Genomic DNA, 52,212 nt, shown 5'->3' on the forward strand with positions numbered 1-52,212 from the left:
TCTTTTAAAAACTTAGAAATGTAATTAATTTTTGATTAAATGCATGACCTGAGAGAAGGTATGAATAATTCAGGTTAAGATAAGTTGTCTTTTTCATGTCATTTTCCAAATACAGTATCGAATCATTTTTGCTGTATGACACATATACGGAAAATGGTGCAATGCCTTAAGATTCCTCACCCCTTACTTGTACTAATAGAACAGTTCCAATCATATTCTTTTAAAGTGAGACTTATCACGCTTAAACCGCGACATCCTTATGTCTCACCTGACTTGGACATCCTGTCCTTCTTCGGATCTTTACGGGCTAGTTATCACCCGCCTATCTTTTTCTCTAGAATTTTTGAATTAGGGGTCTTGCCCGATAAGAATGGAATAAAAGAATATAAGCAGAGGGAGTGTAAAGTTAGTTGACAAAAGTTAAGGTTCGTTTACGTCCCATTGTAAATAGGATAAATTTACCCACTGTTTTGAAAACAACGATACTTCCGGGTGACTCAATGGAAAGATTGTTTATTGCAACCCAGATAGGAGAAATCTTTTACATAGGAAACTCAGGATTAAGAACCTTTTTAGATATTCGCCCGCGAATTATAAAACTAGGTGCTTCTGGTGGTTTAACGAACTACCCGCACCTATTCAGGAAACTCTTACGGTAATAGCAAAAGGCGTTCGCAATATACCAGGGATTTCATTTCAAAAGTATTATAATCAGTATATTAAATATGTGGGAAATGTCGGACAGGATTTGGTAGAGTCGATTTTTTCATTCGTTCATTATAAACCAATACCGGTTACTCAGCTTATTCAAGCTTCTTTCATAAACTCTGAACCTGACCAAGAAGGATTTATTAACTTTGGCTGGCGTGGTTGGGAAGGTGCTTTTCCTGCATCGATTATAAGGGGATGCTCTGCAAATTCGAAATTGGATGAGAAAACAATGCTTATTACAATGAGGCAATTAAAACGGCAGTAAGGCGGCTTCAGCCTTTAACTAGTTATTACCATAAAGATCCCCGACCTGATAAATTTGCGGGAACTGCCATTACAGGAGTGCAAGCCTATATGGGCAGAGAGATCCCCGCTTTAACGGGAAGCGTTGTGTTTACTGATCTTGCCCGTAAGGAAGAATCTCAAACTCCGGTTAAAGGGGTTTTAGCTTATACAAGGGTAAGACAAGATTGTAAACTAAACGATTTTAGTGTGATAGAAACTGATTATCATTTTGGATCTCAATCTGCTTATTATGTTAATCTGGGAACAAATCTAAACCAAACGAGATTATATTTAGGAGTTTATGGCTCGATGAAAGTGACTGATTTTAACCAAGGTACTGTTTTTGAAATTGTTCCATGACTCAAAACAATAAAATTCTACTTAATCTAGATAAATCTCTTGCTTAGACTGACATACAGCTTTTCCCCTAAAAAGTTATAAACATCTAAATTAACAAAATATAGAAGCAAAACTACAAGTCTTTTATTTTTGAACGGCGAAGAAAAGTAATTAAGATTTATCATATCTAGTTAATTAAGTTGACTGGGAAACGCCTTTGAGTACCAGTAACCGTAAACTTTCTACTTGTTCTTATGCCCTTTGATTATTTAGTTGTCTTGATTTTGCGGATACCCTGCAGGACTTAATTCTAAATCAGATCAAAGGGCTTTATATCAAAGTTTGGAAATAATATCCTTATTATCAGCGTCTCCTTTCCCTTTCAGCTATTTGAATTATGACTCATTCAATATAGAAAATTATTTTTCCTTCGTACTTATAAAATTATCTAATACTTCAGCAGCATTATTGGCTTCTTTATTGCCTACTTCGGCTTTAAGAACTGATATTATGCCTCTCATTTGATGTTCGGTTAACCCGACATTAGACCCAATACTAAAATGAGCCTGCAATTGTGAGTTAACACCCTCCATATTGGCTAAGGCTGCAATGGTTGCTATTTCTCTGCTTTGGAAATCTAAATTGTCTCTTCCGAAGATGTCTCCGAACAGGTGTCCTTTCAAAAATTCATCCATAACCGGGACGAATTCATACACTGCTCCTGTAACTGGTCTTCCTGCCAGGCTAGTTTGAATTTCCGTTCCAAGTTCAATGCTGCTTTTGTCAGAAGGTAAGGGACTTGCTTCTTTACCAATTTCGTCTTTAATGCCTTTTGCTTCCCTCTCTTCCAATACATCCATTAAAGCGGTGATACCATTCAAACTACGAGGGAATCCTGCATAAGCGTATAATTGTACGAGAATTTCTTTGATGTCATTTACGGTTAAACCGGCATTCAAACCTTCGTTCAAAGCAATTTTTAATTTTGGCAAATCACCCTCGGCAGTAAATGCAGCAATGGTAACTATATTTTCCTGCTTGGCGTTAAGAGCTATTGTTTCATTTTTCAGTTTTTCTTTCTTCTGTTCTTCATCTTTCATAACATATTGCTCATCGCTAACCTTCTCCAGCCATTCAACGTTTTGGCCATCGAGCACTCCCGTGAGAGCGATATGCGTCATTGAAGTGGTTGGTGAGGCACCATGCCAATGCTTAACACCAGGTGGGCACCAGATTACATCGCCTTCTCTGATTTCCTCAATAGGACCACCCCACTCCTGTATCCAACCAATGCCTTCTGTAACAATCAGTCTCTGTCCTTCAGGATGTGTATGCCATGCGCTTCTAGCTCCTGGGTGGAATGTAACATAACCACCAGTATATTGTGCAGAATCATTTTCTGAGAATAAGGGATCAATGCGTACATTACCGGTAAAATATTCTGCCGCTCCCTTATAAGAAGCTTGAGATCCGCTTCGAGTGATTGTTTGTGAATTTGAATTTGATTCGTTTGCCATTGCATGGCTTGTATAACCGCTAGCTGAAACAAGCAGTGAAAGTGAAAAAATAATTGCTGCAAATTTTTTCATTGTTTTCTCCTTTCGTACTATGCTTTCTTAAAAATTGGAAGTATTTTTTGAGACCAATGCTATTATTAAGCAAAGACAGACAATTCAACAATAGGATACAGATTCCGACTTTTTAAGTTGATATTTCTGGCATAATAGAAAATCTAAAATTTTAATTGTAAACCAAATAACATCTTCTATCTTGCAGGGCATCCGCCTTACCGAAATTCTAAAAAGGAAACTTTTAAAAAAACTTATTAGGCTATAGCATTTAGTTAGTTCAACAAGTTGAATGCAAAATAATTTTCATCTAGCTCATTATGTTCTTGGGTTGAAAAATTAATAATCCCCTCCTATTTTTAAAATATAGATTTTGGTAACCCCTTTGTTTTTAACAATAAGCACTTTTAATTAGAAAAAGATTATAGAAAGATTAGAATATGATTAGAGTAATAGTGAAAATAAACCAATAAATAGTATCTCAATATTTAATCAATAAAAACTTAATATTTCACGCTTTTTACGTATAAGCCCCATATAATATTACTGAGATTGATTGTTACATAAATTTAATAATAACCTTACAAAAAGTATTTTTTGCTAATCTACTTTAACCAGTATGTTTAGAAGTAAACAGCTGTTTTGGAGTCGAAAGACTTTGTTTTTTTAATAAGCGTCTTACTAAAAAAATGAACGTCAATAAAGAAAACACAACAGATACTGCACTTACGGTAAACATTATTCGGTAGCTAGTGTATTCGGAAACCCATCCTAGTATGATTGCACCTAGTCCGATACCGAGATCGGTAGCAGTCGAAAATGAAGCATTAGCTACTCCTGTAGATTCTGGATTAACAAGACTAATCGTTGCCGCTTGAAGAGCAGGTTGCGCAGAACCGAAACCAATACCGTACATCACTGCCGAAAGGATTATACCAAACAAATTGGTCGAATACCCTAAGACAAGCAGGGATGAAATCGAAATCAAAAGGGCAGGTAAAATGACAAATGTCTCACCTTTACTGTCTGAAAGTTTCCCTGCAACAGGACGGATAAGGACAAGTGTGACTGCATAAACCAGAAAGAATGTCCCTGAAGAATTTACTTTAATTGAATCTGCAAACAATGGTACAAAGGAGGTAATGCCCCCATAAGCAATAAACAAAAAAAATACTGATGCAGTGATCGGTAAAACGGACTTTTCAAAAAACTCTATTTTCCTTGCTTCTGGTTTTGGCTGGAACGACATTTTTGCTCCTAACGTCAAGAACCAAGATGCAGCAGAGAACCCTACTGCAATTAGAAACAAAGCATGGTAGGAAAGGTTCTGAGTAATCCAAAGACCGAACATCGGGCCAATTGCCATAGCCAGAGTCATTGCCATGCCAGACCACCCCATTCCTTCTCCACGACGCGAGGTTGGAATTAAATCCGTAACTGCGGTGAGAATGGCCGTTGTAGAAATCCCCCAGATAATTCCTTGTAATATTCTAATAGCCATCAAACCAGTAATTCCAACAACCCAATTATACATGTACATTGATGTTGCAAAAAGTAACAGTCCCGAGACTATGAAAGGTCGTCTACCAAACCGATCCAACAATCCACCCACAAAAGGGCGACAAATAACCGCAGATAGCATAAATGCCCCCATAGCTAAACCGACCTGCGATTCGTTGCCGCCTATCTCCTTGATAAACAGCGGTAGCGTTGGGTACAGCATATAAAATGCAGTGAATAGAAAAAACATCCCTACAGTCATAAGAATAAATGATTTTGTCCATAGACGGTCCACATTTCATTCCTCCTCGGATATGGGAATAGTGTTCTTTATTCTTTTTATTAATTACTTATATATCAATAGATTAGGTAACAATATTAATTTACAAATCAACAATTTTCATATCCAAATTCACAACGAACTAAACTTTTAAAAAATTAAAGGAGGCATTACTCCATAGCTCGTATCATAGCTATGTGTAGTGCCACCTTCAACTATCAATCTAAATCTTCGCCATTGCTTTTTATTACTTTCTTATACCAATCAAAGGATTTTTTCTTACTACGTTTCAGAGTTCCGTTTCCATGATCATCTTTATCGACATATATAAAACCATATCTTTTGCTCATTTCGCCGGTACTAGAGCTTACTAAGTCAATACAACCCCAGGTAGTATAGCCAAGCAAGTCTACTCCGTCCTCTTCAACAGCAGCTTTAAATGCTTTGATATGTTCACGAATATATTCAATTCGATAATCATCTTCAATAAAACCATTTTCATCAGGTGTATCTAAAGCACCCAATCCGTTTTCAACAATAAACAAAGGCTTTTGATAACGGTCATATAAAGCGTTCAATGTTATTCTCAGCCCAAGCGGATCAATTTGCCATCCCCATTCGCTTCTTTTCAAATATGGGTTTCGTAATGTTGGAAATAGGTTTGCAGCGGTTTGGGTATTTACTTCTGGATCAGCGCTTGTTAATCTTGAGCCATAATAACTAAATGAAACAAAGTCAACTGTATTTTTCTTTAAAAGTTCCTCGTCGCCTTCTTCCATTTTTAAGGATATATTCATTCTTTCCAACATTTTTTTTGCATAATTTGGATATTCTCCCCGGGATTGCACATCAACAAAAAAGTAATGTTCCCTATCCCTTGTCATTGCTTTCCATACATCTTCCGGAGCACATGTATAAGGATAAGTACTTGCGCCTGCCAGCATACAGCCAATCTTAAACTCAGGATTTATCCTATGTGCAATTTCAGTAGCTTTTGCACTTGCAATTAACTGATGATGTGCTGCTTGATACTTTACAGCTTCTTCATTTTCACCCTCTTCAAATACTAAACCTGAGCTCCCAAATGGTAAATGTAACAACATATTAATTTCATTAAAAGTAAGCCAATACTTAACTTTATCTTTATAACGAGTAAAAATGGTTTCACATAATCTTTCATAATAATCCACCATTTTACGGTTTCTCCAAGAACCGATTGTCTTAACCAAATGGATAGGTACATCAAAATGAGTGATGGTTACTAATGGTTCTATACCATGTTTTAAACATTCATCAAAAACATTTTCATAGAATTTTAAACCTTCTTCATTTGGTATTGCATCATCTCCATTAGGGAAGATTCTTGTCCATGCTATAGATAATCGGAAACATTTAAACCCCATTTCTGCTAATAAAGCTATGTCTTCCTTATAATGATGATAAAAGTCTATTGCTTCATGACTTGGGTAAAAGTGCTGATCATCACATTCTAACATTTTCATTTTGCCTTTCATTACAGCTACGCGATCCTTACCAGCCGGTATAACATCAACTGTAGTCAATCCCTTATTCCCTTCAAGATAACCACCTTCACACTGGTTTGCAGCAGTTGCTCCTCCCCAGAGAAAATCTTTTCTTAAGCTCATTTACATACACTCCCGAAATCTATTATTTTATATTATTATGATTTTAGAACTAACAACTCATGATTGAAATCAATATTTTGATTACTGTTCTTTACTAGCACATCAGAATAATTATGAGTATTCGTAACAATAATAGGGGTTTGTGTTACGTAACCTTCCTGTTTAATTTTCTCTAATTCAAACGTTAATAAAGTCTGTCCTTTGGTAACTCTATGACCTTGTTCAACGTATGATTCGAAATACTTTCCATTCAGTTCAACTGTGTTCAACCCGACGTGGATAAGTATTTCAACCCCGTCATCTGACAGTAAACCTATTGCATGTTTTGTTGGAAATAGTGAAACGATCTCCCCATTAAAAGGTGCAATGACTTTACCTTCACTCGGTTCAATGGCAATTCCTTTTCCCATTATTTCTGAGGCAAAGGCATCGTCTTTTACATCTTTTAATGAAACCACTTGCCCTTTAATTGGGTTCGTTATCGTTGTGCTATCAATCGTAATCGTTTTTATTTCTTTGCTATTTTCTATCTGCCTAGGCGTTTCTTTTTCAAACTTTAAACTTAAGAAATAAGTTACCACTGCAGTTACAACGGCTGTAATTACTGAAGCAATTAATATGTTATATAAATTCCAAATGTTTTCTCCGACGTAAAGTGGAATAGCTGGAATACCTGAGGCCCCTGTCGCATAACGCGAAACTCCCATTAATCCAGCATAAAGTCCACCGCTGGCTCCGCCTATCATTGCAGCATAAAGAGGATATTTTTTAGGTAAATTAACACCATAAAGTGCTGGTTCTGTAATTCCCATCAAACCGGTAATTCCACCGGTATTTGCGATTTGTTTTAATGATTGATCTTTCGTTCTCCAACCTACTACCAATGCAGCGACACCTTGAGAAATATTTGAAATAATAGCTCCAGGGCCTAGGATATTTTCATACCCTAATGTTGTAATTTGCGCTAACGACAATGGAACAATGCTATGGTGAATACCAAACATAACCAGTAATGGCCATAAAGTAGCAACCAAGAAAATAATTAACCAAGAACCATAGGATCCTAAAAACTCAAATCCCCTCGCCATATAATCCCCGACAAAAGAACCAAGTGGCCCTAATACAGTTAAAGCTATTATTGCAGTGACAAAAATTGTAATCATAGGTACGAAAATAATCTTAATAGCATCCGGAATTATCTTTTTTACCCCACGCTCTATATAAGACTGTGCCCAAACAATCAAAAGAATTGGGATTACAGAGGAGCCATAAGAAACAAGTCTCATAGGAATACCAAAAAGGTGAACATCTTCTCCGGCTGTATTTAATTGAATAAAATTTGGATGTATTAATATACCTGCTAACACCATTGCTAAGACAGGATTACATTTTAATTTACTAGCCGCTGAATATGCCAATAAGAAAGGCAAAAAGTAAAAAGCAGCATCAGCAATGAAGCTCACTACATAATAGGTCTGTGACTCTCTTGAAACCAAATTAAATAAGACGAGTAAAGCTAAAAGCGCTTTTATCATCCCTGCACCAGCAATAGCTGGAACGAGGGGACTAAATGTTCCTGATACAAAATCGATAAGTTTGTCTAAAACGCTTACTTTTTCTTTTTTAGAAGATTTAAGATCTGAATCAGAATAAGACTTGATATATTTTATGACCTCTTCGTAAACCTCTTCAACGTGCGTTCCAATAACTACCTGAAATTGTCCGCCACTTTCTATAACATTGATAACTCCATCTAACGTTTTAAAAGCTTCTCGATCAGCCTTATCATTATTATTTAGAACAAATCTAAGCCTAGTCATACAATGAGTAAGTGTTGATACATTATCACTTCCACCGATATTATTTACAATTTCCAGAGCTAGGCTTTCGTATTTTTGACTCATCATTTCCCCTCCAAACTAATTACAGATTTATTATTCTTTATCTCTCTTAAAACCCTAAAATTAGACCTTAACTTTTCTTTTATTCATGAATAGTAGAGCAATTTCTTATCGATAAGAACTTAACATCCTTAATATAGCAAGAATACCTAAGTATAACTAATACCTATATTACATGTTTAATCATGCCTGCAAGGCATAGTTTTTAATAAAGAAGGAAAGACAAGATGGATAAGGAGAATGATTAAATTATAAAAAGCCAAAACCATTTGTAAGTAAACGGTTTTGGCTTTTTTTGTATTAATAATGCTTATCTGTTTCATACGTATCTTTCATAAATTGAATAAATCTTGCGGTAGTAGGAGTAAAAACTTTCGTGTTCTTCCAAATAAACAAACAGCTTGAAGTATATTCAGGGGAAAATGGCCTAAAGCAAGTATTTTCAATACCTCGAATCTCCATTACACTCTCAAGACAGATAGCATATCCCAAATGCTGTTGTACAAGAGCAGCTGCATTGTAAATTAGATTATATGTTGCAAAGACCTGTAAATTATCATAACGATTTCCAAACCAACCTGCTATCTCTTGTTGGACGACTGGTCGATTCGGAATAATTAATGGTAAGCCAACAACATCATCTGTCGTGACATATTCTTTCTTACTGAGCGCAGCATTGTTAGGCATAAGAATCCCCCATCTTTCCTGTTGGGGCAGCCTAATTGAATCGTATTTTTCAATATTAACTGGCGTTAGTAAAAGACCAATATCTAGTAAACCTTTATCTATCTTTTCCCTAATATCATTCGCATTTCCAGTGTAGAGATTAAATTTAACTTGCGAATATTTTAAATGAAAAGTTTTTATTAGATTAGATAAAATTTGTGAAGCCAATATAGACTCTACACTACCTATAGATATTGTCCCAGAAATATGGTTCTGTCCAACATCTCTTTCTATATTATCCATTAGAGTAAGAATTTCTTCTGCTCTTTGAGATAAAAGAACACCGTCCTCTGTCAATGTCACTCTTCTTTTTCCTCGTAAAAAGAGTTGTGTACCTAATTCTTCTTCTAATTGCATCAGTTGCCTGCTAAGAGTAGGCTGAGTGATATGTAAAATATCAGCCGCACGACTTATATTTTCTTCACGAGCAACTGTTAGAAAATATCGAAGCACCCTTAATTCCATAATGTCCCCTGCCAATTTAGTATTAACTTGTTCTCAGTTTCAACCATTTTCATTTGATTCATACTATTGTTCCATCCCACAAGTGGCCGTGTATTCGTATCTGGATAATCTTCAATTAATTATGCCCAACGATTGGATGTGGTACATATGGCTCCTCCAGAAACGCAACTTCTTCAGGAGTTAACTTAATTGAAAAAGCACCTAAGGCATCTTCTAAATGAGCTATTTTAGTGGCTCCAATAATAGGAGCTGTTACAGGTTCCTTCTGCAACAACCAGGCAAGTGCGATATGGATACGTGGAACATTATATTTTTCTGCAATGGTTGCTACTCTTTCTACAACCAATCGATCAGCATCAGCGGTCGCATCATATTTAGATTTTTGAATTTGATCTGTTTCTGAACGATACGTTGTTTCCGACCAATCACGAGTCAATCTTCCAGATGCGAGCGGACTATACGGTGTTACACCAATTCCTTCTTCCTTGCAAAGTGGTAGCATTTCTCTTTCCTCTTCACGGTATATGAGGTTGTAATGATTCTGCATTGATACAAACTTAGTCCATCCATTTTTGTCCGCTACGTGTAACGCTTTTTGAAATTGCCAAGCGTACATGGCAGAGGCACCAATGTATCTTGCCTTACCAGCCTTCACAATATCATGCAATGCTTCCATTGTTTCTTCAATAGGGGTATTGTAATCCCAGCGGTGGATGATATAAAGGTCTACATAATCAGTGCCAAGCCTCTTAAGACTCTTATCAATTTCGCTCATAATTGCCTTTCGCGAAAGTCCTGCACCATTTGGACCTTCATGCATACGACCATGGATCTTCGTTGCAATAACAACTTCATCACGGTTAGCAAAGTCTCTTAGAGCTCGTCCAAGAAATTCCTCACTAGTTCCCATTGAATAAACATTTGCCGTATCAAAAAAATTAATGCCACGTTCTAGGGCTTTTTTAATTATAGTTCGACTTTTCTCTTCATCAAGAACCCACTTATGAATCCATTTTTCTGCAACGCCAAAACTCATACAGCCGAGACAAAGCCGTGATACATCCAATCCTGTATTTCCAAGCTTCACATATTCCATTTGATTATTCCTCACTTTCTTTTACTTGGTAAAGTCAATTTTTATTGTAGTTTATCATTATTTATTCACTACTAATTATGCCAGAAATATAAAGAAGTCCTTATCCCATTCCTATCAACTTTTTGCCTAATCCTCTCACAGCATTTACATAATCGACGAATATGCTATAAAATGACTTTCAAATAATCTCCAATGATTTTTCGCATGTGGCATATTATATATGGTCTTTCCAAAGTATTACTCCTTCTATAAAAAACAAATGATAGTGCTTACGATTGATATTAAAATTGCCCTGTATAACAGGGCAATTTTAATATCAACTATTATTTACTTTGTTATATTCCTCATCTGATACTGGTTCCAACCATTCAGGAGTACCTGCAGTGATTGCTATATGTTCAAACCAGCTGTCTTTTGCGGCACCATGCCAGTGTTTCACACCATCGTGAGTGACAATGACATCGCCAGCTTTTAAGAATTGAGCAGGTTTTCCTTCTTCTTGGTACCAACCTTCGCCGCCAGTTACTAATAAAATTTGAAATCCATCACGATGGATGTGCCAGTTATTTCTGCATCCCGGTTCAAAAGTCACATTCCCAACACCAACGCTGACTTTAGGATCAGACACTAATCCTTTAAGATAACTTTGTCCCACAAAAAATTGTGAAAATGGATTTTTTTCGCCTACGGGGAAAATAACGCCATTTTTAACTTCTTCATGTTTCGCCATTTTGGTTCCTCCAATAAATATCATTAATATTTTTAGCCTCCTGCTGAGCAATTGCTAAAAAAAGTCGACATTTATTACTTGTTTACTTTAATTTCCCGCCAAATACCGGAAAGAAGCTATGCTCACCATAATTCTGGATCTGCTCTACATTCTTCAAAGTTTCCATATCTGCAGCGCTGATAACAAAATCAAGCTCTGCATTGATTCTCATGTGATCTGGATTTGCTGTCTTAGGAATTACTACAAGACCAAGCTGGATATCATAACGTAGGCAAAGCTGAGCAATAGAAACTCCATACTTATCAGCTATTACCTTAATCTCTGCATTATCGAGAACCGCACCGTGTGCAATTGGTGAATAGGCCTCTACCAAGATGCCATTCTTCTGACAGAACTCGATTAGTTCCAAAGGAGTATTGCTCACATGTGCCAATATCTGATTTACCATTGGCTTGATTTCACAGCTTGCAAGAATATTCTCTATATCATCCTGAAGGAAGTTAGAAAGACCGATTGCCTTTACCTTGCCTGTCTTATAAGCATCCTCCATTGCTTTCCATACTTCTTTGTTTTCCTCGAAGTAACGGTTCTCTTCACGGAACTCCTTCCAAGGCTGAGGACTGTGAATAATCAGAAGATCAATGTAATCCAGTCCCATCTTTGCTAAAGACTCATCAATGGACTGCGTAACTGCATCATAGGTCTTTGCTTCTGCAGCAACCTTTGTCGTAATGAAAAGTTCTTCTCTTGCGATACCGCAGGAACGGATTCCTTCGCCTACACCTGCTTCATTCATATATGCCTGCGCAGTATCAATATGGCGATATCCGATAGATACCGCATCACGCACTGCCTGCGCTGCTTGTGCATCATCAAGCAGCCAGGTACCAAGACCTAATATTGGAATTTCTATATCATTTGATAATTTGTAAGTTTCATTAAACATGGTTTTGTCTCCTCTAAATTGTTATATTTTTTGTAGTACCTTTTCTTATATACTAGGTTTTTCCATTTTTTATTAGGAATTTCTTCAAATAAAACAGAGATGCTTGACTCTCCAGCGTTTACTTATCTTTGAAAGTTTGAACAATCTTATCATAAAGTTCTTTCTTTGGTTCATCAGTCCTGCTGGGTAAATATTTAACAATAATGTGTGGCATCTCTTATTCTCTTTTCTTACTTTTCAGGAATAATTTCATTAACGCAAGCTAATGCGTTCAGAGTTCTCGGAAAACCCATATATGGAAGGCAATGAGTAATTGCGGCAATCATTGTTTCTTTGTCGTTGCCGACATTTTTGTTTCCTTGCACATGTGCCTTCACTTGACCTTCAGCACCGCCTAAGGCGCTAACGATACACAGAGTAAGTAACTCTCGCGTTTTCAAATCTAGTCCACCACGAGTGTAAAAATCTCCGAAACAAAAAGCGGAAAGATATTCTTGTATATGCTTTTGATTTGCCGGAGCTGATTCTTGCATTCTTTTAATCACATCTCCAAAAATCTCTGTTTGAACAGCAAATCCTTTCTCGAAACGGTTATCTTCAGTTACAGTCTTTTGGCTTTCAATTGGTAAAGCTATATTCTTTTCTTTGAAAACATCATTGACTTCGTTGAGGGCATTTAATGTTTTGGGAAATCCAATGTAAGGAGCACACTGATAAACAGCCTCTTTGATTTCTACAGGTGTGAGCCCGACGTTTAGTGCGGCTCCTACATGTGCCTTAAGTTGTGGTAACGTCTGGTTCGCGGCAAGCACAACCAGAGTGATAAGTTCACGTTGCTTGTCATCCAGATTCCCTTGAGAAAAAACCTCTCCAAAAATAAAGTGGCTAAGAATGTCCTGAAAATCAGGATCAGTAGCGTATGCGGCTGGTACTCCATTTCCAAATAGCTGCTTGTACTTTTCCTTGCTCTTTTCTACACGGTCCATATATAACCTCCTGTTTGAAGTTTATTTACATTTATTATTCCAAAAATTAGCTAAACATGATGCTATAAAAATTAATATTGATTGATTAATCAACATCTGTTAATAATTATAAAAAAGCCATTCATACTTTCAATGGTTAGATTAACGCAATTCGTTGATTACTCAACAGAACAATTAAAATTGTTGATTATCTTTAGAAAGATTGGTGAATTAAAATGTCTAAAGTAGATAGAAGAATAGCCAAAAGCCAAATAGCTATAAAAAGTGCTGTAACTGAACTAATGTCCGAAAAAAGTTTTGACAACATTACCATTCAGGATATTGCTGACAGAGCAAATGTTAATCGAGGAACCATTTATCTTCATTACACGGATAAATACGACCTCCTGGATAAGATGATAGGAGAACATATAGACAATCTCCGAGAACTATGCCAATCAGCATCTGAGATGACATTTCAAGAAGGAAATTATGTCTGGTATGAATACTTTGAACGTAATTATTTATTTTTTTCAACGATGTTAACGAGTAAAGGTGCACCATATTTTCGCAGTCGTTTTCTTGATTTAGTCATCGAAGAGTTTAAAGCTGAAGTGGATATAGAAATAGGAAAAAACTACGGATTAAATAAAGAAGTTATTCTTCAATTTTTTGGCTCGGCGGTCGTTGGGGCAGTGGAATGGTGGTTCAGAAATGAAATGCCTCTGTCAGCTCGTGACATGGCTGAACAAACCGGTGCATTGTTAGATAGGAATCTATAAGTGGGAACTAGCATTTCAAGAAATGCTGCCCCTATGAAATGGCCATTCGAAACTTTTACACCTTTCGGGAAGATAACACTTTCACTTTTATCATGAATAGTAGACATAGTAGAGAACATCCTTTCCAAGAATTGTTTTTATGGTATAGCGCGTAACTTTATTATGTAACAAATGGAAAAACAGACCGTTATCTCGATTATCTTAAATCCTTGCCTGATCCTCCCGAAACCACTTACGCAACAGACGAATGTTGCTTATTAATGGGAAGGCGTGTGGATTCATAATAGAATTCACACGCTTTATATAGATTTAACACCTTAAAACATCTCCAACAGGATTAGGTGGGAAAACTCACCTCAGAATATTGAATTGATTAGAAGGAACATTAAATATCAAGTATACGGGTACCAATCCATTTCACCATTTCAGGATCCCTATGAGAAAAGAACAGACTTTCTTTTGTGTCTAATGCAGCAATTTTCTCCATATCTTCTTGGCTTATTTCAAAGTCAAAAATATTGAAGTTTTCGATGATTCTATCCTTACGAACAGACTTTGGAATCGCAACGACGCCTCTTTGTGTTAACCAACGTAAAACCACCTGGGCAACGGATTTATTATATTTTTCGGCTATTGATACTAAAACTTCGTTTTGGAACATGTTATTTTTTCCTTCAGCAAACGGTCCCCAGGACTCTATCTGAACATTGTTCTCTTTCATCAATTTAGCACTTTCTATTTGTTGATTGAAAGGATGCGTTTCAACCTGGTTTACAGCTGGAACAACTTCATTATGAAGAATGAAATCAGTCAGACGATCCGGATAGAAGTTGCTAACTCCAATTGCTCTAATCTTACCCTCGCGGTATAATTCCTCCATCGCACGCCATGAACCGTAAACATCTCCATATGGCTGGTGAATTAAATACAAATCCAAATAATCCAGTTGCAGTCTTTCCAGCGAATTTTCAAATGCTTTCTTTGTGCGTTCATAGCCTGTATCCTGAACCCATAATTTCGTAGTAATAAACAATTCCTCTCTAGGCACACCGCTCCGCTTTATAGCTCTGCCGACCGCTTCTTCATTTAGATAAGAGGCAGCGGTATCAATCAGACGATAGCCTGCCATAATAGCGTCATAAACAGCTTGTTCACATTCTTTTTCATTTTGAATTTGAAAAACACCAAAACCGAGGATCGGCATTTCAACACCATTGTTTAAAATAACTTTTTGCATAAAAAATTCCTCCTGTTTATTAAATTTTAAATGTCTTTTATTTTCCCACTCTACTTGCGTATTCTGCCGGGTAGCGCTCTCCCGAAATTTCAATCTTTGATAGTGCATCATTCAATTCATGCAGTTCTTCAGGAGTCAGCTCAACTTCTGCTGCGCCAAGATTTTCTTCCAGACGTTCCAATTTCCTTGTTCCGGGAATCGGAACAATCCATGGCTTCTGGGCAAGCACCCATGCTAGTGCGATTTGAGCCGGTGAAGCATCTTTCCCTACTGCAATCTTCTTTATCAATTCGACCAATATCTGATTAGCTTCGATATTTTCCGGTTTAAAACGAGGAACAATACTGCGAAAATCGGAGCTACCGAATGTTGCATTTTTATCAATTTTTCCAGTAAGGAAGCCCTTACCAAGAGGGCTGAACGGCACAAAGCCAATTCCAAGTTCTTCAAGGGTAGGCAGCAGTTGTTCTTCAGGACTTCTCCACATCATGGAGTATTCACTTTGAATAGCAGTAAGCGGATGAACCGCGTGTGCACGGCGAATGGTTTCCACGCCGGCTTCGGAAAGTCCCCAATGCTTGACCTTCCCTTCTTTGATTAGGTCTTGTACAACTCCAGCTACTTCCTCAATCGGCACATTTGGATCAACACGATGCTGATAATAAAGGTCAATAGTATCAACTTTAAGACGTTCGAGTGAGCCTTCTACTGATTTCCTAATCTGTTCTGGCTTACTGTCAAGTACTTGCTTCCCATTTACCATTTGTATACCAAACTTAGTAGCAATGATGACCTTTCCCTTGTATGGGGCAAGTGCTTCACCAACCAACTCTTCATTTACATATGGGCCATACACTTCAGCAGTATCAAAGAAAGTTACACCTCGGTCAATCGCCGAATGGATAAGTGAAATCATCTCTTTTTTGTCTGAAGCAGGACCATAACCATGGCTCATACCCATGCATCCAAGTCCAATAGCAGAAACTTCTAGGTCACTTTTTCCTAATTTACGTTTTTGCATTTTTTCTCTTCCTTTCCTTTTTTATGTTTTAGAGCCATACAATAGACATCAGGTGGAATAGTATGATTAACTCAGTAACCTTATTATGCTACAAATGAAAATGGCCTTGGTATCACATTCGTATCAAATGATTGCACAATCCTCTCACAACCATTTACGCAGAAAGTAAATTAGCTTTATAATGGGACAAACGCAGATGAAGAAAACAAAGGAGGGATTTTATGTTTGAACAATTATATAGACAAAGAGTTGAACTTTCACAAATCATAGAGAGTCACACAGGAAAGGACGGGACTCAAATGACTTCCATTCCGTCTTTATTTTTCTCCCGTTATTCTAATGAAACTGGACCAAATTACGGAGTTCACAAGCCTTCCTTATGTATTGTCGTTCAAGGGATGAAGGAGGTATTGCTTTCACAGGAACGCTTCAGATACGGTCCAGCCGATTACCTTGTTGCATCTGTTAACCTGCCAATTACTGGACAAGTCACTGAAGCCTCTTCCGAAGTTCCTTATCTGGCTCTTAAACTTGAATTCACTCCGAGTGAAATATTAGAGGTGTTACGTGAATTCCAAATGGCAGTTGACAAGAAGGAGAATGCTAAACGAGGTATGTATGTCAGCAAAATAGAACAACCTTTACTAGACGCGGTAACAAGATTAGTTCGTTTGCTTGATACACCGAAAGATATCAAGGTACTTGCTCCTCTAATCAGAAAAGAAATTATCTACCGGGTTCTGCAAGGAGAACATGGGGGGATGCTGAAACAAATAGCAATAGAAGGAAGTTCTACGCATCAAATCAGTGACGTGATTAAACATATCATGAATAACTATGAAAAGTCTTTTAAGATAGAAGAGCTTGCGGAATTAGCAAACTTGAGTGTTTCTTCGCTTCATAGGCACTTTAAAGAGGTTACTGCGATGAGTCCAATCCAATTCCAAAAGCAACTAAGACTTCAAGAAGCTAGAAGCCTGCTGCTATCTGAGTCATCGGATGCAGCAGATGTTGCCTTCCGGGTAGGCTATGAAAGTCCATCACAATTCAGCCGAGAATATTCGCGCATGTTTGGTTTACCGCCAAAAGAAGATATAAAGCGCATGAGGGAACAATATGACCAAAGGGTAAAAGCTTAATTTCCCTTTACGTGGGTTTCTTCAATTTATCAATTATAGTGGGACATTCGCTTTAAATAATGAAAAAAGTGCATGAATCTAATCCCGGATTCATGCACTTTTTCAATCTGCAATTTATCTATCTTTGTACGCCAAAGCTTTATCTTGCTTCCGAACAAATTTCAGAGCATAATGAGTCCCACTGATATATATTCCCATGATAGCGAGATGATCGATTAAAAATCCCACGGAAGACTCATCAAAGCTCCAACCGAATGGATTATATATGGTTAACCTAGAAAGCATATCTCTCTCAAAAGAAGTCTGCACACCATAGACAACAATCAACACCGCTATGACACGTAACGCAATTGTGAGAATTCGGCTCGTGCTGGTAATCCCCGTCATTTTTCGTACTGCATTAATAATTGTCCCCCAGGACATTCCTATATGCACAGCCATCAAGATAAATCCCCAATATGAAGTCATAACATGTATCTGTAATAGCATCATGTCATTGTTTATAGGAATAAAGGCAAAGATGTTACGGGAAATTGGCACAGAACTTAGCATCACTACAGCCATAGATACGAGAAAAAGTAAATTGACCGCAATGCTCAGAATACGCCTTACATTGTGCTTTCCTTTAAAAATTGTCTTATACCATCTTCGATTTAAAAAATTATGAGTAATAAACAGCAAAAACAATATAACTCCTACCAGTTCATGGATTGTATTTCCGGTAATTTGGTAAGCCATTGCAACTAACATCAGAACGGTCATAGAAAGATCAACAACCAGCCTAATTAACATATTTCGTTTCAAGAAGTTCTCCTCTTTCAAATTTAATTAACAGTTGGGTAAGTTTTCCATCAGGACGCACTTATTAAATCGATTTCCGCCCAAATGCTCAATCCTATGTCACTTAATTAAAATGAATCATTAAAAGAACCTTTTGGATGATCCCAGCTTTTTCTTTATCTTCTATTAAGCTCTTTCCAAGCAAATGATCCTGTGAGTCCTCTTTTACCACCCAGTGATCGGTAGGGATACCTGTGATTTGGGATTCTGTACCGTTATCCTTTGATCCTGTAAAATTTTCAAGATCATAACTCTTCATTTCATCCAACGTGTTAACATATTCATCCCGTTCTTGATTCGCATGGCAGGTAAAGCAGCGACCGATATCTTCTTCATAATCCAACGATCTGTCAGCATTGAATTCCTGGTATTGCCAATCTCCGTTACGTGGTGTCCCTTGCGGTGTTTGGTCTCCCCAACCAGCACGCTTTTCCATCACGAAGATTTCATCAAGCACTTCATCTCTATATATTTCGAGAGTGATGACGGTGCCATCAGGAAATGGCTGCCCGTTCTGCACTGCTTCGATTGCTTCTCGGCTCGTGTAGAGTTCCTCTCTGACATTTCCTCGATGGACTGTCGTGTAGTTCACACCCTTATCGTAGTTCTCAGGGAATTTAACAAGTTCACGATCGTACCCGGATTGTTCCTGTTGGGAAGTGTCACCAGATGGCACCTGTTGCGATATCCCATTTGTATTATTATTATTATTATTATTATTATTGTTGCATGCCGTAAGAGTGAGGGACATCACCAATGCAAGGGACGGAAATAGTCGATTTTTCATTATTGCTTTCCTCCTAAAAATTATTCGTATTTATATCGGTTTTTACAATTAAAATTTGTATAAGATTCTGCCATGTGGTGCTGTGTTTAGAACCATGGGTATTATTTTTCAATAGAATAATAGTTATAGAAAAAGCAGAGGCATTTTTATTATGCAACAAATGAAAAATCGACCGATATCCTATTCCTCTCAAATATTTGCCTGATCCTGCCATAATAAAATTTTAAGCTTTACGTCTGTTGATTTTCATAAAATTACAAATAGCTTCGTATCGTATAATATACTAGAATGGCCTGACTTAACTGCTATATGTCATGACAGTACCATTGGAGTAGCATTAGGTCATCCCCTATGAAAACAATCAATATATAGAGGAAGAAGAGAGTGACTTAGTATGAAGAGATTACGCCAAGTCAATTTCGGGATGCCTATACCAATATCTTTATTAAAATAATGTGAAATTTTAATTCCTTCACATTTATCCATTTTTTCTGCCCATGAAGAAAGACCATCTTTTTGATGGTCTTTCTTCAAAGGGTAAAGCAAGTTGCCTCGCTTCACCCCTTTCTATCGATTTACATATAACGCATTATCCACTGACGAAGAATATTGTTGAGTTTTACAATATTTTATTCGATAATCTGATGGAGCCATTCCAGTTTTCCCTAAAAATATTACAGACTCAACTTGAATCGGTTTATTTAAGTGAGTCTTGCTTAGTTCGAAAATTTCAAATAACGGCTGGATCACTAATGTTTGCATTTTTTTCTCATAAAAACGGCAATTTGTTCGATCAGCCTCTCAATGCGTGACTATTTAATGAAATCGTGTTGTTAAAGATAAATTTAAAAGCATAATCTATCAGATGTATTTCATAAACAGGATTCTGTTTTCGAGATTTTTCCCCAATTCTTTTTATATTTTTAATTAATTGTTTAATCAGCAACAATATATTCTGTACCGTCAAGCTCTGGAATGTGTTTATTCGTTATAAGAATACACTCATGAATTTCAAAAGCCTTACAAAATGTACTTTTATTAAATTTAGAAGCATCTGTTAGGACATAGCACTTTTTTGAGTTCGTTTTTACAATACTTTTTTTGCTTGCTTCTCGAATATCTGGTGTATTTACGCCCACATTTACACCAAAACCGTTAGCCCCAAGAAAAGATTTATCAAAATTTAAATTTCTCAGAGTAGTGTCTGTTAGCGGTCCTGAAATTGAATCTATATTTTTATTAACATCGCCCCCAACAACCATAATGTTTCCAATATGATAACCATTTGCCTCATTTAAAACTTGTATATTTGATGTAACGATTCTTACACCTTTTGCTTTGATATATTTGACCATTGCCGAACATGTCGTACCCGAATCAATGTAAATGACATCATCATCCTCTACCATAGATGCAGCGAGTTTTGCAATTTTTTCTTTACTCTCTTTATTAAGCAACTTCTTTGTACCCACAGGAATTTCATGTGAGTCCAGCTTTAATTTAACTGCTCCACCTCTTAATAGGACAATATAGTTTTCATCTTCAAGTATTTTTAAATCTCTACGAATGGTAGATTCAGAAACCCCATCAAAAATTTTAACTAAATCTTCGATATATAGGATTTGTTTATTTTCTAGTTCATCCATTATCTTTTCTCTTCTGACATAAGGGATCATCATTAAAACCTCGATACTTAATTATTAATATTCTTCAACCTTCTTAACTGAACTAAAAGATAGCACTATATTTTAGTGAAAATGTTTTTGTTTTATTTACACATATTCGTTTAACTCAAAAAGTGTTGGCATTGCATCTTGAGCGCCAATTTTAGTTACAGTTCTTGAACTAACTATAGTAGCCAATTCACCTAACTTTTCTAGCGATAAATCATTTATAAGGCCATAAGTCAATGCACCAATATATGAATCTCCTGCTCCTGTGGTTTCAACTACATCTACTGTTCTACAAGGAATATGAATTGTTTTTGTTCCATCAAATAAAATACTGCCTTTTTCCCCAAGAGTGATAATTAACAAATGATTAGGATATAGAAAAAGCTTTTTGCAGACCTTTTCAGCTTCTTCTACCGTTGAAACTCTCTCACCTGCATAAAAACTGGCTTCCGTTTCATTAACAACTAGACAATCAACCATTTTTAAATATTCTACATCTAGTTCGCTTGCAGGAGCAGCATTTAAAATAACATAACAATTAGTCTCTTTCGCCTTTTTAATGGTATATTCAACCACTTGTTTTGGAATTTCTAATTGTAATATGACGATTTTGCTTTTTTCAAATAAGGAATGAGCGTTGTCTATATCCTCAAACGTAAGTCTGTAATTAGCACCTTTGGCAATGGTTGCAACCAATTTGCCATCTGAAATCGTGTTCACAACGCCGAGACCGGTATTTGTATCAGCTTGTGATACATAATCAATATTCAGTCCGTACTTTTCCATATTCGCTAGTAATTCAGTTCCAAAGTGATCATTCCCGATTTTACCTACTATATAACTTTCAAGTCCCAGCTTGGCACATTGAACTGCTTGATTTGCTCCTTTTCCACCTCCACAGAAAGTGACACTTTCTGCAGAAAAAGTCTCGCCAATTTCCGGAAGTCGTTTTTGCTTAAGGATAATATCATAATTTATACTACCTACTATTGTAACCGCATTCTTTTGCATGATTATTTACCTACCTCGATAGCTTTTGTTTTCGTTTTGACAACCTTCAATCCTTTAAGCTTTCCTTGAATCACTTCGAAATAAGCTGCTACTACAATTATAGCTCCTGTTGCGATATATTGCCAAAAACTATCAACGCCTACAACGACTAAACCAACTTTTAGTGTGGATAATAAGATTGCTCCAAGTAGTGTACCGATCATATTTCCTCGTCCACCAGCAAGACTAGCTCCACCAATAGCAGCTGCAGCAATTGCATTTAATTCATAGGTTTGCCCTGCTGCTGGCTCTCCTGAACCTAAGCGTGCCAATAAAACCATCCCAGCTAAGGCTGCCCCAGCTCCAGAAATAGCATAAGCGAGCATTTTACTTCTATTAACATTTACTCCTGATAAAAGAGTTGCTTCCTCATTCCCTCCTATTGCATAAATATAAGTCCCTAGTTTTGTATACTTTAAGATGATATGTCCAATCGCACCAAATGCAAGAAGGACAAGAATTGACACTGGAAATGCTCCAAAAATATCTGAGTTGAAGATTGCTCTAAAATTTTCAGGAATATCAAGAACCGGCCATCCACCAGTTATGACATAAGCAATACCTCTATATGCACTCATTGTACCTAATGTTGCAATAAAAGGTTGAAGTTTTAATTTAGTAATTAATAGTCCGTTAAATAAACCTAAAACAAAACCTATTGCGACTCCAAATACAATCGCTAAGACAGGGTTTAAACCACTGACAAGCAAATCTCCTACGACAACAATCACAATGGCAAAGATTGACCCAACGGATAGATCAATTCCACCTGTAACAATTGCATAGGTAATACCAAGAGCTAATAATCCATTAATAACACTTTGGTCCATAATATCAAGTAAATTGCTTCCACTTAAATAAACAGGTTCAATAATAGAAAACACAATGACCATAATTATGATTGCTGCTACTAAGCTTAATTCTCTACTATATTCCTTCGTTTTTATCATCTTCATTAACCCCCATAGCATATTGAAGGATATCTTCCTCAGTAAGATTATGATTTTCAAATTCTTTTACTTTTTTCCCCTCGCGCATAACGATAATTCGATCACTTAGTCCCAATACTTCAGGCAATTCGGAAGAAACGATGATTATGGATTTTCCCTTTTCAAGTAATTCCTCTAGGACTCTATAAATCTCTGCTTTCGCACCGACATCGACACCTTTAGTAGGTTCATCTAAAATTAGGATTTCAGCATCTGAGGAGAGCCATTTGGCTATCACTACTTTTTGCTGATTTCCCCCACTCAAATGAGTTGTCATATAATGAGGGTCACTAGGTTTTAAATTAATTTCTTCTATATAATAATTACAGTTCTCCGTTTTCTTTTTATGATTGACGAAGCCGTACATGGTGAATTTCTCCATTTTTGCAAGACCTATATTATTGGCATTATTAAAAAACTTGATAAATCCTTGTGTTTTTCGGTTTTCCGGAATGAGTCCAATTCCCATTTGGACCCCTTGTCGAGGGTTTTTAATTTCTACAGGGGTTCCCTTAATTTTTATCGTCCCACCTGACTTTTCCTCTGCACCAAATATCGTTCGAACAACATCAGTTCGTTTGGAGCCAACCAAACCGGCAAAGCCTAATATTTCCCCTTTATGAAGGTGGAAATTAATGTTTTCAAAAACACCATTAACAGATAGGTTTTCCACTTCCAAAACTTTTTCATCTGTTTTTGGAGATGGTTTGGTTCTTACTGCATAAGCTGATACATCTCTTCCTACCATCTTTTTAATTAATTGCTCTCTTGTCACATCTTTTAAAGAAAAGGTATCTATATGCTTACCATCTCGAAGGACAGTCGCACTATCACAAATCTCGAAAACTTCATCCAGACGATGACTGACATAAAGAATCGTTATTCCATTTTTTCTTAAATCATTTATTATGGTGAATAGCGTTTGCACTTCTTGATTTGTTAGAGAAGCAGATGGTTCATCAAATGAAATGAGCTTCGCATTATGGTATAGACCTTTGGCGATTGCCACCATTTGCATTTCTCCAGTACTTAGCGAACCGGCGAGATCCTCGCTTTTAAAGTTACACTTCATTTTAGAAAGAATTTCATTTGCATCATGATGAAGCTTTTTATAATCAATAAACATTCCTTTTCTAGGTTCATGGCCTAACGTAATATTTTGACCTACGGTTAATTCTGGAATTAAACTTATTTCTTGATGAATTTTTACAATTCCATCACGAATGGCATCATTGGCATTTTTATATGAAACTGGATTTCCTAGAATTTCAACTGTTCCTTCATATTCAACATTGACTCCATGAAGTGTATTCAATAAGGTTGATTTTCCCGCTCCGTTCTCTCCTAATAGAGCATGTATCTCTCCTTTTTGAATATCAAAACTCACTCCATCCAAAGCCTTTACTCCAGGAAAAACTTTTGAAATATTCTGAAATCTAATCATGCTTTCTGTTTGCTTTTCCATTTTGATTCCCCTTTTACTAGCTATAGCCGAACCCCTAGATCCGACTATAGCCATAAACTAGTAATCTATTATCCTTACTGAGCAATTGTCGGATCTTGCCAATTAATAATCTCTTCTGCTGGTTTATCTACATTCGTTTCATCGATTAACGCCTGTGGAGTCCAAATTACTCTTGGCAGTTCCTGTCCGCCTAATTGACGAATAATCATTTCAACGGCAATTTGACCCTTAAATTTAGGGAAAGAATCAATCGTAGCGTCCATTTCCCCCTTACGAATAGACTCATATGCTTCACCAATTCCGTCTACTCCGACTACAAAAATATCTTTTCCTGATTCATTTACAGCTTCTTGTGCCCCTAATGCCATTGTGTCATTATTCGCAAAGATTGCATGTAAATCATCATGTTTTTTAATCCAGGTTGCAGCAATATCCTTTGCCTTTGCACGATCCCAATCCGCATTTTGTTTTTCAGCAATATCGATGTCTGGAGCATTTTCCTTCATCCAATTTTCAAATCCAAGAGTACGTTGTCTAGCAGCGAAAGCTTTTGGCATGCCAACGATAATTGCTACCTTTCCTTCTCCATTTAATTTTTTTGAAATCCATTCAGCAGCTGATTCACCGTTTTGATCAGCTTTTGGTCCTACAAAGTTAGGAGCTTCCTTGATAATTCCGTCATTGACATTCATAACTGGAATATCCTTTTCAAGGGCACTTTCAACCCCTGGAACAAGATTGCTATCTGAAATCGGAGAAAGCAACAAAGCACTATATTTTTTGTTAATCATATCTTTTACAATCGCAAGCTGTCCTTCTTCATCTGCCTCACCTTGTGGAGATTTCACATCTATTGAGAGGTTCATTCCTTTGTCACTAAACTTCTGTGCCCCTGTTTCCATCCCTTCTTTCAATGTTCTCCAATATTCATTTTCAAATGCTTTTGCTACAGCACCTACTTTTATCTCATCGGATAATTTAGGCACATCTCCTAAGCTTGATCTTACCTCTTCATATGTTTTCCCATCAGCATTATCCGGGTTAAATTCTCCTGTATCTTTATCTGGAGATGCACTTCCGCTGCTGCTACTACATGCTGTCAATGCCAAAGAAATTGCTAAAACACCAGTTATAAGTATATTTTTTTTAGACTTTTTCATGTTTTTGCCCCCTCAAAATTGTTGGTAATCGCTTTCAGAGTTCCAGAAAAAAATTTGTGTTTGTGTAAGACTAAGTTTAGTTAGTTAGTAATTAATTATTTACTTTCATTTCAAACATTGAAAAGAACATATCGTTTATTGAAATTGCATCATTTTTCTTAATTGTTTCTTCAATTTTTTCTAATCCAAGCCGGTCTATTAAGCTACTAATTATATGAATAGCTTTTACATTTTGTCTAATTTCCGCAAATGGTTCCTCTCTGATTGGGAATGTGTCAAAATAGATAGCTCCATCATACTTGTACTTTTTCAAATAATAGACAAATTCAAGTGTTTGCATTAATGAAACAGTTCCGACCATTAAGCCATCATCGTGGGTTCCATAGCCATCATTGATATGAACACCATAGAGTTTACCCTTATCTGCTGCAAGACTTAAACCGTATGCAGGATTTTCTCGTTTCATAAGCATGTGACAGTAATCAACTGTAACACCAACGTTTTCACGATTGATTTCATTTACCATTAGTAATGTTAGACCAATACTATCAATTAGTGCATACGATCTTTCTTGGTATGGCTTATATTCAATGCTGATCTGCAAATCTGGCGCATAATCAGCAAGAGCAGTTACGTATTCCTTCACTTGATTCCAGGCTTTTTGATAATCAACTTGGAATGGATAGTCAAACCCGTCAAAGCCTAGCCATAAGGTTAAAACTTTCCCACCTAGTACTCGACATGTATCTGCAGCCTCTTTACACAAATTAAATGCGTCCTCTGCAATCATCCTATTGTTATTTCCAAATTCCCCATTAATGAAATGGTTTCTAAATCTTAAAGCTAATCCATTCACACCTAAATCTATAGAATTTAAGGTTTTATTTATCTCATCTACAGAATGATTTGAAAAATGTTCAGGATAATTTAAATCAACACATGTAATTCCTTCAATCTCAGAAACCTTTTTTAGAGCTTTAATAATATTTCCATCGACTTTTGGCATGATTGAATTAATTCTCGTAGCTAATTTCATTGTGCTCCCCCAATACTTTTTGTTTAAATTCTTTGTACTTTATTTCTTGAATCAAATTTAACACCATAATAAAGCGATTTCAATACTTTTTTTCATATTTTTTCATATTTTTTAATCTTTTTTCATATTTTTTAACATTTTTTCACCATAATTGTAATCATTAGTTTGATCCTACCTATCAAAAGAAGACCCGCCATCAGGAAACTGGTCGAGTCTTCTATTCTAAAAACCTAAAAACTTGTATTCTTTTTTTGGATCTCCCGAAATACCGATTACACCTAAGTAGAAAAAATTTAAGTTCCCCCATGATTGGCGGAAGTGCAGTTGCTAGCAGCGTTTGATTTAATACAGCAACAAATGTACCAATAAGCAAGACTACTAGAAATGGAGTCTTTTTTATTGATTGTATTTCATTTTGCATAAAAATTCACACTCTAATCAAAAATACTAAAGAGATAGAATAAATTAAGTTATGCATATTCTCCTAAGTTTATTAAAGAGAATTTGAAAATTAATGGCCAAATACTAGTAGACAATTTGCATTGGTTATGAAGGGGATGCAGTTTTAGTAAATGCATCCATTTTAATTTGACGTAAAAGTCTTGGAAACGACCACGTTGATGTTTTTATTATAACCAAATATTTCCAATGTTTTTTATATTCAAATATTATACTTCTTTATTATAGGAATGCTGCCAAAACATAAATCAATTAGATGCCAGAAATATGTAAATACCCCTTTATATGTCTAAGCATTAGTTTTTTTACGAAATTCTGTAGGATTTAATCCAGTCCACCTTTTGAATTGTCTGCTAAAGTGAGAAAGGTTTTTATAACCTAAACGATTTGCAATCTCATTTAATGATATTTCTGGTTGTTGTAGTAGAATTTTAGCTTCTTGCAATTTTAAACCGGATAAATATTTTCGAGGTGACATATGATAAATTTTTTGAAAGACTTCTAATCCATAATTGGGGCTTATCCCAAGAGAAGCAATAATCGGTTGTATGTGGATTGTGTAATCTACATTTTCATTTTTTTCTATACATTTTTTCTTAAAGGTCCACTTTATAGCTTCAGCAATTTCTTTAGCATATTTTGCTGTAGTCATTGATTGATTAGTTTGTATTTCCATGTTTAGTGGCTGTATATCTACCAAAACTTCTAATAACTCAAAAAGGACAACTTGAGCTCTTAATTTTGCTTTAGAAACCAACATTTCTGGTTCATCTAAAATGTCAATCCATTTTTGAAGACATTTTTTTAAACGACTATGATATGAATTGGAGGATTTATAGACCCATTCACAGTTATTCATTATTTTCATTCGTAAAGAAGGTTCATCAATATCAAAATGAGCACAAAAATATGTCATAGATTTAGTAGATAAACATTTATTAGTATGCTCGAAACCAGGAGGTATAAGGAGTATATCGCCTTTTTTTATTATATATTGTTCATTTTCAATAAATGTTTCTTGTTCACCATCTAATACAATTAATATCTCAAAAGCATGGTGAAATTCTTTAGTCATTGACCAATTTGAATAAACCGTTTGTTTGTGTGCACCAAAAAAACGAATATTCCAATCAATACGTGGGAGAAGTTGTGTTTTATTACCTACAAAGCTATTTTTATTATTTTCCATTTTGTTGAACCACCTTTGATTTGGGTAAATTTATCTTTAATTGTACAATCGTATTTTCAGGTTAATTGTTTTTATAATATAACTAAGCATTAGGAAACGCTTTCGTCTTTAGTAAGAATAAACTTATATTTACAATAATTTTATTATAGCCAAAATAGAAAACGGTAACAATCTGTTGTTTAGGGATATGTGACTGTCTAGTAAAAAAAGGGTAAATACTGAGGGCATAAAATAGAAAGTGCTTACAATGAACTTCCGATTATACAAAAAACATTAGGCGAAGAAAGGGAATTAAAGAAATGACAATAATTAAAAATCCTATTATTCCTGGAATGGCACCGGATCCATCAATTATTCGTATTGAGGATGTATATTATATTGCAACATCCACTTTTCATTGGAATCCCAGCATACAAATTTTTAAATCAACGGATTTAGCAAATTGGGAACTAATTAGTTGCGTATTAAAAAACGGTGAAGTCAATTTACGTGGTACGAATACTCCAGCTGGTATCTGGGCGCCACACTTATCCTATGATTCTTCTACCAACAAATATTGGTTAGCATTTTCTCACATGGTAAATATGGCAGGTCGTGAATTTAACTCAGACTCATATGCAATGTGGGCAGAAGATATAAATGGACCTTGGTCAGACCCAATTTATATTACATCAATAGGTTTCGACCCAGCCATTTTTCATGATGATGATGGAAAACATTACATCTCCATACTTGAATGGGAAACACGTCAAGGATATCAAGCGCCCGGACATATTGTAATTGCCGAGTTTGATTTAGATAACGGGGAGATTATTGGTAAATGGCATCGAGTAACGCAAGGGTTTACGAGTCGGGGATGTGCCGAAGCACCACAAATATATAAATATAATGGGTATTATTATCTTATTATAGCCGCTGGTGGAACAGGCTATGCACATGGTGTAGAGATTGGACGGTCAAAGAGTATTTTCGGGCCATATGAACCACATCCATCAGGAGAACCGATTATTACATCTTCACCCCGGCATTTATTTTCACTTGGTGATCCAGATGCGGGGCATTTTGAAATGTATAATCCAAATTCGATTATGCAGAAAGCAGGTCATGGTTCGTTAGTTCAAACACAAACGGGCGAATGGTATATTGCTCATCTTATGTCGCGTCCAATTGAAGGAACTCTTTTAAATCCATTAGGCCGTGAAACGTCTATTCAAAAAATGAATTGGACAGAGGACGGTTGGCTGGAAATGAAAGATGGATCAAATTTAGCAAAGATGGAAGTTGAAGGAATGGAAGGAGTTAAATTATCCAATAAATTATCGCATGATATTTATGATAATTTTAATCATGAAAAATACACTCTACATTTTATGACTCCTTATCGAAATCAAGAGGTTGATTGGGTGAATACGATTGAGCGTCCAGGATTTTTACGTATTCACGGGGAGAACTCTTTCTTTTCACAAGTAAATCCAGCTATTATGGCAACACGTGCGACATCATTTAATTATGAATTTCAAACAAAAGTGGAATTTCATCCTGATCATTACTCAGAAACTGCGGGTATGGGGCTTTACTACGATTCAAATAATTGGATTTATGTCCACTTAACTCATTCAGAATCACTTGGTGGAACAGTTTTAAGATTACTACAGGCTAAACTAGGAGAGCGTATTGAATTTGTTCATAACAATATTATAGTACCTGAAGATATAGTTGAGTTAAAGGTTGTCTACAATTCAGGTAAAGCTGATTTCTTTTATCAATTGAGTGACGATATGGATTGGGAATTATTTATAGATAACATAGATGTTGCTTATTTATCTGATGAAGGCGTTAACGGGCAACCAGGAGAAATTGGTGGATTTACAGGATTGTTTAATTTTATAGGGTCGGTTGATTCTCACCAGCATGATTCATTTGCAGATTTTGATTATTATTCAGTAAAGAATTACTAGTCTTCGGAGAGGAAGTTTCACATGCATACTATACCACTTAAACGTTTAGTACCAGGATTAATTATCGGGCCAGCTTCTTGGCTTGGACCTTATATTGCAACTTCAAGTTTATTTTTACCAGCTCTCATTCAGCATTTAGATGCAGATAACAAAATTGAATTAGTAGCATTATTCTCAGCATTAGGAATGATTGTCGCAGCCATTTCAAATATGGTTGCTGGATATTTTTCTGACCGAACAAAATCTCGTTTTGGAAAACGAACGCCTTGGCTAGTCTCCGGAGCATTCGTATTTATGTTAGCCATGATTCTTGCATCAATGACCACTACTATCCCTTTATTGTTACTAAGTTGGATGCTAGGACAAATTTCTTTAAACTTTATTGTAGCACCAATGGTTGCCTGGTTAGATTTAGCTCCCGAAAATGGTGAAGGAACAGCCTCATCTGCTTATGGGGGTTTAGGTATGGCGCTAGGTAACAATGGTTTTACAATTATAGCAGCTTTATTTTTAGGGCAATATCGTTTAGGGTTTATCATTTTTGGCATTATTACGTTCATAGGTACATTAATTGCAGCAATTATTGTTCGTGAACCATCAAACTTGGACAAGAAAATAGATAGATCAACAACAACAACTAAAAAGATAGCGTTGTCCATAAAAGATGTACTTTCTATTTTTCCAAATTGGTCTGCTGGTCGTGATTACTATTTGGCCTTAATCGGTAAACTCTCCCAAGGAGTTGGAAACTTCGCTATAACAGGTTATCTATTATTTATTATGACAGATTTTTTAGACAAAAATACAACTGCTACACAACAGTCTATCCAATTAATCAATATAATAATGTTAATTTTTGGTATAGCAATGGGATTTATTGCTGGGCCAATTTCAGATAAATTAAAAATATTAAAATTACCAGTAGGCTTATCTACTATTTCATTAGGAATTGGAGCACTAAGTATTTTCTTTTTGCAAAATAATTCAGGTATTATTATTTATGCTTTTTTGGCAGGTTTAGGAATGGGAATATGGAATTCCTTGGATAACCTTTTAAATTTGAAAGTTATCCCTGATAAGAATCGCGTTGGATTTTTCTTAGGAGTTTACAATTTAGGAAATACTGTAACTCAAGCTATTGCCCCAGTTATTGCTGCATTTTTGATTTCAGCAGTAGGATTTTCATCAATTTTTATTATGTCATTTGTTTTCTCGATAATAGGAGGGATATCAATTCTTTCAATTAAATCCGTATCTAGGTAGATTCTAATGTGAAAAATTTAACCTATGAGATATAATTCCTATCAACCAAATTAATAACTATTATTCTATAAGACACTGGCAGTGTATGAAATGAATAGAGGAAGAGGTATTGTACCTGTATCCTCTATTCATACCTGTTCTGAATATTAATATACCTGGAATGCTTATTAATATGTAATAACTCTATTATATATATCATTTTTTATTGAGTTAGCAACAAGGTATTATATTTCCAATATCTTTTAATATAAGCCTTTGCGGAAGAAAGTAAAATGGGATTTAATCTGTGAATTCATCTCTCAAAACGTGTTAATAACACTTTTCGTTAGTTGATAAAATAAAAAAACGTCTTATTCCAACATATGCTCTATTTTCGTAACGCTTAATATGGTTAAAAAACATAGATGAATTCGTTTTCATTTTTGGTGAGAGTAACACATCAGATTCGGAAAAATACACATAATAGTCATTAATATATGAACTTACAGTCTGATATCTATTTAACTCCTTTACATAGTCAATATATTCGTAATTACTTATATTTTGTTGGTTCATCATCAATCGATCTAACTTCTGATCAAAGGAGATTTGTAATGATAATTGCTCGACTTCTTTAAATCTATTATCTAATACATCTTTTACTTGCTCCAACATTGCAGTATTTGAATTATTTGCATGTTCCACCATAATGGATTCAATCCTATTAAATAGAAATATGCTAATAACGACAGGTAAAAGTAATACGATTAAATACGAAACTAAGAGCTTGATAAAAACAGATTTGCGCATTTCATCCATACTGAAGCGTTTCCATTTTAACATTACGTTCACCTCGCAACATAAGTAATTACACCTTTTTCAAACAAATTGACTTATGATTTTTGTTTCTTCTTTTAGAATTTACACTTCATTACTATTTATTTTTTTAGTTATATTAACAATAAATATGTCTATCTCAGGATTTGTAATGGAAAAAGCACCCCGGGTGAGGTGCAAGTGTGTATCATTCTGTTCTAGATGTTTATACAAGATCCTTGGCATACCAATGCTCAGGAATAATATCCTTTTCCAACTCTAAAAGTTCTTCAATAATTTGATCTGCATCTGCAATAGAGTTAACGAGAGGATCGGTCAGCATAGCCCTTCTAAGCTTCGTACGATCGCCTTCCACAACGGCTTCCGCTGTTAATTCATGTGTATCCAGTACTAGCTCCTGCATCCCGCGAATCCCACGAGGCATCTCGCCAACAGGTAAAGGTTTTACTCCATCCATAGTGACTTCACATAACAGTTCGAGGAATGAATCGTCGTTCATATTTGTTACCGCTCCTTGATTAAGTGTGTTAATGTAGAACGGTTTCCCTAATCCGCCCACCATATTTTCAATAATATCTGTCGCATGGTCCGGACCAAATGTATTCATATACTCGCTGATTGGTGTTTCACCGCTTAGGAAACGATCAATCTGCTGCCACATCTCATCATGGCGCTTATATCGGTCTTCCGTTTCCCAAATTGATAATGGCGGTATCGTATCTTCCAGCTTGCCGAGCCCTTGCCAATAAGGAACATACTCCTTTGTATGAGCAGTACAAGTTGGAACATAGCCGAAGATGTCATACAGTTGATAGCTGATGGCATCATTGTAAAGAGCCTTGGCACCTGTGTCACCACCTACTGTTTCGGTCTCCGCCGAACGCTTTAATGATTCTGCTATAATAGGAAGGACATCTTTTCCTTCATACTCTGCTTTTAATAGCCAAGTGAAGTGATTTACTCCTGCAATGCGCAAATCGAATTTACGGTCGATTTCTTCGGAGTACTCACTTTTATCATTGATAATCCCTGCTCGTTCAGCATAGATTATTTTCTTATGCGGCATATGATGCGAATCACACAAAGCAAAAGTTTTTAAATTTGGTGCATATTTTTTTAATGCCATTCCATTGACCGTCGACGGGTTAATATAATTAATGACCCAAGCTTCAGGACAAATTTCTTCAATGTCTTTTGCACACTCCATAATCATAGGAAGCTCGCGCATCGCTCGGAAAATCCCACCTGGTCCGATCGTATCACCAGAGCACATTCTTATTCCATATTTTTCGGAAATCTCACAGTCTATTCCCCTGTACTTTACCGTGTCCTTAGCAAAACTAAGTACAACAAAATCCGCATCTTGAAGAACTTGCTTACGGTCAACCGATCCCTCAATCTTCAATTCTACTTGATTAGCATCGACAACCATTCGGGCTAATTCAACCAGTTTGTTTAACCGTTCTTCGTTTGTATCTACTAAAGCTAAAGTACCTTTGTTTAGATGTTTAGAATGAACCATTTGCCAAATACACTGGCGACCGAAAAACAAACTCCCTGCTCCTAACACGACTACCTTTGGCTTCTGAATACTAATAGAAATCCCCTCCAATTCATTTGTCATCTACAATTATAGAAAGCGGATACAAAATTAGAAATGTAAGAGAGTAATCACTTCATGTCAAAAAGTAATATTTAATAATCCGTACAAATTCATATGCTATAATAATTAAGTAAGAAAATGCATAAAAGTATTAAAAATGTCTAACAGTATGGGGATGGTCTTACCGATGGATAGCTTAGATATTTTCAACGAACTTTCAGAGCTCATCAAGCTCCAAATAAATTCTTGTAGTGAAGTTGCACATCCCAATAGTTGGATTGAAAGAAGACAACATAAGGATTATGACTTATGGTGCATTCAAGAAGGACAGATTGAAATTCGTATTCAAGATGAAGTGTATCTCGCTACTGAGGGAGATTTGATTCTATTCACTCCAAAGGTTGCCTATACTGCTACAACCTTAAGTACCAGTTGCAAATTTATATTCACACACTTTGATCTTAGTCTCGGGGATCATCTTCGGATATTAGACAATTATCAGCTGTCTGGAATAATTAATAGCACGCTTGTTGAAGAGGAGATTCGCCTTTTTTTGGATACATATGACCAATATAAACGTAGTGCCCCAATGTCAGGGATTCGTTTGAAAGGATGTTTGACGATTTTAATCGCTAAGATAATGGAACAGTATGGTCGTAAACAATATCGAGGAGAATTCATTCATGATCCAACTAATCAGAAGTTGACCATGGATTTGGTTAAGCTTGAGCCAGTATTTGATTTTATCCATCAACACCTTCATCGGACCATTCGAGTTGAAGAGATTGCTGCAGTAGCGGGTATGTCACAGAAGTATTTTATCTCTTATTTTAAGCAATCTCTTGGTCTGACACCAGGACGCTACATTTATCAATTAAAAATGAACCGTGCTCGAGAATTATTGTACCTTAAACGCTATTCGATCCAACAAATTGCAAGTATGCTCGGCTACCCTGATCCTTACAGTTTCTCTAAAGCGTTTAAAAAATATTATAAAGTTGCGCCTTCTAAGTTTGTTTGGTGAGGTTAAAAGATCAATTGATAGTTACAAATCCTTCTTTAACCAAATTATAGACGCCTCCCATAAAGTATATCTGCGCCAACAGATATACTTTTTGGGAGAATATACTCTCTATAAAAGTAATAACACCCTACAACCATTTATAGGGTGTTATTACTTTTAAACATTCTTCCCAAACTTATCTTTCAACTAACATAAAGTGATTCGATCTCTTTTACAACATCCGTAAACTCTTTTTCTTTCATACTAGTTAATTTTAGATGACTATTTTCAAATGAAAGGGTTTCGGTAATTTTATTTGGAACGATTACACATTTTAGGCCTGCTGCTATTGCTGCCTTAGAACCGTTTGCAGAATCCTCAAAAGCAATGGCTTCTGATGGATCGATTCCGAAATAGTTAATGACGTTCTGATATAATGCTGGATCAGGTTTCACCCTCTCAACATCATCTTTTGTTTGGATAATATCAAAGTATTCTAAGAGATTTAATTCTTGTAAAAAATATGTCACCCATTTTCGATCAGAGCTTGATGCTAATCCAATCTTAAACCCCAAGCTTTTTGCCTTTCTCAAATAATCCTCCACTCCATCCCTTGCAACAGGATTTTTTAGGTTATCTTTATGGAGCAAGGAAGATTTTTCGATAACTTCTTCTATAGTCATGGTGCCATTTGTTTTTTCTACAATAAAGTTATAAAGAGCTTTAGAATCAGTTCCTATGTAGGTAGCATAATCAGCAATTGGGAATTTACTAGCTTCAAGTTTTAGCAATTTAAGAAATGATTCATAAAGTGCTATCTCTGTATCAATAATTAATCCATCAAAATCAAAGACGACTGCCTTTATCAAATCAATCACCTTCCTTTATTTTGTTGACATCAAATTATTGCTACCTACCCCATATTGATTCAACCACTCTTCTCTGAATTTTTCTACATCCCTCTCCACTGATGGATGATGAAATATTTCCTTCATTAAATCTGGTGGAGCTGTAACACCGTGGGCACCAGATAAAAATACATCTTGAATTTGTTGGACATTTTTAAAGCTCGCTGCCAGCACTTTACAAGGAAGGTTCTGGGCTGAAAAAATATCTACGATGTCAGAAACTACTTGTGTACCATTACCTGTTAAATTATCAATTCGGTTGACATAAGGTGCAACATATTCAGCACCTGCTTTTGCAGCCATTAATGCACTCATTGGCGTATAAACTGTTGTAGCTAACGTTCGTATCCCTTCTTCTTGCAGCATTTTTATAGCCTTGATTCCCTCCAATGTTACTGGAACCTTAACTAGAATACTTCCTGTTATCGTGGTGCAAATATAACGTGCTTCCTCTACAATTTCCTCTGCTTTCTTAGAAATCGTTTGTACAAATAACTCCTTTTCCTCACCAATAATATTTCTTATTTCTTTTAAAAGTGGCAGAAAATCCCCTTTTTCTTTCACAATAATACTTGGATTTGTCGTAACACCGTCAATTGGTAAAAACTCATTTAAATTCTTAATAGCTTCGACATTTGCAGAATCAATAACTAAATTCATATATCCCCACTCCTCTTAAATGAAAAACGACCGCTTAACTCTCTTGCTATTCCTTACTTACATAAGGTTTTACCTAAGTTAAGCGAGTCGTTTCTTGTTTATTTTGCCACTACTTGAATGAAGTCCCCGGATTTCGGTAAGACAATCTCGCTATCTTCTAAATACAATGTTCCAGGTAGCTCAGGTGCTGCAGACCCATCAAATTTTAAGGTGATGTGTCCAAGAGACGATAAATTTTTCTTTACCGCATCCCCTACAGCCGTTATTTTATATTCATGTTCTCCAAGCTGAAGAGTATCCCCTGGTGCAAGATCATCTTCAACATGATGAACATCAATTAATAAGCAGTATTCTGCTAATTCAGCTGGAGCATTTTCTCCAAAAAGAATGAGCATTTTTTCGCCAAGAAAATCCTCGATTGATGGTCCAATTTTATTAATTTGTGTTTTGTATTTTGTTTGCATTGGGTAAATCTCCTTTACTTACATTGTGAATCAAGATTTTTTTTTAACTTAATTATCATACATTCCGAAGCTTGCTAGCCAAGCAATAAAGACGGTGGGCGCTCCGGTCAAGAACCTTGAATAAAGTACAGATGGAACTCCTACCTCTACTGTTTCAACCTCAGCTTCTGCAAGACCCAGCCCTACTGGTACAAAGTCAGCTGCAGCTTGAGCATTAATTGCAAATAGCGCTGGCAATGCTAAATTAACTGGAATATTTCCTTTTCCAATTTCAACACCGATTAATGTTCCAACTACCTGCGCAATAACAGCTCCAGGCCCTAAAAATGGTGATAAGAGCGGGAATGAACATACTAACGCGATCACCATTAGTCCCCAAACATTACCAGCAAATGGTGATAAGATCTTTGCAAAAAGATCACCAATCCCAGATTCAATAATGACACCGATTAAAAGAGCAACAAAGGCCATAAATGGAAGAATGGTTTTAATTACTGTATCAATTGCTTCACGGCCCGCTTGGTAGAATATGCTTGTAACAGAGCCCAATGCCATACCTACTCGAGCTAACAATCCTTTTGGTGCTGTTTGTTCACTAATTTTCTTTTTCGTACTATATTTGCCTTCTTGTTTTCCCTCTTCCTTAACAGCTGTTTCAGCAGTAGTTGCTTCTTTTGAAGCTGCTGCATCACTTAACTGAATGTTCTCAACCTTAACACCTGAAACATAGATATCCTCTGTAATATGTTTTGCCAATGGGCCACTTTGTCCTGTAGGCATGATATTAATAGTAGGAATTCTTTTTTGCGGATATAATCCACAACGTAATGTTCCGCCACAATCGATGATCACACATGCCATTTCATTTTCTGGAACAGATGTCTTAAAACCATCAACTAGTTCACAACCAGTTAACTCAGCAATTTTGTCTGCAATGTCAGGTCTTTGTCCACCTGTAATATATACTACTTTATTCTTCTCGGCTGTTGGTGTTATCACTAATGGACCACCAAAACCACCAGATCCTTTTGAAACTTTTATTGAATGAAATGCAGTCATTATTTTCACCACCTATAATTGAACTGTATCTTTTAATTTTACTTTTTGCTGTTTCGCAACATATACTGTCGTTAAATCGGTAACCCATCCTCTTAAAAAGTTCGTTGCAATACCAACAAGGAAATAGCGGAGTGCTAACTCTGTTGTATCGTGACCTAACGTTGTAATTCCTGCCGCAATGCCAAGGAATACAAATAATTCACCTGGGTTTACGTGTGGAAACAATCCATTATGTGTATGACATGAGTATGATGCTGCTGCATAGTAGCTTGGTTTGTATTTTTCAGGTAAAAATCTTCCAAGTGATAGTGTCATTGGATTTGCAAAAACAAATGTACCAATGACAGGCAATACGAAATATCTCGTAAACGGATTTTTCCCTGATTTTTTCGCAATTTTTTCTACTCTTTCTTCACCAACTAGACGAATAATCGCATTCATTGCAACTAATAACATAATTAATAATGGAACAATATCTGTCACAAGATCTATAAATACTTCTCCGCCATGGCGGAACAAATCCATAAACTTTTCTGCACCTTTAATAATGATATCCATCATTTCACCCTTTTCTTATTTCTTACTAGGAATCAAATAATCGATCAAACCTTTTTTAACTCTCAGTTCTCCGCCTTTGGAGATAATGTCATAGCTTCTTAAGGCATCAGCTATCGCTAATCTCGTTAACTTATCAACACCATTAAAGTCTGCTTCTGAAATTTTTAATAAATACTTTCCTTCGAAGCCTTTAAGATCCCTCACACGAGAGAACACTGTAACCCCTTGCATCTTTGCTGCCTTTACGATTTTATTGCGTTTATCTATGCAAAACATAACAACAGTGCCTGCACGAAACATCCCAGTCTTTTTACCAATTGCCACTCTTCCTAATGATCTCATCTCAGCATATTTTCGATTAAAATGCCGGATCTGCAAAAAGCCGAGTATACTCTGAATAAGCCATGCTGCACCTATTAATAGGATTAAATATAAAATCATCTCTTCACCCCTTTTCTTTGATGTTATTTTGGTGCGGAGTTGACAACATAATGAAAAGCATAACCCTCAGCATGATTGCCCTTCACTGATAAACTCCAACCATAGATTAAAGCCCACTTTCAAGAAAATGTATGATTTCACGATATGTCTTTGATGTAGACAATTTTTCTATTAATTGCTTATCATTCGCTATACGGATAATTTCATCATAGATTTTCACAATTAAGTATTCACTATGATCTGTTTGCTGATCCGGCAATCCCAATAAGAAAACCAGCTTCAAATCCTTCCCATCTGCTTTGACTGTTTCTGGGAATATGCCAAGCGCAAGTTCAATTTGATCTGAACGTTGATTAAAAGTATGCGGCAAAGCAATATAATTATCAAAAACCATTGAGCCCTTGCTTTCTCTTTCCTTCAGCCTATCCTTAAAGCCATGATCCAAATAGCCGTTTTCCATCAGTGAATCAACCATATTCCTTACATTTTCGTGATAATCTTTTGAACGATCTAAAATAAAGAATTTCTCCTCAGTAACCAGCTCTGCAACAACGGATAAATTGACCTTTTCATTCTTCACCTTAATTTTTCGCTTGTAGAGAGTCTTCTCGATCTCCCTTTTCACATTTTTTTCATCAAATATTTCATTAATCATGATGAAGGGTGTTGTTGTTTCATAAGGTAGTTTCACAGTAGAAAAAATAAGATCATATTCGTTTAAAACTTCCTCTTGCACATCCATATCTGAATACAGATCAATTGTTGCCTCTTTATTAAGAATTCGCTCCAACTGTATAGCAATTAATTTTGCCGTACCTCTTCCCGTTCCACACACGACAGCAACTTTTTGAAATCGCTTTACCTTAGCATCGCTCTGGGTGATGAAGACTCCAAAATAAAAGGCTAAGTACCCTAGTTCATCTTCACTTACCTTCACATCAAATTTACTTTCAATCACTTGACCAGCCATTTCAGCCATCTTATATGCCACAGGATACTTTCTTTTTACATCAACTAGTAATGGATTTTTTAATCGTAATCCAAATAGCAAACGGTTAAGCATAAATGTGAGATGATATTGTAGATCAACGAAAAGCTGTTCATTCTCGTTAATAATTTCTTTATGAAATCCTAACTGCTCAACAATTTGTTCAAGTAGTTTTTTCACATCATCTGTAATGGTAATGTCGGCCATTGTTCTATTATTAGTAGGTGTTCGTCTCCCTGCAATGGGAATGGTGATAAACAATAACTCCGGTTCAGGAATTTTTATTGGTAACTGACTTTCTAGCGTTTTAACAATTTCCTGGGCAATTTGATAATCATGAGTGTTTAATAGCTGTTTATGTTTATTTTGTATCTCATCAATTGGATGATCTTTTAATAGCCGATCTAACATAATGATGATAAATTCCATTAGCTTCGTTTGCGTTGTCGATTCCAAATCATGTTTATGAAAGATTTTAACTAGCTCCTCTGAGATATCTTCATCAAGAGGGTACGATTTGTACAATACATCAAAGAGATTATCTAAAATGAATAGCCTTAGATCTAACTCTTTCCCACTTAAAGTCATCCCTATATTTTGTTTTCCTTGAACCTTTAAGTTATAGGTTTCCAAAGAGACAGACGCTTTTTTTAACTCATTTACAAGTGTCGTTCTTCCAATATTCATCTCAAAAGCCAGGTCATCCAATGTATAGGCTTCTTCACTGTTTATTAATCGGTCAATAATAAAAGCAATTCTTCGTTTTGGAGTATCAAGCAAATCATTCTCAAAACGATTTGCTTCAAGGAGTAGTTGAAACGACTGCTCATCAACAATTTTCAGCGTGTATCCCTTGCCCTTTTCTTTTTCTATAGTTGCAACATTGGTTAGATCCTCATTTATTTGTTTTATATAATTACGAATGGTTCTTGTACTAACTCCAAGTGATTCTGCTAGATAATCCAAGGAGCAGTAGGGTTGCTTATAAGCTATCTCAACGATTTTAAAAACCTTTTCATCCATTAATAGGTCAGACATGTCATCACCTCTTTATTAAAAAGAATGCCATTTTTATGAAGTGAACAGGGAAAGAATGTTACTAACAGAGTTCCCTGTTTCTTCGACATCCATAAGGCATGATCTGTCTCTATTCTTAATAACGCTTTCTTTACCCTCGGGACTTCCCACCTGAGATATTTATCGTTGTACCAGTAATATAACTAGCACGATCAGAAGCGAGGTAAGAAACAAGATCGCCTATTTCCATTAGTTTTCCTTCCCGTCCAAGAGGGATTGATTTACTATAGTCTGTTGAAAGACCATCTACTGTTACGCCGCGAGTATATGCTAGTGCTTCGTTATAGGCATCTGTGCGAAGTCCAGTTGTTTCAATGATCCCAGGTGCAATGGCAACAACTCGAATGTTAAATTTACCAAGCTCTTTTGCCCAAGCACGAGTAAACGCAATGACTGCTCCTTTAGTAGCCGAATAGCAGCTTTGTCCAGCAGATCCCTCTTGTCCTGCTTCAGACGAAACATTAATAATAACACCTTTGTTATGCTTTAGCATTTCTTTGGCAGATGCTTGTGCAAAAAGATAAGGTCCCTTTTGGTTTACTGCTACCATAAAGTCAAAATCTTTCTCACTTAACTCATATTCTGGTCTTTCTCCACGTTCATCAACCAATAATCTCGGCAAATTGACACCAGCGTTGTTTACAAGAATGTCGACTTTGCCAAATAACTCTACTGTTAACGCTACTGCTCGATCTACGCTCTCTTTCTTTGTTACATCACACTTCACAAAATACGAACCATCTGGTTGTTGTCCTTCCTCACCATTTAAATCAGCAACAACAACTTTAGTTCCATTCTTTTTTAGTTCATTCGTGATATTTAAACCGATTCCAGATGCCCCACCGGTAACGATTGCCACTTTTTCTTCTAAACCAAGCCAAGAATTGCTCATCTCTTCTTCCTCCTGTCCATTTATCGTGAAAGCATTTTCAGCTATGTTGTTATTATAAGAATTATAGACTTGAAGATTAATACATACTTTTTCACAAAAAAATGAAAAGGGGTGAATGATTATGAGCGAATGTAAACGATACTGAATTTACTTTATTGTTAGCTAGTCTTTGGGACCTTGATTTCCCTACTCAGCTAAAGTCGGGTAAGGTTATCAATAGGATTAAGAAAGAATACTTACCAGCTCTGTTCAAGTTGAATAACGGCTCCTTGAGACGGTCCCCGCCTTCTTCAAACTTCCTAAGAACACATTTTCAACCATACTCATCATCTTCACCGGCCGTTAGATCTAGCTCAAATCCACTTGGAATCGCTCGTCCAGCAGGAAACGGTTCAGTTGTTTGCTTTAGCTTATGTATAGGGGTTTGGTTCTCCTGATATGAATCAATTTCTTCTACGGTCAGTAACGATTCATTTTCCCAATTTTTCAGAATCCCAACAACATAATTCAGCCTTCGCTTGTTATTGGCACAGGCAATCGTCATCGCTTTAAAGATCACATCTTTCGGCTGTAAAAAGCTAGAATCATCTAACCAAGCTAACAGCTGCTGTTTTCCATTCACGTTTGAAAAACCAAAGCCATTGTTGTCCCAAAACTCAATAATTTCTTTAACGTCTTTCGTTTGTTGATTTTGAGATTGATCGGCTATGTCTGGGTTATTCTCTATATTTGGGTTAAAAGCTTTTTCTTTTTGTTGTTGTTTTTCTTTTTCTTTTTGTTTTTCTTTTTGTGCCCGTATCGTATCACGACGCATAAACGTATCGTCATCTTCATCACACTCGGTGTCTGGATATGTATCAACTTCATCTTGGTAGTTCACTACACTACAAAAAGATTCATATAGACTGCGGATCTCCTCTTTCTGAATGCCTTCCGAAACATAGCGAATAAGCGAGGCATCCTCGACTTCATTTAATTCGAAAAAAATGCAATCCATGACCGGCTTCCCGCCTTTATGCAGGTTATCCTTCCCCCAGTTTTTAATCGCGAGTTCTCTTGTTTCAGGATTATATCGGATCAACTTGTGATGCCGGATGAATCGTTCCATTAACGAATGAACACTCTCAATCGAATAGCCCAAATCAAAGGCCATTTGTTTTTTCGTAATGCGATAGATTCCAATTTGAGTTGTATGTGGATTTGTAAGAAGGTAGAGGTAAAAATACTTATCCTCGGGGATCATCTCTTCTAAAACAATCGGATTCTTCCAAAAATCAGTACGCACCATTCGATATTTTGCCATCTTCAACCACTGCCCTTCTTCTAAGAAAGTTCTATTCATAGCTATATATAGAAAAATGAAGCAAAGAGTAGCGTAGGTTTCACATCAAAATAGGAATATTTTAAAAAAACTAGCCTGAAGGGAATAAGGAGAAATATATAATGGATTGTGGCAGTAAAAAGTCAATTAAAAACAATGAACTAAATTAAATCTATGAAATTTTTGAAGTAGCATTTCACAATAAAAGGAACAGACACTGGTAAAGTGATTGTTCCTTTTAACTAATTACAAAAAATAATTATTTAACATCTTCAGCTGATTTCTGCAAAAATTCTGCTGCTTCTTTTGAAGTAAACTCTCCAGTTATCACATTATCTTGCGCTTCAAAAAACTTAACAACTAGTTCTTGCGGTAATGCCTGATCTGTAATGACAAACGCTCCCTTATCTAGGGCATCTACTAGTGTAGGTACATTAGGAAGGTTTTCAGGAATTTCTACTCCAGCTGCAGCTACAGGAAATTGTACTTTGTCTTTATACTTTTCTGCTACTTCTTTGGATGAAGCATATAAAGCAAACTCTACTGCTGCATCTTGTACTTCCTTCGATGCATCACCTTTTATTTGGAGCATCTCAACAAAACTAGAAACTCTTTGCGGTTCTTGATCAGTTGGGAATGGAAATACCCCTATCTTTTCTAAATCAAACTCATCCTCTGTTGCAACAGTATCAAACCAAGGTCCTTCTAAAACCATTGCCGTATCACCACTATAGAAAGGCATTTTCGCCTCATTTGGATCTGCTGTAATAAAACCTGCTGGAAAATATCCCTTTCCTTCCCACTCTTTCAATTTTGCATAGGTTTGCTCAACGGCTGGATTGTCCCAAGATTCTTCTAGATTAATTAGTTTATCTTTTAGTTCTGGCCCAGCATAATGCTCTAGAACAGCTTCAGTAAATCTCATTGTATGCCATCCGAATTTACCCCCAACCGAAACAGGAGTAATATTATTTTCTTTTAGCTTCGCCATCACCGCTTCAAATTCTTCAAATGTTTTTGGTACTTCAATGCCTAACTCTTCAAAAATATCTTTTCTATAGAAAATACCTAACCCTGCAAGCGATGTCGGCACTCCAGTAATTTGACCTTCATATTTTGTTAATTCAAGTGCAGTCTCTAAGTATAATTCATTCCATTTTCCTTGCTCAGCATATTCTGTTAAATCAAGTGTCAACCCATTTTCCGGATAAAACGAACCTAGAGATCCTCCCCAGTTAAACCATATATCAGGAAGCGTATTTGAAGAAGCCCCAACCTTTAACCCCTCTTTATGTGCATCAATCGTTCTTGTTGACATATTTATATCAATATCTGGATGTTCTTTTTCAAAATCTTCAATTATTGGCTCGTATAAGGCTTTATCATTATCAAGAGTCCAAAATTCTACAGTAACCTTGTTACTCGATGATTCACTACCACTAGCACTTTCACTCTCTTTGGAATTACATGCACTTAAAAGCGATAAAACGAACACTGTGATTATTGTAAGTGAAAATAATCTTTTCAATATAAATCTCCCCCTGTTTATTTTTAAAGCCCCTTTGAAAAATAAAAAGTACCTTCCTTTCTTAAAATAATTATTAAAAGTAATAGAATAAGAGGTTGAACTTATGATTCTATTACTGTTAATCAACAAATTAAAAACCACTTAATATTTGATTGTCTTGTTTTCATCACATTGACTCCACTTTTAAAAGCGCTTACAAACATTTCTATAAAACATCTTTAATAATAGGTTATGAAAATGAAGTCTTTATAAACTTTTTTATATAAATAACTTTATTTTTTTATATTATATATCACTAAAAATAATACAGTCAACAATTTATTTGATTTTTTTAGTTTGTTTAGTTAATAAATTAAACATTGAAACATTTAAATCTATCTGCAAACACTACAATTTAAAGAACTATATTTTAAAGATAGCACATGTCATCAGATATTATAGGATACGCAAAAGCTCAACTAAATTATCATTCTGTTTAACTAAATTTTTTTATTGAATACGCTAACACACACTGTTAAAATTTATATATACCATACTCTGAAGGGGGATCTTTCTATGAAACATCCATTTGATATTCCTGAATCTAAGAAAATTCGTTTAATTATTAATACTGACGCTAAAAATGAAGCCGATGATCAATTTGCGATTGTGCATGCATTATTAACACCACGCTTTAAAATTAATGGAATAATTGCTGCCCATTTTGGTAAACACCGAACAGATTATTCAATGAAAGAAAGCTACGCAGAAGTTAATAAGGTTTTAGACATCATGAACCTTCGAGACGAGGTAGCTGTTTATAAAGGGGCAGCAAATGCAATGCCTAATGAAGAGACACCTCAATTTTCAGAAGGTGCTGATTTTATCATTCGTGAAGCAATGAAGGATGATCCAAGTCCTTTATATGTTGCGTTTTTAGGACCTGTTACTGATTTAGCAGCAGCTTACATGAAGGAACCTGCAATAGCAGACAAACTAACTGCACTTTGGATTGGCGGTGGTTCGTGGCCGGAAGGTGAATTTGAATTTAACTTAATGAATGATATAAATGCTGCAAATGTTATTTTCAAATCCCCTATTCCATTATGGGTAATTCCACAAGATGTTTATAAGCTGATGCGTGTAAGTATTGCGGAATTAGCTGTAAATGTAAAGCCATATGGTGAAATTGGCGCCTATCTGTTTCAACAACTCGCAGACTTTAACTTTGACGTAGTAAATAAACATATTCCTACTATGATAGAACGTGCAAAACAAGCCGGGAAGGAAATTGACCCTAAAGATTTCGAAGGATGGCCAAAGGGAGAAATGTGGCATTTAGGAGACTCTCCGATCGTTAGTTTACTTTTGGATGATCATCAGTATGGATACGAGATGAAGCCTGCACCAAGAATCACTTCTGATATGCGATATGTTCATTATCAAAAAGAACGTTTGGTTCGCTGGTATCATTATGTTGATTCTACATTTACGTTACAAGATATGTATGCTAAATTAAAATTACACTACGGATAAAACTTATCCCTATTTCCGATTGCAAAGGAAATAGGGATTTTTATAAACTTTTATAGATAGGAAGCTCCTATCATTTTTAGTTGAGATTTAGTTTATTTATTAACCCCCTTATTACTTTTCGCCTTTATTCAATAACTAAAATCCCCTGATTCTCAACTACATCTAAATACAAACTAAACCAATTTTACTTATGTTATAATTAAGTTTAGTGAAAATAAACTTATTCTTAAAGTAGGTGTACTTTTTATGAAAATAGATGATATCGCTAAATTAGCAAACGTTTCTAAGTCTGCTGTTTCATTAGCGTTAAATGGAAAACCTGGGGTGAGTCAAGAAACTCGTGATAAAATATTAAAAATTGCCCAGGATCATGGATATATTCCCCGTCCAATTATTAAGGCTGATCAGTATTTTCAAGCAAATTCAAAGTTATTAAGGTTTGTTGCGTGTACGAATGAAGGAATCGTTACCGAACAATATGAATCACTTCCTTTTTTTACAGAATTAATTAACAATATTGAAAAACAAATTAGTGCTAGCGGGTATTCACTTATTGTTTCATCAATAAATATAGACAAGCTTGAGAATGAAATTTCCAGACTTGAGAAGGAGCAAAAATCAGCTGGCATTTTATTATTAGGTACAAACTTAATACCTGAACAAATTAAACTTGTTTCTTCTATACAACCAAATTTAGTTGTGTTAGATACGAATTTCGAAACATTAGATGTTAATTTCATTGTCATGAACAACGTTTATGGAGCATATCAAGCAGGAAAATATTTAGTGGAATTAGGCCATCAAAATATCGGATATGTAGAATCACAAACGAGAATGTATAACTTTGATATGAGGAAAAAGGGATTTCTTCAAGCAATATCTGATCATCATTTAAAAATTGCTGAAAACAATTATTTCTCAGTTTCACCAACTGTCATTTCGTCTCAAGAGGTTTTTAAAGATAAAATAAAAAACCGCCTGAACAAATTACCAACGGCATTGTTTTGCGAAGCTGATTATATGGCCATTAGTACAATAAAATCCTTAAGTGAACTAGGAATAAAGGTTCCAGAAGACATTTCTATTATTGGCTTCGATAATATTTTTGAATCTCAAGTTATCACTCCAGAACTTACAACAATACATGTAAAAAAGGATAAAATCGCTTTATTAGCAATTGAAAAGTTAATTAGAGAAATTGATCACAATGACACAGATAAAATTAAAATTTTGGTTGATACGGATTTAATTATTAGAAATTCATGTAAGGCTCTAAATGAATAACAAAGATAACATACTATAAAAAAGAAAGCAAAATTAAAAAAGGAGGATGATGCAAGGGTAAATTTCCTACTCAGCATCCTCCTTATTTCTTAGTTATTTAAGGTAAGGCCTTAGTTATTCTTAAAGCCATAAATGGTTTTCCAGGCAAGTCAATACGACTCTCATCTGTAAACAAACCCTCTAAAGGAGTAATAGTCATTTCCCATGTATCAATTAATTCAACTTTATATTGATTTCCTTTTGGGAGCGGCAATTTTTTAAACGAAGGCCTACTTTGGCCGAAATAAGCTAAAATATATTCATCGTCTATTGCTCCTGCAAAAACATCCCAACTAAAGTCTATTGGAGTTAATCTTTTTGCAGGACCTTCTTCTAAAATATTTCGTAAAAAAGCAATTCTTTCCGGACTTTCTCCATGCAGCTTCCCACCATGAGACCACCAGATTATTCCTTCTGGATGCATGTATGTTTCTCCATGTGTCACGTATCCGCCACTACAAACACCACTCCAAAATAGTTCAACCATTTTTTCGGCTGTAATATTCCCCCATCCATGGTTTATATTCCCTTCATAACGACATTCATCATTAATGATGGGCTTTCTAAAAGCTTCACGCCACTCTTTAATAAAGTACATATCATGATGCTGGATACTAGCGTGTGTCACCCATGGCTTGTTATGATCATACCAATGGTTATTATGACGATAATGAATAGTTGGGTTATGCCAATTATGAATGGATCTTAAGTGCTGTACCGGATCTTTTTCCTGTACAAGTTTAAAGAAACGGTCCCAGTCGTCCATCTTTTTGCTTTTCATTAAATCAAATTCATTTGCAAATGACCACCAGATATTACGGAAGGATGCTAATCGTGCTACTAGATAGGTTAAATAGCGATCATCTGCTTCTTGTCCCATATCCGAAAAGCCCCATCGATCATATGGATGGAAAATGATCAAATCTACCTCGATACCAAGATCACCTAAGTTATCAATCTGTTTTTCCAGTCTATGAAAGAAACCAGGATTAAATTGGGTAAAGTCAAAGCCTTCCTCCTTAGAACCTGCAAAAGCAAAATCAACTGGTTCATGAAGGTTATAATCATAATGCTTTGGGAATACGCACATCCGAATTTTATTAAAAGGTGCATTTTTCAATGATTCCAATGTTTGCTTTTCTAGCTGCTCCCCTTGATGATTCCATACATAAGCCGTTGTTCCAAATGGGTAAAAAGGTGAGCCATCGGCATATTGAAAATGGGTTTGATCTGTTACCTGAACGGGTCCATGATTATTTTCTCTTGGACTTGTACACATAAATGAACCAGTGACTCCATTTAATGAAATATGGTTACTTACAGTATGAAATGTCCACTCACCTTCTCTGTCTGGCATGAATCGTATACGATATTTACCGTTCCCATCATAAAACCCATCAGCTGGTATTTTCCGATTACCGAAAGTAAAAATCCCTTTAAGCTCCACTTCAATAAATGGATTACCTAAATCCGGCCCTTCTAATTCGATTTCAAAACGCCCCCAGCGCTCTACTTGTTCATTCCACTCTTTCCCCATAATTTCCTCCTTATAAAGCGAACGTTTAACTTCATTGACTTTTTAAATAAAGGAACAACCACTACTTAAGTGATGTTCCTTATTATCCTTCTTTTAAATAAATAAATTATTTAACTTCTTCTGCAGATTTCTGCAAAAATTCTGCAGCTTCTTTTGGTGTAAACTCACCAGTGATCACATTATCCTGCGTTTCAAAAAACTTAACAACTAGTTCTTGTGGTAATGCCTGGTCAGTAATGACAAATGCTCCCTTATTTAGGGCATCTACAAGTGTAGGGACATTAGGAAATTCTTCTGGAATTTCTACCCCAGCTGCAGCGACAGGAAACTCAAAATTATCTTTATACTTATCTACTACTTCCTTCGATGTTGCGTATACAGCAAACTCTACTGCTGCATCTTGTACTTCTTTCGATGAATTACTATTTATTTGGAGCATCTCCACAAAACTAGAAACCCTTTGTGGTTCTTGATCAGTAGGAAATGAAAATACTCCTATTTTCCCTAAATCAAACTCATCCTCAGTTGCAGTTGTATCAAACCAAGGCCCTTCTAAAATCATTGCAGCATCTCCACTGTAGAAAGGCATCTTTGCCTCATTTGGGTCAGCTGTAATAAATCCAGTTGGAAAATATCCTTTTTCTTCCCATTCTTTTAATGTTGCGTAGGTTTTTTCAACTGCTGGATTGTCCCAAGATTGTTCTAAATTAATCAATTGATCTTTTAATTCTGGTCCAGCATAATGCTCTAGCACAGCTTCAGTAAATCTCATTGTATGCCATCCGAATTTTCCGCCAACTGAAACAGGTGTAATATCATTTTCTTTTAGCTTCGCCATAACCGCTTCAAACTCTTCAAACGTTTTTGGCACTTCAATACCTAACTCTTCGAAAATATCTTTTCGATAGAACATACCTAAGCCTGCAAGCTTTGTGGGTACGCCAGTAATTTGGCCTTCATATTTAGTTAATTCAAGAGCAGTCTCTAAATATAATTCATTCCATTTACCTTGCTCAGCATATTCTGTTAAATCAAGTGTCAACCCATTTTCTGGATAGAATGAACCTAATGTTCCTCCCCAGTTAAACCAAATATCCGGCAGTGTATCAGAAGAAGCGGCAACCTTTAACCCCTCTTTATGAGCATCAACGGTTCTAGTCGAAAATTTAATGTCAATTTCAGGATGCTCTTTTTCAAACTCCTCAATAACTGGTTCATAAACTGCTTTCTGAGTATCAAGAGACCAAAATTCAACCGTAATTTTGTCGCTGGATTCACTACTATTAGCGCTTTCATTGCCTTGCGAATTACATGCACTTAATAGTGATAAAACTAATACTGTGATCATTGTAAGTGAAAATAATCTTTTCATATGAATTTCCTCCAGTTTAATTTACAAAAAACAAAGTAAATACCTTAATTTCTTAAAATATCTATCTTTCTTATCCTTTTACTGCTCCTCCAAATCCATTCACAAAATGCTTCTGGAAGATTATATAGACAAGAAGTACAGGTAAAACCGATAATAAAACACCTGACATCATCAACGGATAATTTGTAGAATGCTCACCTTTGAATGACATGATCCCTGTTGTAACTGTTTTGAGGTTATCAGATGTTAAAAATATTTGAGCTAACAGGAATTCATTCCATGTTGCTAAAAAGTCTAAGATGATTAATGTTGAAATCGCTGGTAGTGCTACGGGTAAAATAATTCGTATAAATAAAAACAAATCACTGCACCCATCTATTCGTGCTGCCTCATCTAATTCATTTGGAATCCCTTTAAAGAATCCGTATAAAATTAACGTTGCAAACGGTATCCCAAACCCTATATAAATAAAGATTAATCCTAAGTGCGTATCCATTAGATTCACCTTATTCAACATGATAACTAGTGGTACTAAACAAGCCTGAAATGGGATCGTCATTCCTAAGATAATAAACAAATAAACCGGCTTTTCCCATTTGAAATTCAGGCGAGTTAACCCAAATGCCGCTAAAGCAGCCACAAATATTCCTAGTGGAACTTTAATGACAGATATGATAAGACTATTCTTCATATACAGCCCTAAATTGCCTTCTTTCCACGCTTCCACAAAATTTCCCCATTTAAATTCTTCCGGTAAAGCAAATAAAGAATTCCCGAATAAATCGCCATTCGATTTTAAGGAAGTTAAAAGTAAAAAGAACACGGGTATTAACCAAACCAAAGCAAACGAAGTAATAAAGATATAGAATAAAATTTTAGATGGCTTCAACTTTTTCACACTCCCTCTTAAACATGTGATTTTTTACCTTGCCATAAAATATATGGCACTGCAATAATCATAACTAAGAATAATAGCACCATAGATATAGCTGAACCTGTTCCAACGTTATTTAATGTAAATCCTTGATAATACATCCATGAAGCTAATACTTGTGTACTATGAGACGGGCCTCCGCCAGTCATCGCATAAATAATGTCGAAAACCCTCATTGAATAAAATAATGTCGTAGCAAACACAATAATAAATGTTTCACGTAAGAGAGGTAAGGTAATATTGTAAAAGGCTTGAAAGCTAGTAGCTCCATCTACTTTTGCTGCTTCAAACGGCTCCTTCGACATGGATTGTAATCCTGCTAAAAAAATAACCATTGAACTTCCAACGTGTTGCCAGGTCGCAGCGATAAATACGGCATATAATGCAATTTTCGGATCTGCTAACCATGGGATACTTTCAATTCCTATCTTATTAAGTAGTTCATTTACTAACCCCATATTTGGGTGGTAAATCCATACCCAGATAATCGCAACCACGATATTCGATAGAATAAAAGGAAAATAGAAAACAGCTCTAAACAATGCGCGACCTTTAAAACTTTTGTTCAACATTAATGCTAGTAATAGTGCAATACCCATGCTAAATACTAATGACAAGACAGTCCAGATAATATTATTTTTTAATCCTTTTACAAATACGGTATCATTTGTGAATAAGTTAATATAATTACCGAAACCAACGAAGACTTTCTCAGCTGAAACCCCATTCCATTCAAAGAGACTAAGGTATAGAGTATAAAAGGTTGGTATTACGATAACAGTTAAATAAATAATTAAGGCTGGAAGCATATAGATAATCGGCTTCAGAGTCCGCCTTATTTCTGACTTTCTTACTATTTTTTTTGGATTTGATATCGATACATTTTGTTCAATTACTTCCTGTTTCATTATTTCCCCTCCTATTAAGCGGTCGTATTGTAAAAACTTTTATATTAAAAAAGTTAATAATCTTTGAATTTAAGGGCTTTAAATGCAAAAAACTTGCCA

44 protein-coding genes and 1 pseudogene are annotated in these 52,212 nt (G+C 35.8%); 8 read left to right on the forward strand and 37 right to left on the reverse strand.

Annotated elements, in window-relative coordinates:
* Window positions 1-410: 410 nt before the first annotated feature.
* Window positions 411-1,356 (forward strand): annotated as a pseudogene (locus Q1B07_RS17005) (hypothetical protein).
* A gap of 398 nt (window positions 1,357-1,754) precedes the next feature.
* Here Q1B07_RS17005 and Q1B07_RS27060 read toward each other — a convergent pair.
* The 9 genes from Q1B07_RS27060 to Q1B07_RS17055 form a co-directional block, all read right to left on the reverse strand.
* Window positions 1,755-2,924 carry a carboxymuconolactone decarboxylase family protein gene (locus tag Q1B07_RS27060; protein ID WP_366945214.1) on the reverse strand — a complete coding sequence of 390 codons (1,170 nt, stop codon included), beginning with the start codon at window positions 2,922-2,924 and terminating at the stop codon, window positions 1,755-1,757.
* Window positions 2,925-3,513: 589 nt separating this feature from the next.
* The gene (locus Q1B07_RS17020; RefSeq protein WP_299092319.1) at window positions 3,514-4,698 is read right to left on the reverse strand and encodes an MFS transporter; all 1,185 of its coding nucleotides are present in this window, start codon (window positions 4,696-4,698) and stop codon (window positions 3,514-3,516) included.
* Between the two features lie 203 nt (window positions 4,699-4,901).
* Window positions 4,902-6,329 carry a 6-phospho-beta-glucosidase gene (locus tag Q1B07_RS17025; protein ID WP_299092317.1) on the reverse strand — a complete coding sequence of 476 codons (1,428 nt, stop codon included), beginning with the start codon at window positions 6,327-6,329 and terminating at the stop codon, window positions 4,902-4,904.
* 35 nt (window positions 6,330-6,364) lie between these two features.
* Window positions 6,365-8,236: a beta-glucoside-specific PTS transporter subunit IIABC gene (locus tag Q1B07_RS17030; RefSeq protein WP_299833131.1), complete on the reverse strand. Its 1,872-nt coding sequence runs from the start codon at window positions 8,234-8,236 to the stop codon at window positions 6,365-6,367.
* A 294-nt stretch (window positions 8,237-8,530) separates the two neighbouring features.
* Window positions 8,531-9,421 carry a LysR family transcriptional regulator gene (locus Q1B07_RS17035; protein ID WP_299092313.1) on the reverse strand — a complete coding sequence of 297 codons (891 nt, stop codon included), beginning with the start codon at window positions 9,419-9,421 and terminating at the stop codon, window positions 8,531-8,533.
* A 115-nt stretch (window positions 9,422-9,536) separates the two neighbouring features.
* Window positions 9,537-10,517: an aldo/keto reductase gene (locus Q1B07_RS17040; RefSeq protein ID WP_299092311.1), complete on the reverse strand. Its 981-nt coding sequence runs from the start codon at window positions 10,515-10,517 to the stop codon at window positions 9,537-9,539.
* Between the two features lie 316 nt (window positions 10,518-10,833).
* Window positions 10,834-11,247 carry a cupin domain-containing protein gene (locus Q1B07_RS17045; RefSeq protein ID WP_299092309.1) on the reverse strand — a complete coding sequence of 138 codons (414 nt, stop codon included), beginning with the start codon at window positions 11,245-11,247 and terminating at the stop codon, window positions 10,834-10,836.
* A gap of 82 nt (window positions 11,248-11,329) precedes the next feature.
* Entirely contained in the window at window positions 11,330-12,193 is an 864-nt protein-coding gene (locus tag Q1B07_RS17050; RefSeq protein ID WP_299092307.1) for an aldo/keto reductase, read from the reverse strand.
* A 230-nt stretch (window positions 12,194-12,423) separates the two neighbouring features.
* A complete protein-coding gene (locus tag Q1B07_RS17055; protein WP_299092305.1) occupies window positions 12,424-13,179 on the reverse strand; it encodes a carboxymuconolactone decarboxylase family protein in 756 nt (251 codons plus the stop codon).
* Between the two features lie 215 nt (window positions 13,180-13,394).
* On the opposite strand from Q1B07_RS17055, the gene Q1B07_RS17060 reads away from it, so the two are divergent.
* Window positions 13,395-13,940, forward strand: a complete 546-nt coding sequence (locus Q1B07_RS17060; protein ID WP_299092303.1) for a TetR/AcrR family transcriptional regulator — start codon at window positions 13,395-13,397, stop codon at window positions 13,938-13,940.
* Window positions 13,941-14,325: 385 nt separating this feature from the next.
* Here Q1B07_RS17060 and Q1B07_RS17065 read toward each other — a convergent pair whose 3' ends face one another.
* Together Q1B07_RS17065 and Q1B07_RS17070 are read right to left on the reverse strand one after the other, a co-directional pair.
* The gene (locus Q1B07_RS17065) at window positions 14,326-15,177 is read right to left on the reverse strand and encodes an aldo/keto reductase (RefSeq protein ID WP_299092301.1); all 852 of its coding nucleotides are present in this window, start codon (window positions 15,175-15,177) and stop codon (window positions 14,326-14,328) included.
* A gap of 37 nt (window positions 15,178-15,214) precedes the next feature.
* Window positions 15,215-16,198, reverse strand: coding sequence for an aldo/keto reductase (locus Q1B07_RS17070; protein WP_299092299.1), 984 nt, complete (start codon window positions 16,196-16,198; stop codon window positions 15,215-15,217).
* A gap of 221 nt (window positions 16,199-16,419) precedes the next feature.
* Between Q1B07_RS17070 and Q1B07_RS17075 the strand changes: the two genes are divergently transcribed.
* Window positions 16,420-17,337, forward strand: coding sequence for an AraC family transcriptional regulator (locus Q1B07_RS17075; protein WP_299092297.1), 918 nt, complete (start codon window positions 16,420-16,422; stop codon window positions 17,335-17,337).
* 114 nt (window positions 17,338-17,451) lie between these two features.
* On the opposite strand, the gene Q1B07_RS17080 is transcribed toward Q1B07_RS17075, so the two are convergent.
* From Q1B07_RS17080 to Q1B07_RS17125, 10 genes are all read right to left on the reverse strand, one after another.
* On the reverse strand, window positions 17,452-18,141 hold the full coding sequence (locus Q1B07_RS17080; protein ID WP_299092295.1) for a DUF4405 domain-containing protein: 690 nt from the start codon (window positions 18,139-18,141) through the stop codon (window positions 17,452-17,454).
* 100 nt (window positions 18,142-18,241) lie between these two features.
* Window positions 18,242-18,964, reverse strand: a complete 723-nt coding sequence (locus Q1B07_RS17085; protein ID WP_299092293.1) for a cytochrome P460 family protein — start codon at window positions 18,962-18,964, stop codon at window positions 18,242-18,244.
* Window positions 18,965-19,531: 567 nt separating this feature from the next.
* On the reverse strand, window positions 19,532-19,726 hold the full coding sequence (locus Q1B07_RS17090) for a hypothetical protein (protein ID WP_299092291.1): 195 nt from the start codon (window positions 19,724-19,726) through the stop codon (window positions 19,532-19,534).
* A gap of 173 nt (window positions 19,727-19,899) precedes the next feature.
* A complete protein-coding gene (locus tag Q1B07_RS17095; RefSeq protein WP_366945215.1) occupies window positions 19,900-20,643 on the reverse strand; it encodes a DeoR/GlpR family DNA-binding transcription regulator in 744 nt (247 codons plus the stop codon).
* A gap of 93 nt (window positions 20,644-20,736) precedes the next feature.
* Window positions 20,737-21,648 carry a ribokinase gene (locus tag Q1B07_RS17100; RefSeq protein WP_299092287.1) on the reverse strand — a complete coding sequence of 304 codons (912 nt, stop codon included), beginning with the start codon at window positions 21,646-21,648 and terminating at the stop codon, window positions 20,737-20,739.
* Between the two features lie 2 nt (window positions 21,649-21,650).
* Window positions 21,651-22,637: an ABC transporter permease gene (locus Q1B07_RS17105; RefSeq protein ID WP_299092285.1), complete on the reverse strand. Its 987-nt coding sequence runs from the start codon at window positions 22,635-22,637 to the stop codon at window positions 21,651-21,653.
* Window positions 22,615-24,141 carry a sugar ABC transporter ATP-binding protein gene (locus tag Q1B07_RS17110; protein ID WP_299092283.1) on the reverse strand — a complete coding sequence of 509 codons (1,527 nt, stop codon included), beginning with the start codon at window positions 24,139-24,141 and terminating at the stop codon, window positions 22,615-22,617. The genes Q1B07_RS17105 and Q1B07_RS17110 overlap by 23 nt, the downstream gene beginning before the upstream one ends.
* A 74-nt stretch (window positions 24,142-24,215) precedes the next feature.
* The gene (locus Q1B07_RS17115) at window positions 24,216-25,301 is read right to left on the reverse strand and encodes a substrate-binding domain-containing protein (RefSeq protein WP_299092281.1); all 1,086 of its coding nucleotides are present in this window, start codon (window positions 25,299-25,301) and stop codon (window positions 24,216-24,218) included.
* A 91-nt stretch (window positions 25,302-25,392) separates the two neighbouring features.
* Window positions 25,393-26,337 carry a TIM barrel protein gene (locus Q1B07_RS17120; RefSeq protein WP_299092279.1) on the reverse strand — a complete coding sequence of 315 codons (945 nt, stop codon included), beginning with the start codon at window positions 26,335-26,337 and terminating at the stop codon, window positions 25,393-25,395.
* A gap of 748 nt (window positions 26,338-27,085) precedes the next feature.
* Entirely contained in the window at window positions 27,086-27,985 is a 900-nt protein-coding gene (locus tag Q1B07_RS17125; protein WP_299092277.1) for an AraC family transcriptional regulator, read from the reverse strand.
* A 299-nt stretch (window positions 27,986-28,284) separates the two neighbouring features.
* Between Q1B07_RS17125 and Q1B07_RS17130 the strand changes: the two genes are divergently transcribed.
* The gene (locus Q1B07_RS17130) at window positions 28,285-29,943 is read left to right on the forward strand and encodes a family 43 glycosylhydrolase (RefSeq protein WP_299092275.1); all 1,659 of its coding nucleotides are present in this window, start codon (window positions 28,285-28,287) and stop codon (window positions 29,941-29,943) included.
* Window positions 29,944-29,964: 21 nt separating this feature from the next.
* The gene (locus tag Q1B07_RS17135; protein WP_299092273.1) at window positions 29,965-31,206 is read left to right on the forward strand and encodes an MFS transporter; all 1,242 of its coding nucleotides are present in this window, start codon (window positions 29,965-29,967) and stop codon (window positions 31,204-31,206) included.
* Window positions 31,207-31,515: 309 nt separating this feature from the next.
* Here the strand turns inward: Q1B07_RS17135 and Q1B07_RS17140 are convergent, their stop codons facing one another.
* Both Q1B07_RS17140 and Q1B07_RS17145 read right to left on the reverse strand, forming a co-directional pair.
* Window positions 31,516-32,028, reverse strand: coding sequence for a hypothetical protein (locus Q1B07_RS17140; RefSeq protein ID WP_299092271.1), 513 nt, complete (start codon window positions 32,026-32,028; stop codon window positions 31,516-31,518).
* A gap of 199 nt (window positions 32,029-32,227) precedes the next feature.
* Window positions 32,228-33,646, reverse strand: coding sequence for a glycoside hydrolase family 4 (locus Q1B07_RS17145; RefSeq protein WP_299092269.1), 1,419 nt, complete (start codon window positions 33,644-33,646; stop codon window positions 32,228-32,230).
* 166 nt (window positions 33,647-33,812) lie between these two features.
* Between Q1B07_RS17145 and Q1B07_RS17150 the strand changes: the two genes are divergently transcribed.
* On the forward strand, window positions 33,813-34,649 hold the full coding sequence (locus tag Q1B07_RS17150) for an AraC family transcriptional regulator (protein WP_299833141.1): 837 nt from the start codon (window positions 33,813-33,815) through the stop codon (window positions 34,647-34,649).
* 182 nt (window positions 34,650-34,831) lie between these two features.
* Here the strand turns inward: Q1B07_RS17150 and Q1B07_RS17155 are convergent, their stop codons facing one another.
* The 10 genes from Q1B07_RS17155 to Q1B07_RS17200 all read right to left on the reverse strand — a co-directional run bounded on the left by Q1B07_RS17155 (window position 34,832) and on the right by Q1B07_RS17200 (window position 44,524).
* A complete protein-coding gene (locus Q1B07_RS17155; protein ID WP_299092323.1) occupies window positions 34,832-35,494 on the reverse strand; it encodes an HAD family hydrolase in 663 nt (220 codons plus the stop codon).
* A gap of 18 nt (window positions 35,495-35,512) precedes the next feature.
* Entirely contained in the window at window positions 35,513-36,196 is a 684-nt protein-coding gene (locus tag Q1B07_RS17160; protein WP_299092265.1) for a fructose-6-phosphate aldolase, read from the reverse strand.
* Window positions 36,197-36,294: 98 nt separating this feature from the next.
* Window positions 36,295-36,660 (reverse strand): PTS glucitol/sorbitol transporter subunit IIA, encoded by a 366-nt coding sequence (locus tag Q1B07_RS17165; protein ID WP_299092264.1) that lies wholly within the window; start codon window positions 36,658-36,660, stop codon window positions 36,295-36,297.
* A gap of 48 nt (window positions 36,661-36,708) precedes the next feature.
* Window positions 36,709-37,719, reverse strand: coding sequence for a PTS glucitol/sorbitol transporter subunit IIB (locus tag Q1B07_RS17170; protein ID WP_299092262.1), 1,011 nt, complete (start codon window positions 37,717-37,719; stop codon window positions 36,709-36,711).
* Window positions 37,720-37,731: 12 nt separating this feature from the next.
* Window positions 37,732-38,277, reverse strand: coding sequence for a PTS glucitol/sorbitol transporter subunit IIC (locus Q1B07_RS17175; RefSeq protein ID WP_299092261.1), 546 nt, complete (start codon window positions 38,275-38,277; stop codon window positions 37,732-37,734).
* A 15-nt stretch (window positions 38,278-38,292) separates the two neighbouring features.
* Window positions 38,293-38,718: a transcriptional regulator GutM gene (locus tag Q1B07_RS17180; RefSeq protein ID WP_299092259.1), complete on the reverse strand. Its 426-nt coding sequence runs from the start codon at window positions 38,716-38,718 to the stop codon at window positions 38,293-38,295.
* A gap of 106 nt (window positions 38,719-38,824) precedes the next feature.
* A complete protein-coding gene (locus tag Q1B07_RS17185) occupies window positions 38,825-40,744 on the reverse strand; it encodes a BglG family transcription antiterminator (protein ID WP_299092257.1) in 1,920 nt (639 codons plus the stop codon).
* A 130-nt stretch (window positions 40,745-40,874) separates the two neighbouring features.
* The gene (locus tag Q1B07_RS17190; RefSeq protein ID WP_299092256.1) at window positions 40,875-41,675 is read right to left on the reverse strand and encodes an SDR family oxidoreductase; all 801 of its coding nucleotides are present in this window, start codon (window positions 41,673-41,675) and stop codon (window positions 40,875-40,877) included.
* Window positions 41,676-41,988: 313 nt separating this feature from the next.
* The gene (locus Q1B07_RS17195; RefSeq protein ID WP_299092254.1) at window positions 41,989-42,978 is read right to left on the reverse strand and encodes a DnaD domain protein; all 990 of its coding nucleotides are present in this window, start codon (window positions 42,976-42,978) and stop codon (window positions 41,989-41,991) included.
* Window positions 42,979-43,255: 277 nt separating this feature from the next.
* A complete protein-coding gene (locus Q1B07_RS17200; protein ID WP_299092253.1) occupies window positions 43,256-44,524 on the reverse strand; it encodes an extracellular solute-binding protein in 1,269 nt (422 codons plus the stop codon).
* A gap of 555 nt (window positions 44,525-45,079) precedes the next feature.
* Here Q1B07_RS17200 and Q1B07_RS17205 point away from each other — a divergent pair.
* Together Q1B07_RS17205 and Q1B07_RS17210 are read left to right on the forward strand one after the other, a co-directional pair.
* Entirely contained in the window at window positions 45,080-46,039 is a 960-nt protein-coding gene (locus Q1B07_RS17205; protein ID WP_299092251.1) for a nucleoside hydrolase, read from the forward strand.
* A gap of 246 nt (window positions 46,040-46,285) precedes the next feature.
* Window positions 46,286-47,323: a LacI family DNA-binding transcriptional regulator gene (locus Q1B07_RS17210; protein ID WP_299092249.1), complete on the forward strand. Its 1,038-nt coding sequence runs from the start codon at window positions 46,286-46,288 to the stop codon at window positions 47,321-47,323.
* 97 nt (window positions 47,324-47,420) lie between these two features.
* Here Q1B07_RS17210 and Q1B07_RS17215 read toward each other — a convergent pair whose 3' ends face one another.
* The 4 genes from Q1B07_RS17215 to Q1B07_RS17230 all read right to left on the reverse strand — a co-directional run bounded on the left by Q1B07_RS17215 (window position 47,421) and on the right by Q1B07_RS17230 (window position 52,113).
* Window positions 47,421-48,899: a DUF5605 domain-containing protein gene (locus Q1B07_RS17215; protein ID WP_299092248.1), complete on the reverse strand. Its 1,479-nt coding sequence runs from the start codon at window positions 48,897-48,899 to the stop codon at window positions 47,421-47,423.
* A gap of 106 nt (window positions 48,900-49,005) precedes the next feature.
* A complete protein-coding gene (locus Q1B07_RS17220) occupies window positions 49,006-50,271 on the reverse strand; it encodes an extracellular solute-binding protein (RefSeq protein ID WP_299092245.1) in 1,266 nt (421 codons plus the stop codon).
* Between the two features lie 70 nt (window positions 50,272-50,341).
* Window positions 50,342-51,169, reverse strand: a complete 828-nt coding sequence (locus Q1B07_RS17225) for a carbohydrate ABC transporter permease (RefSeq protein ID WP_299092244.1) — start codon at window positions 51,167-51,169, stop codon at window positions 50,342-50,344.
* An 8-nt stretch (window positions 51,170-51,177) separates the two neighbouring features.
* Window positions 51,178-52,113, reverse strand: coding sequence for a sugar ABC transporter permease (locus tag Q1B07_RS17230; RefSeq protein ID WP_366945218.1), 936 nt, complete (start codon window positions 52,111-52,113; stop codon window positions 51,178-51,180).
* Between the last annotated feature and the right edge of the window lie 99 nt (window positions 52,114-52,212).

Source organism: uncultured Metabacillus sp., from assembly GCF_947503125.1.
Taxonomy (GTDB): domain Bacteria; phylum Bacillota; class Bacilli; order Bacillales; family Bacillaceae; genus Metabacillus.

Coding starts and splice junctions, on each gene's coding strand:
- Q1B07_RS17205 (WP_299092251.1), top strand. CDS start 45,080: ATGAAACATCCATTTGATATTCCTGAATCTAAGAAAATTCGTTTAATT.
- Q1B07_RS17025 (WP_299092317.1), bottom strand. CDS start 6,329: ATGAGCTTAAGAAAAGATTTTCTCTGGGGAGGAGCAACTGCTGCAAAC.
- Q1B07_RS17125 (WP_299092277.1), bottom strand. CDS start 27,985: ATGGAAAATAATAAAAATAGCTTTGTAGGTAATAAAACACAACTTCTC.
- Q1B07_RS17135 (WP_299092273.1), top strand. CDS start 29,965: ATGCATACTATACCACTTAAACGTTTAGTACCAGGATTAATTATCGGG.
- Q1B07_RS17230 (WP_366945218.1), bottom strand. CDS start 52,113: ATGAAACAGGAAGTAATTGAACAAAATGTATCGATATCAAATCCAAAA.
- Q1B07_RS17180 (WP_299092259.1), bottom strand. CDS start 38,718: ATGATTTTATATTTAATCCTATTAATAGGTGCAGCATGGCTTATTCAG.
- Q1B07_RS17030 (WP_299833131.1), bottom strand. CDS start 8,236: ATGATGAGTCAAAAATACGAAAGCCTAGCTCTGGAAATTGTAAATAAT.
- Q1B07_RS17060 (WP_299092303.1), top strand. CDS start 13,395: ATGTCTAAAGTAGATAGAAGAATAGCCAAAAGCCAAATAGCTATAAAA.
- Q1B07_RS17185 (WP_299092257.1), bottom strand. CDS start 40,744: ATGTCTGACCTATTAATGGATGAAAAGGTTTTTAAAATCGTTGAGATA.
- Q1B07_RS27060 (WP_366945214.1), bottom strand. CDS start 2,924: ATGAAAAAATTTGCAGCAATTATTTTTTCACTTTCACTGCTTGTTTCA.
- Q1B07_RS17170 (WP_299092262.1), bottom strand. CDS start 37,719: ATGACTGCATTTCATTCAATAAAAGTTTCAAAAGGATCTGGTGGTTTT.
- Q1B07_RS17050 (WP_299092307.1), bottom strand. CDS start 12,193: ATGTTTAATGAAACTTACAAATTATCAAATGATATAGAAATTCCAATA.
- Q1B07_RS17035 (WP_299092313.1), bottom strand. CDS start 9,421: ATGGAATTAAGGGTGCTTCGATATTTTCTAACAGTTGCTCGTGAAGAA.
- Q1B07_RS17140 (WP_299092271.1), bottom strand. CDS start 32,028: ATGTTAAAATGGAAACGCTTCAGTATGGATGAAATGCGCAAATCTGTT.
- Q1B07_RS17100 (WP_299092287.1), bottom strand. CDS start 21,648: ATGCAAAAGAATGCGGTTACAATAGTAGGTAGTATAAATTATGATATT.
- Q1B07_RS17065 (WP_299092301.1), bottom strand. CDS start 15,177: ATGCAAAAAGTTATTTTAAACAATGGTGTTGAAATGCCGATCCTCGGT.
- Q1B07_RS17095 (WP_366945215.1), bottom strand. CDS start 20,643: ATGATGATCCCTTATGTCAGAAGAGAAAAGATAATGGATGAACTAGAA.
- Q1B07_RS17150 (WP_299833141.1), top strand. CDS start 33,813: ATGGATAGCTTAGATATTTTCAACGAACTTTCAGAGCTCATCAAGCTC.
- Q1B07_RS17190 (WP_299092256.1), bottom strand. CDS start 41,675: ATGAGCAATTCTTGGCTTGGTTTAGAAGAAAAAGTGGCAATCGTTACC.
- Q1B07_RS17160 (WP_299092265.1), bottom strand. CDS start 36,196: ATGAATTTAGTTATTGATTCTGCAAATGTCGAAGCTATTAAGAATTTA.
- Q1B07_RS17195 (WP_299092254.1), bottom strand. CDS start 42,978: ATGGCAAAATATCGAATGGTGCGTACTGATTTTTGGAAGAATCCGATT.
- Q1B07_RS17045 (WP_299092309.1), bottom strand. CDS start 11,247: ATGGCGAAACATGAAGAAGTTAAAAATGGCGTTATTTTCCCCGTAGGC.
- Q1B07_RS17220 (WP_299092245.1), bottom strand. CDS start 50,271: ATGAAAAGATTATTTTCACTTACAATGATCACAGTATTAGTTTTATCA.
- Q1B07_RS17130 (WP_299092275.1), top strand. CDS start 28,285: ATGACAATAATTAAAAATCCTATTATTCCTGGAATGGCACCGGATCCA.
- Q1B07_RS17075 (WP_299092297.1), top strand. CDS start 16,420: ATGTTTGAACAATTATATAGACAAAGAGTTGAACTTTCACAAATCATA.
- Q1B07_RS17070 (WP_299092299.1), bottom strand. CDS start 16,198: ATGCAAAAACGTAAATTAGGAAAAAGTGACCTAGAAGTTTCTGCTATT.
- Q1B07_RS17110 (WP_299092283.1), bottom strand. CDS start 24,141: ATGGAAAAGCAAACAGAAAGCATGATTAGATTTCAGAATATTTCAAAA.
- Q1B07_RS17175 (WP_299092261.1), bottom strand. CDS start 38,277: ATGGATATCATTATTAAAGGTGCAGAAAAGTTTATGGATTTGTTCCGC.
- Q1B07_RS17040 (WP_299092311.1), bottom strand. CDS start 10,517: ATGGAATATGTGAAGCTTGGAAATACAGGATTGGATGTATCACGGCTT.
- Q1B07_RS17105 (WP_299092285.1), bottom strand. CDS start 22,637: ATGATAAAAACGAAGGAATATAGTAGAGAATTAAGCTTAGTAGCAGCA.
- Q1B07_RS17090 (WP_299092291.1), bottom strand. CDS start 19,726: ATGCAAACATTAGTGATCCAGCCGTTATTTGAAATTTTCGAACTAAGC.
- Q1B07_RS17115 (WP_299092281.1), bottom strand. CDS start 25,301: ATGAAAAAGTCTAAAAAAAATATACTTATAACTGGTGTTTTAGCAATT.
- Q1B07_RS17210 (WP_299092249.1), top strand. CDS start 46,286: ATGAAAATAGATGATATCGCTAAATTAGCAAACGTTTCTAAGTCTGCT.
- Q1B07_RS17215 (WP_299092248.1), bottom strand. CDS start 48,899: ATGGGGAAAGAGTGGAATGAACAAGTAGAGCGCTGGGGGCGTTTTGAA.
- Q1B07_RS17165 (WP_299092264.1), bottom strand. CDS start 36,660: ATGCAAACAAAATACAAAACACAAATTAATAAAATTGGACCATCAATC.
- Q1B07_RS17145 (WP_299092269.1), bottom strand. CDS start 33,646: ATGACAAATGAATTGGAGGGGATTTCTATTAGTATTCAGAAGCCAAAG.
- Q1B07_RS17055 (WP_299092305.1), bottom strand. CDS start 13,179: ATGGACCGTGTAGAAAAGAGCAAGGAAAAGTACAAGCAGCTATTTGGA.
- Q1B07_RS17085 (WP_299092293.1), bottom strand. CDS start 18,964: ATGAAAAATCGACTATTTCCGTCCCTTGCATTGGTGATGTCCCTCACT.
- Q1B07_RS17120 (WP_299092279.1), bottom strand. CDS start 26,337: ATGAAATTAGCTACGAGAATTAATTCAATCATGCCAAAAGTCGATGGA.